Here is a 57671-nt window from a genome sequence, read left to right as displayed (position 1 = left end):
GGTCATGTAGGTCACGATCACGGTGACGATGGCGTCGACGACGAACGCCGACCCGGCGCCCCACATCGACTCGTCGAGGTCGGAGCCGAAGCCGATCCAGCCCGCCTTGTAGCCGATGAACAGGCCCGCGGCGGTCGCGGTACCCGCGATGAGGCCCCAGAGGCCGGCCGCCGGCGTCATCCGCTTCCAGAACATGCCGATGATGAACGTCGCGAACAACGGCGCGTTGAAGATCGAGAACAGCGCCTGTAGGTAGTTCATCAGGTTGTCGTAGCTCGACGCGATCAGCGCGGTGCCGATCGAGATCACGATGCCGCCGATGGTGGCGACCCGGCCGAAGTTGATGTACCACTCGTCCGGCATGTTCGGTTTGAGGTACGGCTCCACGAGGTCGGTGGTGACCACGGTGTTGAACGCACTCACGTTCGCGGCCACGCCCGCCATGAACGACGCCATCAACCCTGTGAGGGCGATGCCCAGCATGCCGTTGGGCAAGTACTGGTTCATCAACAGTGGAATCGCGTTGTTGTACTCCATGTTCGGGTCGCCGGAGCCGAGGCCTTCGATCACCACCACGGCGATGATGCCCGGGAGGATCATCACGAACGGCAGGAACAGCTTCGGGATCGCACCGATCAGCGGCGTACGCTGCGCGGCGCTCAGGTCCTTCGCCGACAGCGCGCGCTGCACCTCGGCGAAGTTCGTCGTCCAGTAGCCGAACGCGAGCACGAAGCCGAGGCCGAACACGATGCCGATCCAGGTCGCCCCGATCGGGTTGGTCACGTCACCCGGGTTGGTGCCCTCGAGCGCGTGCAGACCGGCCTCGCCGAGATCGCCCGCGCGGACCTTCTCCTTCAGGCCGTCCCAGCCACCGACGGCGTGCATGCCGATCACCGTGATCGGGATCAGTGCCGCCAGGATCACGAAGAACTGCAGCACCTCGTTGTAGATGGCCGAGGACAGGCCGCCGAGCGTGATGTAGGCCGCGACGATGACCGCCGCGACGATGATGCCGACGATGATCGGCCAGCCGAGCAGGAGCTTCAGCACGAGCGCGAGCGCGAACAGGTTCACGCCGGCGATCAGGATCGTGGCGATCGCGAAGGTGATGCTGTTGAACACGTGCGACTGCTTGTTGAAGCGCAGCAGCAGGTACTCGGGGACCGAGCGGACCTTGGAGCCGTAATAGAACGGCATCATCACCAGGCCGAGGAACACCATTGCCGGGATCGCGCCGATCCAGTAGTAGTTGACCGTGGCGATGCCGTACTGGGCACCGTTGGCCGCCATGCCGAGGACCTCGGTCGCGCCGAGGTTGGCAGAGATGAACGCCAGGCCTGTGATCCAGGCCGGCAGAGAGCGCCCCGACAGGAAGTAGTCGAGGCTGCTCTTGATGTAGCGCTTGGCTGCGAACCCGACGCCGAGGACGACGACGAAGTAGCTCGCGACGATCAGGTAGTCGACGAAGTTGGTGTCGAGCCGGACGTCATTCACGAGAAAGGGACCCCCTCATGGGGGTCCCCTTACCCGTTTAAGCGCTGCTTAGCTGAACGAACCTGTGCTTCAGGCGACAGAGTCGGCCACGGCGAGGCCGGCGGCCTCACGCAGCGCGTCGGCCTTGTCCGTCTTCTCCCACGTGAAGTCGTCGTCCTCGCGGCCGAAGTGGCCGTAGGCAGCGGTCTTCTGGTAGATCGGACGGTGCAGCTGCAGGTACTCGCGGAAGGCGCCGGGACGCAGGTCGAAGAACTCGTCGACCAGGGCGGCGATGCGGCCGCGGCCGATCTTCTCCGTGCCGAACGTCTCCACCATCACCGAGACGGGGTGCGCGACGCCGATGGCGTACGCGACCTGGACCTCGACGCGGTCGGCGAGGCCGGCGGCGACCAGGTTCTTGGCGACGTAGCGCGTGGCGTACGCGGCCGAGCGGTCCACCTTCGACGGGTCCTTGCCCGAGAACGCGCCACCGCCGTGGCGGGCCATGCCGCCGTACGTGTCGACGATGATCTTGCGGCCCGTGAGGCCGGCGTCGCCGACAGGACCACCGATGACGAAGCGGCCGGTCGGGTTCACGAGGAAGTTCTTGCGCAGCTTGTCGGCGTCGTACTTGTCCGCCGGCAGGATCGGGAGCACGACGTGCTCCCAGAGGTCGGCCTCGATCTGCTCGCGCGACGCGGACTCCGCGTGCTGCGTCGAGATGAGGACCTTCTCGATCGAGACGGGCTTGCCGTCGACGTACTTGACCGAGACCTGGGTCTTGCCGTCGGGACGCAGGTAGTTCAGCGTGCCGTCCTTGCGGACCGCCGACAGGCGCTCGGCCAGCTTGTGCGCGAGCGAGATCGGGAGCGGCATCAGCTCGGGCGTCTCGTTGGACGCGTAGCCGAACATCATGCCCTGGTCGCCGGCGCCGGCGATATCAAGCTCGCCGCCGTCGCCCTCGCGACGCTCGAGCGCCTGGTCAACGCCCTGAGCGATGTCCGGCGACTGCTTGTCGATGGCGTTCAGAACCGCGCAGGAGTCGGCGGAGAAGCCGAGCTCGGCGTCCGTGTAGCCGATCTTGCGGATCGTCTCGCGGGCGATCTCCTGGATGTCGACGTACGTCGAGGTCGAGATCTCGCCGGAGACGACCACGAGGCCCGTGTTCACGAGCGTCTCGCAGGCCACGCGGCCCGTCGGATCGTCGCGGAGGACCGCATCGAGGACGCCGTCGGAGATCTGATCCGCGACCTTGTCGGGGTGGCCTTCGGTCACGCTCTCGGACGTGAACAGGTACTCGTTGTCGCTCTGTTGGCTCATTGAACCTGAAAGGCTAGCGGGTTTACGGTTATCTCCGGTTAGGCCGAACGCTCGGCCTTGGAGCGGTTCGCACGCTCCACGAAGTCGATGATCACGGGGACGCCGTCGAGTCCGTACCGCTCTCTCAGGCGATTCTCCACGAAGTAGGCGTAGTCGCGCGTCACGCGCTGGCGCGAGTTGATCTGGATCGCAAAACGCGGCGGCGCGGTCCCGATCTGCGTGATGTAGAGCATCTTCAGCCGGTGGCCCTGCTTGGCCGGCGGCTGGCGTGCGGCGATCACGTCGGCAAGGAAGCGGTTGAGCTCCGGCGTGGGGATGCGATGGTGCGCGCGGTCGGCGATCGCCATCACCTCGGTCAGCACGCGCTGGATGTTGCGGCCGGTCAGCGCGGAGGCGGTCAGCACGCGCGGCCGCAGCCGCAGCTTCTGGTTAACGCGCGCGCGCTCGGCCTCCAGCTCGGCGGCGCCGACGCCGCCGCCCGGGCCGAGCGGATCCTGGTCGCCGCCCGTGATGTCCCACTTGTTCAGGACGAGCGCCGTCGCGCAGCCGGACTTCATCGCCAGCTCGGCGATCCGCAGGTCCTGGGAGGTGATCCCGTCCTGCGCGTCGCAGACCACGAGCGCGACGTCCGCGCGCTCGGCGGCCCGCTGGGAGCGGAGCGTCGTGTAGTACTCGACCGACTCGGTGACCTTGGCCTGGCGGCGCATGCCGGCGGTGTCGACGATGACGACCTTGCGGCCGTCGACCTCGAGCTTCATGTCGATCGCGTCGCGGGTGGTGCCGGCGACGTCGGAGACGATCACGCGCTCGCGGCCGAGGAAGGCGTTGACGAGGCTGGACTTGCCGACGTTCGGACGGCCGATCAGCGCGAGCCGGACGACGTCCTCGTCGGCGTCGCCGATGTCGTCGTCCTCGGGCAGCAGCTCGACCAGCTTGTCGAGCAGGTCGCCCGTGCCGAGACCCTGGGCGGCGGAGACGGCGAGCGGCTCGCCGAGGCCGAGGCTGTAGAAGTCGTGCGCGAGCACGAGGTCGTTCGGGTTGTCGATCTTGTTCGCGGCGACGACGATCGGCAGGTTGCCCTTGCGCAGGATGTCGGCGATCTCCGCATCCCCCGGGCGCATGCCCGCGCGGGCGTCGACGACGAGCAGCGCGACCTGCGCGTCCGCGAGCGCCTCGCGCGCCTGGTCCTGGATGCTGACGGCGAGCGGATCCTCGTCGTGCAGGTCCACGCCGCCGGTGTCGATCAGCGTGAACGTCCGGCCGTTCCAGTCGGTCTGGAGCTCTTTGCGATCGCGCGTGATGCCCGGGCGCTCGTGGACGACGGCGTCACGCGACTGCGTGAGGCGGTTGACGAGGGACGACTTGCCCACGTTGGGGTAGCCGACGACGGCGACCTTCATGCCTGGATCTCCTTGGCTTCGATCGCCAGTGTCACGACTTGCTCGACGACCTCGTCGAGGGTGAGGCCGGTGGTGTCGACCGGCGTTGCGTCCTTCGGGGCTTCCAGCGTGGCGCGGTTCGCGGTGTTGTCGCGCGCGTCGCGGGCCTGCTGGTCCTTGAGGACGTCCTGCGGGTCCAGGCCGTGCTGGGCGGCGCGGCGGCGGGCCCGCTCGGCCGGGTCGGCGGTGAGGAAGACCTTCACGGCGGCGTCGGGCGCGACGACCGAGCCGATGTCCCGGCCCTCCGCCACCCAGTCGCCCGTGGCGACGATCCGCCGCTGCTCGGCGACGAGCGCCTCGCGGACCTGCGGGTCGGCGGCGACGTGCGACGCGGCCTCGGAGGCCTCCGGCGTGCGGATCGCGTCCGTGACGTCCTCACCGTCGAGGATCACACGGTCCCCTTCGAACTCGATGCTGATGGTGGCCGCGACGTGGCCGGCGTTGCCGCCGGCCTGCGCGTGTCGGAGGCCGACGCTGCGGTACATCGCCCCCGTATCCAGGTACGTGAAGCCCAGCCGCTGCGCAACCGCGCGCGCGACCGTGGACTTCCCCGCTCCCGCGGGCCCGTCGATGGCGATGACCATGACTTACAGAGGCTAGCTACCGGGTCGTCAGCGACCTTACGTGGTCGGGCAGATCGATCCCCTCGCGCAGCAGCGGATCGGGAATCGGCGCGCCGCGCTGGGTCGTGATCGGGATCACGCCCGCCCACGCGTCGAGGGCGTAGTCCTCGTCCTCCTCACCGGGCGGACCGGTGCGCACTTTGGCCGAGCCCTCGGTGATCGCGAGCTGGAGCACGTCGGTGGCCTTGAGCTCCTTCGCGGAGGGCCAGCGGACGTGCTCCCAGCGGCCCGGAACGAGCTTCTCCGTGAACACTTCGAGCGCGCGGGCCTTGTCGGGTGCCGGCTCGAGCGTGCCGTAGAGGATCGCCGACCGGTAGTTCATCGAGTGATGGAACGCGCTGCGGGCGAGCACGATCCCGTCCACGTGCGTGACCTCGATGCACGCCTCGGCGCCCGCGCGGAGCGCCCGGACCGTCCGGCTCGCGTTGCTGCCGTGGATGAGTAGGTGGTCTTCGTCGCGCGCGATCAGCGTGGGGATGACGGCGGGATGCCCGTCGGGCGTGACGAACGCGACGTGGCCGATCAGCGCCTCGTCGAGGATCGCGTCGAGCGTCGCTCGATCGTGAAGGCCGCGCTGCGGGGCGCGTCGAAGCTTGGTGCGTGGCGTCTTGAGCATCTGTTCTGGTACAGTCGTGTTGCTGTGTCGGAACAGTATGTCATCACCGGCGGGACGATGGAAGCGATCGCCGAGAGCGTCGAGGCGGCCGTGGCCGCGGGCGCGTTGGCCCCGGGCGATCGGCTGCCGTCGGTGCGCGCGCTCGCCTCGCAGCTCGAGGTCTCGCCGACGACGGTCTTCGGCGCCCTTGCCGAGCTCCGCCGCCGCGGTGTCGTCGTCTCGCGCCCGCGCTCAGGCACGCGCGTGGCGGACCGTCCGCCGCTGCGCGCCACCCGGGCCGTCGCCGCCGTGCCGGTCGACGCGCGCGACCTTGCGCTCGGGAACCCGGACCCGAAGCTGCTGCCCGAGATGACCGGCGCGGTGCTGGCGCTGGCCGCAACCGGCCTGGTCAACCCGGCCGCGGGCGCGACGTTCTCGCAGCGGCTCTACGGCGAGGAACCGGTCGAGCCGTCGTTGGCCGCGTTGGCGCGCGAGGCTTTTGTGGCGGACGGCGTGCCCGCCGAGCGGATCGTCGTCGTCAGCGGCGCGCTGGACGGCATCGAGCGCGTCCTGGCCGCGCAGCTGTCCCCCGGTGATGTGGTGGCGGTCGAGGACCCGGGCTGGCCCGGTGTGCTGGACCTGGCCCGAGCGCTCGGCCTGCGGCTCGCGCCGGTCGCCGTCGACGACTTCGGGATGAAGCCCGAAGCGCTCGCGGCCGCACTCCGCACCGGCGCGAAGGCCGCGATCGTCACACCACGCGGCCAGAACCCGTTCGGCGCGGCGCACGACAAGGCGCGCGCCGCCGAGCTGAGAGAACTGCTGCGGGACGTCTTCGTCGTGGAGGACGACCACCTCGGGCCCGTGGCGGGCGTGCAGTACCGCACGGTGGCCGGCCGAAGCGGGCGCTGGGCCGTGGTGCGGTCGGTGTCCAAGTGGCTCGGGCCAGACCTGCGCTGCGCGGTCATGGCGGGTGACCAACTGACGCTTGCGCGGGTGGAGGGACGGCTGGCGCTCGGCCCTGCGTGGGTCAGTGGGATCTTGCAGCGGCTCGTCGTCGCGCTGTGGGAGCGGGCGGATGCGCGGGGGGCGGCGGACGTGTATGCGGCGCGGCGGGGCGCGCTGGTTGGTGCTTTGGGCGCGCGGGGGTTGGCTGCGCACGGGCGGAGTGGGTTGAACGTGTGGGTGCCGGTGGTGGACGAGGATGCGGTGGTGCGGGCGTTGTTGGCCGCGCGGTACTCCGTGGCGGGTGGGGGCGCGTTTCGGCTCGGGGCTGGTCCGGCCGTGCGGGTGACGACGGCTGCTTTGGATGTTGCGGAGGCGGTTGGGGTTGCCGACGCGATCGCCGGGGCGGTGAACCCGCCGCGGCGTACGCGGGCCGCGTGAACAACGGCCATCGAGGGGGGAAGGGAGCTGGAGCGCCGCCCGCGCGCCTGGGCTCAGCGCCTCCCGGGCTCCGCGCGGCAAGGGCGAATCGCCGCGCCGGCATACCGTCAAGTTACGGGCACCGGAGAGGCCGAGGAGCGTTCGTGATCACTCTGGTCCGCAACACGTCCGGTCGACCACGCTCGCGCACGACCGCGCTCCGAACAAAGGGGGGTGCCGTCGCTAAGTATCGCTTGGCGAAAGGTTCCGACGGCACCCCCCTTCCCGCGCCGGTGCGTCGACCGGAAACCGACCACGCCGAGCCCAAGCGGGACGGCCGAGGGACGATCTTCCCTCTCGATGGCCGTTGTTCGTCCCGTAGCTTTCGCAAGTGTGATCCCCACCCACCTCTGGCATCCCGAGACCACCTACCTGAACACGGCCAGCTTCGGCCTCCCTCCAGACCCCACGTACGAAGCCCTCACGAGCGCCCAAGAGGACTGGCGCCACGGCCGCGTGAGTTGGGAGCACTGGACCGCCGTCACCGACCGGGCCCGTGCCGAGTTCGCCACCCTCACCCGCGCCCACCCGGACAACGTCGTGGTCGGCGCGACCGTCTCGGGCCTCATCTCGCACATCGCGACCGCGATCCCTGACGGAGCACGGGTCCTCGCCCCCGAGCCCGAGTTCACCTCGCTGCTCTTCCCCTTCGCCGCCCAGGCCGGGCGCGGCGTCACGGTCGACGTGGTTCCGCTCGACCGCCTCGCACAGGCGATCGACGCGGACACCGACGTCGTGGCGGTCTCCGCCGTCCAATCCTCCACGGGAGAAGTGGCCGCACTGGACGACATCGCGGCCGCCGCCAAGCACCACGGCGCGCTGACCGTGATCGACGCCACGCACGCGATCGGCTGGCTGCCGCTCGACGCCACGCGCTTCGACGCGGTCGCGTGCGCGGCCTACAAGTGGCTGATGAGCCCCCGCGGGACGGCGTTCATGGTGCTCAGAGAGGAGCTCGCGGACCGGCTCACGCCACATCAGGCCGGCTGGTACGCGGCGGCCAACCCGCTCACGGACCAGTTCGGGCTGCCGCTGCGCCTCGCGGAGAGCGCGCGGCGGTTTGACACCTCGCCGGCGTGGTTCAGCTGGGTCGGGACCGAACCTTCACTGCGGCTGATCAACGAGATCGGCGTGGAGACGATCCACGAACATGACCTCAAACTCGCGAACCGGTTCCTCGCCGGGCTCGGCGAGGAACCGTCCAACTCCGCAATCGTCACCTCGGCGATCGCGGATGCGCCGGAGAAGCTCGCGCGCGCGGGCATCATGGCCGCCGCGCGCGCGGGCCGTCTCCGGGCGTCATTTCACCTGTACAACACCGAGGCGGACGTGGACGCGGCGCTCAACGCGCTCACCTGACGAACCCCGTCAACTCGAGCGACACGGCCCGGACCGATCCGGTGTCCAGCCGTGCTCCGTCGGTGACCTTGAACTTCCAGTCACCGTCAGCCGCCGCGTCGAGCAACCCGCCGAGCGGCTCGAACGGCTTCCACGTCCCGGTGAACGGCGCCAGCGACGCGGTCACACTCTGGAACGGGCGCGTCGACGTGTCGTCGAACACCACCTGACACAGGTTGTTGCCCGTGCCACCCACACGCTGGAACAGCCGGGCCTCCGCACCCGAAGGTGCGATCAGCGTCCCGGTCAAGTCGCCGGTGAAGGAATGGTCGATGCCGACCGTGGTGGACCCCACCGTCGTGTTGCACGTGGCCCCGTCGATCGAGAAGCGCAGCTTCGACGCGTAGCCGAACCCGGCCACCGGAATCGTCACCGTCACGCCCAGCGTGCTCACGTCCGGGATCGGGACGACCGGCCCGGTGTAGCTGAACTTCGTCGCCGCCGTTCCGGGCTGGCCGGTGGGGAGCGAGAACGCATCGGACGTCGGCGACAGCACACCGGCAAACGTTACCCGTACGTTCAAAGGCACGCGTTTACCGAGCGGATAGTCGGCCGCGAGCCGCAGCGTGTAGTCCTGGGAGCGCGTGATGCCCGGCGCGATCTCGCCGTAGGACTGCGACCGCGGCGTCACCACCGCCTTGGCGTCGCCGGTTGAGACCGTCACGCTCACGCCCGTCGCCGTGCCGTCGCCGACGTTCGTCACCGGCAACCGCAGACGCGCGGTCTCCCCCGGCTCCAGGAACGCATCCCCGTCGCCGGTGGTCACCGTCACATCCGGCGCCGAAGCACGCACCAACGGCTGCGGCGTCGCGCCGGTGTAACTCAGCACGCTGTCCGCCCGCAGCACGCCCGCGCCGGTCCGCCCGTCGACACCCGCCGGGGCGAGGTCGAGCGCCGTCGCCCCGAACGCCTCACGCACGTCAGCGATCGACGCGCTCGGATTTCCTGACAGCACCAGCGCCGCGATCCCCGCCGCGGACGGCGCGGCCGCCGAAGTGCCGAAGAACGGTTGGAACCCTTCTACCGACGTGCTCACACCGTCGGCGGCGGTGAAGTCCGGCTTCGCCCTCACCTGCTCAGTCGGGAAGAACACCCGGCGCGGTCCGTCTGAGGTGAAGCGCTCTGGCAGCTGCGCCGAGGTGAACGATCCCGGGAACGGCCCCGTCGGGTTCGGCGGATCGCCCGGCTCGAGGGCGTACGGCAGTGCGGTCGCCGCCGGCGCCGCCGCGATGCTGAACGCATCGGCAGCGGCGGAGTGACCACGGGTCACACCCGGTGACACCCACGCCGGCAGTGCGCCCGCCGCCTCGAAGCGCCCGCGCAACGCGCTGAGCTGGAGGTACTTCGGCGCGCCGGCGAACCGCACCACCGCCAGCCGGAGCCCACTCCCGCCGAAGTCCGGGGTGAACAGCAGCTCGTACGGGTCGTCGTCACCGTCCTGGACGTCCTGCGCGAAGTTAACCACGGTGCCGGTCCCGTCGAACAGGTACAGGTCATAGTCGTCGGCGGCCGCGCCGAGCTGGTTCGCCCACCACAGCGTGACCGGCACCCCGTCGTCCGAGTCGGGCGAGATCGGCTCGAACACCTGCACCGGCTCGCCCGGGTCGAAGTCGTGCGCCTCCCCCGCGAACTTGCCGACCGTCTGGCCCGAACCACGGAAGTCACCCTCGTAGTTGCCGGACGTGCCGTCGAGCACGTTGCCCTCGTTGCCGGCCGAGGAGAAGTACAACGCGCCGTCGGCCGTGACGTCGTTGACCGCCTGGGCGATCGGCCCGTCCTCGAACGGCGACTCGTTGAAGTACAGGACGTCGTCGACGATCACGTCACAGCCGGCCTCGGATCGCAGCGCGCGGATGTTGTCCGCGAACGAGGCGTCGCTGATGAACGCCGACGCGAATCCGAGCTCGGCGCCCGGGGCCATGTCGTGCAGGATCTCGAGCATCGCCGTGCCCTCGTCCCCGGAGCCCGCCTGATCGGGCAGCACGTCGACCGCCGGCAGCTCACCCGCGGCCTGCGAGGCCGCCAGCGAGTCGACGCCGTCCGACAGCGCGCACAGCTTCGTCCCGATCCCGGTGACCTTCGTGGTCTCGCGCGCCGTGTCCGCCGCGTGGGCGCGCACGCCCTCCGACGTCACGACCGCCGCCCGCGCAGCCGCCGTGATCTCCGCCCGCTCCTCCTTCGAGAGCGTCCGCCCGCCGATCCGGGCGGTCATCGCCTGCGCCGCCGGCTCGATCCGCTCGACCGCGCCCCACGTCGCCACCGTCCGCAGCGCGGACGCCGGTACCGCGGCCCGGATCTCCCCCGTGCTCGCCACGTGCCGCACGGTCGCGCCGGCCTGCTGCAGCCGCGCGACCAACGCCTCGTCGGGCTTGGAGACCGTGATGTCGACCTCCGTCGTCCCGGCCTTGCCCTGCCGCAGCTCGACCGCCAATCGGCCGTCGAGCTTGCGCTCGCCCGGCGACAGTGAGCGCTTGATCTTCTGCAGCGCCTCGATCTGCTTCGCCGGATCTCCCGCGGCCACCGCTCCCGACGGCAGCGCGCAGACCATCGTGATCGCCGCAGCGGCGACCCCCGCCATACGTACGCGCACAGCTGTACCCCTTTGTCCCGGGAGGCCTCCCGAGCCTCCCGGGACGGAAGGTACTACTTGATCCCGGGGACCTTCACGATGATGAAGTCCGAGTAGTCCGGAAGGTTCGCGTTCCGACCGGTCGAGCCGAAGTTCGTGTCATTGACGAACGCGAGCTCGTTGCCCGAGAGCGGAAGGACCGCCTCGACGGTCGAGTACGGGAACTTGAACGGGTCGCCGAGGCCGAAGTCGCCGGGGCGGGCGCCGAACAGCGAGATGCCGTCACGGTCCTTGATGTCGATCAGGTCGACGATCTCGCGCTTGGCAAGCACCGAGCGGCGATCCGGCACGTCGATCACGAACGCCTTCTTCCACAGCGCGGTGGCGCCCTGGCCGTTGTCGCGCTCGGTGACGATCAGCTGGTCGCGGCCATAGGCGACGGCGTCGGACACGAACGTGGTCGGCTGGGTCATGCGGTAGGTCCAGGTGCGCCCGGTGTAGCGACGCTCCTTGATGTCGAACTCGTAGACGCGGCGGACGAGCGGATCGTCACCGATGACGGCGCCCTCGAGGAACGGGTAGAGCGTGCGACCGTCGGCCGACAGCGCCATGGCCTCGAACCCGCTGGAGCCGCCGAGGTTGTTCGTGCGCCCGAACAGGTACGGGTTGTCCGGCGACTGCACGCGCGGCTGGCCGGCGATGCGCGGGATCGAGACCGGCGCGTCGAGCACGCGGCCCTTGCTGTCGGTGTGGACGATGAACGGGCCGAACTCCTCGCCGAACCAGAACGTGCCGTCCGGCGCCTGGCGCACCGACTCGATGTCGAGGTCGCCGCCGGTGAGGATGCGGTCCGGCGTCGTCTCGTTGACGATCCGGAACGGGATCTTCTCGTCCGGGTCGCTGAGCGTGATCGCCTCGCGGATCTGCACGGTGCCCTTGCCGCCCCACTCCGTGCGCCAGTTCGGCTTCACGCGGTACAGGCGCAGGATGAACGAGCGCGAGTTGGCCTTGTTGCCGAAGCCGTTGTCCGGCATCGCCCAGAACTCGCCGTTGCCGGCGTCCAGCAGCGCGGAGAACCCGCCGACCGGCTGCGTGGCGCCCGGCGCGGGGGCCGGGTCGGTGTTGATGACCCCCGCGAACGGCGCCGGGAAGGAAGCGTCAGCGGGCAGGATCGCGCGCGCCTCCAGCGCGGGCTCGCCTCCCTTGTGGCCCGTGGCGTGCGCCGCGGGCGCGAGCAGGAACGTCAAAGCCGCCGTGGCGGTGATGAGTCGCTTCATGCCCGGCACCCGATCACGCCGCGAGGGCGAGCAAGTCAACGCGCCGTGAAAACGCAAAAGGGCGCCGCGCGAACCTCGCGCGGCGCCCTTTCAGGAGTGACTACCCCTTAGCGCTCGCCGTCTACGGGCGAATGCCCACGCCGGTGCCTGAGAAGCCGACCCAGTTGATGACGCCCAAGCCGGACGTCACGTTCGAGCCGTCGGCGGCCCGGAACACCAGGTACAGCCGCTGGCTGCCGGTGAAGTTCAGCGGAGCCGTGAGGCTGCTGAACGTGTTGTTGTTGCCCGTCGCGTTGAACGAGACCGTTGTGAGGAGGGTGCCCGTCGGGCTGCCCGCGCGGACCTCGGCCTTGAAGCGGGGGCTTCCGGCCGTGCCGCCCGCTCCGTAGCGGAACGTGATCTGCTTGTCCATGTTGGTGAGGTTGAAGCGGTTGTTCAACGCCACCCAGTCGCCCGCGTCGATGGCGCTGATCGACGCGCCCTGGCCGTTGTCCTCGTTGGCCGGGGTCGCCACCGTGGTCGTGCCGGAGACGTCGAGCGAGAGCTCCAGGTCCTGACGACGGGTCTGGACGACGCTTTCCGCGCGGCCGCTCAGCGCGGGCTGGCCGTTGGCGCCGTTGTCGGTGTAGTTGGCGACGATGCCGCCGGCGATGTAGCCGCCGTGGCCCGCGTCCTCCGCGAGCGTGTCCAGGGTGCCCTCGCAGCCGGTCTTCTCGTCCTCGCCGTGACCGTGCGTGTCATGGATCAACACGAAGGAGACGACGACCTTCGAGCAGTCGATCGTCTGCTCCTGCGGGTCGGTGACCGTGACCTTGTACGGGATCTTGTCGCCCCACTCGAAGAAGTCACCGTCGATCGGGGTGGTGATCGTGATGGTCGGCGCCGTGTTGCCCACCGTGATCGGCAGGCTCTTGGTGTCCGTCCGGCCCGTCGAGTCGGTGACGGTCAGCTTCGCCTGGTAGACGCCGTTGGCCGTGTAGATGTGCGACGGGTTGGCGTCGATCGAGTCGACCGAGCCGTTGCCGTCGAAGTCCCACGCGTAGCGGATCGAGTCGCCCTCGTCCGGGTCGTTCGAGCCTGCGCTCGAGAACTGGACGGTGAGCGGCCCGATGCCGCTGGTCGGCGTCGCGGCGATGACCGCGGCCGGCGCCTCCGGGCCCTTGGTGTAGGCCCACTTGTACATGCCGGCGTCCGCGTTGGCGGCGAAGAAGCCGTCGCCGTACGTCAGCAGGTAGAGGTTGCCGTCGGCCCCGAACTGGATGTCCTCGGGGTTGTCGCACTCGAACGGCTGCGTCGTGGGCACGAGCGCCTGACCGCAGTTGAGTGCCTGGTTGCTCTTGAGGATCTGGTTGTTGGAGTCGATCCGGACCTCGCGCAGCTGATCCTGGCCGAACTCACCGAGGATGAAGGACCCGTCGTAGTAGGGCGGGAACTTCGTGATGCTGGCGCTGTCCGCGTCGTACTCGTACGGTGCCGCACCGTGCGGGGCGACGCCGCCCGTGAACAGGTCGGGGAACAGCTGCGGGCACTTGCCGCCGGAGCCGTCGTAGTACGCCAGGCACGGCGTGCCGATGGCGCCCTGCGCGACGTTGTTGTCGCGGTACGAGTACCACATGTCGGGCTTGGTGATCGGCGGCGAGTAGGTGCGGCCGGTGTTCCAGCGCGACAGGTTCGCGGGACCGCGGTTCGGGTTGTCACAGTCGAACGGCTTGGGGTCCAGCTGGTCCAGCGGGCGCGACGCGTTGAAGTCCCACTGGTAGTACGGCAGGTCCGGCGAGTAGCACAGCGGCCAGCCGTAGTTCGACGGCTTACGCACGACCTCGACACGGCCGGTGCCGGCCGGGCCACGGAAGTCCTCCGGCAGCTGCGAGTCCGGCGAGTAGTCCGTGACGTAGGCGACGCCCTTGCTGTCCACCTGGATGCGGTACGGGTTGCGGAAGCCCATCGCGTAGATCTCGGGACGCGCGAGCGCGTCACCGGGGGCGAACAGGTTGCCGGCCGGCGTCGTGTAGGCGCCGCCGTACTGGTTCTCCTCGTTGTCGGCGATCTCGCCGGCCTTGACCTTGATGCGCAGCACCTTGCCGCGCAGGTCGTTGGTGTTGAGAGCGCCACGACGCGCGTCGGCGTGCGGCGCGTTCTGCAGACCGGGCATCTGGCCGGACGTCGCCGTCGGCTGGGTGACGGTGCCACCGGGGTTGGTGCCGGTGAGCTTGCTCGTGTTGATCGTCACGGCGGGCACGTCCTGGCCCTTGTACTTGCCGACGAACGCGATCAGGTGGTTCGTGGCGTTGACGGTGTTGCCGTACTGGCCCCAGACCGTGATGTTGCCGCGGCCGATGCCGGGCAGCTCGGTCAGCGCCTTCTCGACCGCGCCCGGGCTCGCGTTGAACGGGATGTCGCCCGTCGTCCGGCCGTTGAACGTCAGCGTGAACGTGCCGCCCGACGTGTTGGGGCTCGCCGTCACGCGGAGGGTCTGGATCTCGTCGGTGACCGAGTCGTTGTGCGGCGAGAAGCCGTTGGCGTTGCCGGCACCGGCCGGCGTGTCGTCACCCGTGACGAGCCAGAGGTTGCCCTGGGCGTCGAAGTCGATGTCGCCAGCAACGTGGCAGCACGCGCCACGGTTGTTCGCGACGGTCATGATCTTCTCTTCGGAGTTGATGTCGATCTTCGGCTGCTGGTCGCCGACGCGGTCGATGAACTTGAACCGCGACAGCTGGAAGTTGCCGCTCCAGGTCTCCTGGTAGGCACACGCCGCGGCGTCATCGGCCAGGAAGTTCGGCGCGCTGCCCGTCGGGGTCGTGACCTTGACGGTCGTGCCGTCGCACTTGCGGACGTCCACCACCGGCGGCGCGTAGTACAGGTACACCCACTTGTTCTCGGCGAAGTTCGGGTCGACCGCCGGGCCGTACAGGCCGTCCTCGGAGTTCGTGTAGACCGGGATCTTGCCGAGCGTGATCTCGCTGCCGTTGGCCTCGTGCAGGCGCACCTCGCCGGTGCGGGCGGTCTGGATGACACGGCCGTCCGGAAGCTGGTCGAAGCCGATCGGCTCGTTCAGGTTCGGCGGAGCCGAGATCTTCGTCTGCTTGAAGTTCGCGAGCACGGTCGCGCCGCAGTCGCTGTAGACCGGGTTCGACAGGCCGGCGGCCCAATCGATCGCGCCGGTCAGGTGCTTGCCGAGGTTCGCATCGGAGAAGTCGCCGTTGGCGCCGGCGCCCGTGTAGAACGAGCGGCCACCCTCGTAGTCCTTGCACCACGAGATCGGGTGGTCGGCGAGCGTCGTCATCGTGCCGCCGGTGTACGTCGTCTCGTCGACCGTGGCGAGCACGTGCGAGAGGCCACGAATGTTCTGGGCGTAGTTGTAGTAGGTGTCGGTGTGCTTCCAGTACTCCGGAAGGTTCTTGCTCGCGTCGTGGACGCGGTCGGCGACCTTGATCGTGGCCTGCGCCTGCGGAGCGATCGTGTTCGTCGTCGCGGCGCGCGTGCCGAGCAGCTCGTCGAAGAAGTCCCAGTCGGGCTCAGCCTCGATGGCCGCGCCGATCGCGACGAAGCCACCGCCGGCCTTGTAGTACTGCTCGAACGCGCCCTGCTGCTCGAGCGTGAGGACGTCGCCCTTGTTGTTGACGAAGACGACGGCCTTGTACTTGGCCAAGTTGGCGGCGCTGAAGGAAGCGGAGTCCTCCGTGGCGGTGACGCCGAAGCCGTTCTCCCGTCCGAGCGCCTTGAGCGCGTCGATCGCGGGAGTCGTCGAACCGGCGGCGCCCTTGGTGAACGCGAGGACGTCGAAGTCGACGTCGCCTGGAGCAGGCTGCGGGAGCGGCGTGCCGGTGCCCGGGTTGGGCGCGGGCTGCGGCGCGGGCTGCGGCGCGGCCTTCTTGACGGTCAGGCGGCGCTTGGTGAACTTGCAAGCGGCCGAGCCCTTGCCGACCTGGGCACAAGCGCGAACGTAGTAGCGGCCTTCCTTCAGGGAAGACGGCAGCTTGACCTGGACGGTGTAGTTGCCGGACTTACGACCCTTGATGGTCTTGTTGGCGGCCTTCGCGGTGAACTTCACCACGCCGCTCTTCGACGTGCGCAGCGTGACCTTCACGCTGACCTTCGCCGACTTCTTCGAATTGTTCGTGACGCTCGTCTTGATCGCGAACGACTGGCCGGGAGCGGCAGTCGTGGGCGGCGACGCGACGGACTTCACCTTCAGCCGCGGGGCGGCGTCAGCGACCGTCGGCGCCAGAAGCGCGAGACCAAGTGGCGCCAAGCAAGCCAACTGGCGAGCTCGAAGCATGGGATGGAACCTCCTCCACTGAAACGACATGCACGAGTCCGCACAGCAACCCCACTGAGACGGACCCGACCGGACTATATGGCTACGAAACCACGAAAGCAAGTCGGTTCAACTACAGAAGTACGGGACTTCTGTAGTTGCGAGAACCAACTAATGCAAGTCTCATCGTCTGATTGAGACTGAGCGCCGCGTCAGCGAGGACGCATTGCCGGCCGCGTCGGTGGCACGGATCTCCACCGTGACCTTGCCGCGGGTGACTTTCGAACCCTTCGCGGACACGCTGCGCGTGCCTGCGGCGAAGCTCTTGGTGACGGTCGTGAGCGTCTTCGAGCCGCGCTTGAGGACGACCTTGACCTTCGCCGACTCGGAGAGCTTGAAGCGCACCGTGACGCCCTTGCTGATCGCCTTCGTCGTGACCGACGACAGCTTCGGCTTGGCGATGTCCTCCGGCTCGGGCGTCGGGGGCGGACCGACCACGGGCGTCGAGATCGGCGTGGCGGCCGGCGTGATCGGCGTCGCGGTCGGCGTGGCCGTGGGCGTCGCCGTCGGTGTGGCCGTCGGCGTGCGCGTCGGCGTGGCCGAGGCGGTCGCGGTCGCCGACGTGGTCGCCGTCGGCGTGGCGCCGCCGACCAACACGGTCCCGTCCATCCCTGGGTGCAGATCGCACTTGAAGTCGTACGCGCCGACGGCGTCGAACGTCCTCGTGAGGCTGAACGTCGTGTCGTACCCGACCGGCGGCTGGACCCAGTTGCTGCTCGCCGACGTGATGTCGTGAATCGAGTACGTGTCGGTCCAGGTCCAAGTCACGGACTCGCCCACCCCGATCTGCACAACCTTCGGCGACCACGCGAGGTCCCCAGGTGCGGCGATCGTCACCGTCGCGGGAGCACGTTGCGCGCCCCCGGCCGTGCCGACGCCGACCATCACAACCATGCTCAGGGCGGCTACGCCGCCCGCAAAGACCCCACTCCTCCGTGCCACTTCTCCCCCTACTTCCTAACCAGTAGGGCGGAGATTAGCGTGAGAGGCGGTCGAAAGTCACGTTAAAAGCGTGCGAAGATCATTTTCGAACCCCGGGTACGAGACCGCAGCCGCCTCCATCCCGTCCACGGTGACGCCTTCCCGGGACGCGAGGCCAGCCACAGCGCCAAGCATGGCCAAACGGTGGTCGCCGTGCGACGCGATCGTCCCGCCGCGCAGTCCGCCGGTGCCGCGGACGACGAAGCCGTCCTCGGTCGCCTCGATGTCAGCACCGAGACCGGTGAGCCCGTCGACCACGGTGGCGATGCGGTCGGACTCCTTGACCCGGAGCTCGGCGGCGCCGGTCACGACGGTCTCCCCCTCGGCGAAGCAGCCGAGCAGAGCGACCAGCGGCAGCTCGTCGATGGCGAGCGGCACCTCGTGCGGCTCGACGGTCGTCCCGACGAGCGGGCCGGACGTGACGTCGACCTCGGTAACGGGTTCTTGAGGGTTTATGTAACCCTCAACTGGAGCCTCAAGGTCGCCGATGACGACGCCGCCCATGCGCTGCAGGATGCGGACGAAGCCGACCCGGGTCCAGTTCGCGCTCATGTCCGTGACCACGATCCGCGAGCCCTTGACGAGCACCGCGGCGGCGATGTGGAACGCGGCGGACGACGGGTCGCCCGGGACATGGATGGCGCCGAGCTCGAGCTCGTCGTGCTGCGTGAGCGAGATGCGGTCGCCGTCGCGCGTGATCTTCACGCCCGAGCGGGCGAGCAGCCGCTCGGTGTGGTCGCGGCTCGGCTCGGGCTCGATCACGGTCGTCGTGCCCGACGCGAGCAGGCCCGCCATCAGCACGCACGACTTGATCTGCGCCGAAGCGACGGGCAGCGCGTACTCGATGCCCTGCAGCTGCGTCCCGCGCACGGTGAACGGCGGGAGCCGGTCGTCGGTCGCGTCGATCTGCGCGCCCATCTCGCGCAGCGGCTTCGCGATCCGGTCGACGGGTCGGCGGCGGATCGACTCGTCGCCGTCGAACGTCCACTCGCCCCCGCGCTGACCGGCGAGCCAGCCGGGCAGCAGCCGCATCAGCGTGCCGGCGTTGCCGACGTCGATGTGCGCGTCACCCGCGGCGCGCAGGCCCGGGCCGCGGATCGTCAGCGTCCCGGGCGCCCCCTCCTCGACCAGCGCGCCGAGCGCGTGCACGGCCGAGAGCGTCGAGCGCGTATCGGCCGCGTCGAGATAGCCCGTGACGTGCACGGGGTCGGCGGACATCGCGCCGAACAGCGCGGCGCGATGGGACATCGACTTGTCCCCCGGCGCGCGCAGAGTGCCCTTCAACGGACCAGACGGATCGAACTTCACGCGCGGACTACCTCCAGACCAAGGTCACGGACAAGATGTTCGGCCTGCTCCGCGACGACACCGCCGCGGATCCACAGCGCGACCGTGCCGTGGGAGCCGGAAGAGGGATACAGGCCCATGTCGACGATGTCGATCGTCGCACGGCCCAGGGCCAGGGCGATCTCGGCCACGATGCCGGGGCGGTTCGGGACGAGCACGCGCAGCTCGTGCACCTCGCCGCCGGCGAGGTCGGCCTCGAGCAGCCGGCGGCGATCGTCGCGCGCGCCGTCGTTCCACTCGGCGATGCCCGCCGCGTCCCCGCTCGCGAGCTGGCCGCGCACGACGGTCAAGCGCGCCACGAGGTCGTCGATCGCGGCGACCAGGGCATCGGCGTTCGCGGCGTAGATCCCGCCCCAGACGGCCGAGTTCGCGCCCGCCACGCGCGTGACGTCACGGAACGACGGGCCCGTCGCCGGGAGCCGCTCGCCCTCCGCGCTGAGCACGCGCGCGGCCTGCGCGACGAGCACGTTGGCGAGCACGTGCGGGAGATGGGAGACCGACGCCATCACGACGTCGTGCGTCTCGGGCTCGACCGCGGACGGCCACGCGCCGATCCGCGTGATGAACCGGTGCAGCCGCTCGAAGTGGCTGCCGCGCGTCGCGGTCGTCGGCGTCAGGTACCAGGTCGCGTCCGCGAACAGGTCCGCGCGGGCGTGCTCGACGCCCGCGGTCTCCGCGCCCGCCAACGGGTGCCCGCCGATGAAGCGCGGATCGTCGACCTGCTGGACGATCGCGCGCTTGACCGAGCCGACGTCGGTGACGACGCACTCGTCGTTGCTCACCGCGAGCACCTCGCGCACGACGTTGCCGAGCACCTGGACGGGCGCGGCGACGACCGCGAAGTCCGCGTCCGCCACCGCCGCCTCCAGGGACGAGCAGGGCTCGGCGATCGCGCCGCGCGTCAGCGCAGCCTCCAGCGCACCCGCCGACGGGTCATAGCCGCTCACGTGCGCGCCGAGACGCTGGCGGGCGGCCAGGCCGATCGATCCGCCGATCAGCCCGACTCCGACGACGGCGACCTTCACGCGGCCGCGCTCAGCACCTTGCCGGCCACGGCCGCCGCGCGCTCCACCTGCTCGAGGTAGCTCGCGAAGTCATCGGCGTAGATCTGCTGCGGGCCGTCGCAGATGGCCTGCTCGGGGTCCGGGTGCACCTCGACGATGATGCCGTCCGCGCCGGCCGCCGCGGCGGCGAGCGAGAGCGGGAGGACCATGTCGCGGCGCCCGGGCGCGTGCGACGGGTCGACGATCACGGGCAGATGCGAGAGCTCCTTGAGCATCGGGATGGCCATGATGTCGAGCGTGAAGCGGTAGGCCGTCTCGAACGTGCGGATGCCGCGCTCGCACAGCATCACGTTCGGGTTGCCCTCCTTGAGCACGTACTCGGCGGCCATCAGCAGCTCCTCCAGCGTGGAGGACAGCCCGCGCTTGATCAGCACCGGGCGCCCCGTGCGGCCGATCTCGGCCAGCAGCGGGTAGTTCTGCATGTTGCGCGCGCCGACCTGGATCACGTCCGCGACCTCGAGGATCGGCTCCACGTCACGCGCGTCCATCAGCTCGGTGACGATCGGCAACCCCGTTCGCTCCTTCGCCTCCGCCAGCAGGTGCAACCCCTCCTGGCCCAGGCCCTGGAACGAGTACGGCGATGAACGCGGCTTGTAGGCGCCGCCGCGGAACATCGAGGCGCCGGCGGCGGCCACGGTGTCGGCGGTCGAGAGCACCTGCTCGCGCGACTCGACCGTGCACGGGCCGGCGATCATCGAGAAGTGCTCGCCGCCGATGCGCCGGCCGTCGATCTCGATCACGGTGCGCTCGCCGGAGCGGAACTGGTTCGAGGAGAGCTTGTAGGGGCGCAGGATCGGCACGACCTGCTGCACGCCGGCGTGGCCCTCGAGGCCGAGCCGCTGCACGTGCTCGCGGTCGCCGATCGCGCCGATCACGGTCACCTCTTCGCCACTGGAGAGGTGGGCGCGGGCGCCGCAGCTCTCGATGCGCTCGACGACGGACTCGATGTCCTCGTTGGTGGCGCCCGGCTTCATGACGATCATCATCTCGATACTCCTACGGAAAGTGCTGGCGTGGACGGTACGGCGAGTGGGTTCTCCGGCGCTCGGCCCTTGGGCCCGATGTGCGGACGGAGACGTGTGTCGCCGGCCGAGCGCCTAGCTAAATCGCCAGCCGTAATACGCGTAGGAATACGAGGACGCCACCGGGAGCACGGAAGTGGTGGCGAGCGTCGTCACGGGAGTGAGCTTACAGAAGGGGCGCGAGCGCTTCCAGAAGACGCTCGTTCTCGGCCTGGGTGCCGACCGTGACGCGCAGCGCGCCGTCGCGGCCGAGCGCCTGGCCGGAGCGCACGAGCACGCCGGTCATCGACAGCCCGCGCAGGATGTCGGCCTCGGAGCGCTCCTCCCCCAGGTCGAACCAGACGAAGTTGGCCTGCGACTCCGACGGGTCCAGCCCCAGGGCCCGCAGCCCGTCCTCGAGCGACGTGCGCTCGGCGAGGTTGCGCTCCACGCGGCGCGTGACCTCGTCCTGGTGGTTGAGCGCCTCGAGCGCCGCGGCCTGGGCGGCGGCGTTGCAGAAGAACGGCTGACGCACCTGGTCGACCGCGGTGCGGAAGGACTCAGAGCCGCACAGCGCGTAGCCCACGCGCAGCCCGCAGAGGCCGTAGACTTTGCTGAACGTACGCAGCAGGACGAGGTTCGGGTAGCGCTCGAGCAGCTGCACCGAGTCGTCCGGGTCCTGCAGGACGTTGAACTCGATGTAGGCCTCGTCGAGGATCACCGCGACGTGCGGCGGGACCTGCTCGATGAAGGCCTCGATCTCGGCCAGCGGCAGCGCCGTCGAGGTCGGGTTGTTCGGGTTGCAGACGATCACCAGGCGCGTGGCGGCGGTGATCTCCTCGAGCATCTTGTCGAGCTGGTGGTAGTGCTTGTCGTCGAGCGGGACCTCGATCGCCCGCGCGCCCGACGCGGCCGCGAGGTGCGGGTAGACGCTGAACGACGGCCACGCGTAGACGAGCTCCGCGCCCGGCTCGAGCAGCGCGTCACCGGCGGCGAGCAGGATGTCGCACGAGCCGTTGCCGATCGCGATCCGCTGGGCGGGCACGCCGTGCACGTCGCTCAGCTTCTTGCGCAGGCCCGCGTTCGTCGGATCCGGGTAGCGGTTGATCCCGGCGAGCGCCTTCGCCGCGGCCTCGATCACCTGCGGCAGCGGCGGATACGGCGACTCGTTGGACGCCATCTTCGCGACCGGTCCCTCGAACCCGTAGCCCTCAGCGGCCGGGTAGACGGGGATGCGCCGAACCTTCTCGCCGAACTCGATGGGCATGTCCTGCAGCCTAGAGAAGGGCGGTTTTGGGTCAAAGGGTCGTGATCGGTTTGACAGCGACCTGGACCTCTGCATAGGTTGAAGAAGACTCCGCGAGCGCAGCGTGCTCACGAGTCCAGGGTCCTCCAACAAAGAGCGGGAGTCCATGTCCAGCAGAGGGTGGATGGTCGGCGCCTTGTTGTCACTGACGTTCGGGTTCGCGGGCGAGGCCGCGGCCGCCGAGCCGGGTGTGCAGAGACCACCAGGTGAGGTACGTGAGCTGACATCCGAGCGCACGCAGTTCTCCCGCTCCTGGCAACGCAGCGACGGCCGGCGGGTGACGCGGGTCGGCACGGAGCCGGTCCATTGGCGCGACGACGAGGGACGCTGGCGGGCGTTCGACACGACGCTCGCCAAAGCGGGCGCGGGCTGGGTCGGCAAGGTCGGACAGGCCAGCGTGCGCGTGCCCAGCACGTTGCAGGGCGGCCCCCAGGGCATGGTGACCGTCACCGCACCGTCGGGTGACGCCGTGCACCTGACGCTGCGCGGGCGCCCGTCTCGCGGCAAGGTCACCGACGACACGGTCGTGTACGAGGACGTCCTGACGGACGTCGACCTGAAGTTGAAGGTCACGCCGCAGGGTGCGAAGGAGGATTTGATCCTCGCGAACCCGAGCGCGACACGCCAGTTCAGCTACCTGCTGCAGACGAGCTCGTCGGCGCTGTCGCTCCGCCAGGAGCCGTCGGGCGCGCTGACCGTGCGTCGCGGCGCCACCGAGGTGTTCACCATCCCCGCGCCGGTCATGTTCGACGCGAACCAGCAGATGTCGGTCAAGAACTCGTACCGGCTCGAGCGCGTGAGCTCGCAGGCGTGGGAGATCACGCCGGTGCTCGACGACGCCTGGTTCGACCGGCCCGGCCGCGCATGGCCGGTCGTGGTCGACCCGTCGGTCAACGTGCGCAACCGCAGCATGGCCGAGAGCTGCCAGCTGATGGCCTACTGGGGTCAGCAGCCCACGCTGGCGTCGATCGGCTGCGGGGTCGCGTACGCCGTCGTCGGACCGCTCTGGACCGACGGCTCGCAGGTCGGCGAGGGCGCATGGGCCGGGCGGTTCGAGGCCGTGCTGCCCAACAACACGGAAGAGATCGAGTCGGCCAAGCTGCGCATGAACATCTGGTGCGACACCGATCCCCAGTGTCCGCAGATCGGGCTGTACCGACGCACGACCACGGCGCTGTCGTATCCCTCGTACGGGCCCACCAGCAACGTGCTGCTCGGCTACGTCGGCACGGGACCGATCGACTACGACCTCACGGATCTCGCCCAGCAATGGGAGACGCATCGGCGGACCAACGGAGCCCAGGGCATCGCGAACTTCGGCCTCGCGCTTCGGTCCACGTACCAGTACGCGAGCAACGAGTTCTTCGACTGCCTGATGGGCTGGGGCTTCTGCGAGTGGTCGTCGGTCGGCTCGCCGGTCACCTCCGGCGGCCCGATGGTGCTCGAGGTCACGTCGGTGCTGCCGGCCCCGGGCGGCAGCTCGGTCGTCTCGCCGCGCGAGGGCCACCTCACCGCCAAGCGCGTGATCCTCAAGGCCGAGAGCGAACGCGTGTCGGTCACCTCCGCCCGGTTCCAGTACACGGCCGGCGCGCAGAAGACGTGGACGGACATCCCGCAGACCGCGCTGAGCACGCTGTCGGGCGCGCCCGCGGCCAGCAAGGACATCCCGGTCACCGGCCCGTCCGGGAACCGGGTGTCGACGTCGATGGTGTGGGACCTGACGGCGATGCCCGGTGGGGACGTGGACGGACCGGTGCGCGTGCGCGCGCTGCTGGACTCGGCGACGCTCGGCGACGGCGGCGTCACCAAGGAGGTCGACTTCCGGCTCGACCGGCGCGGCATCGACGGGGCGGCGCGGATCCCGCTCGGCCCGGGCGAGCTGGAGCCGATGAACGGCCAGTTCACGCTCGAGCAGCAGGACGTGGACATCAGCGCGTTCCTCGAGAACCTGACGCTCGGCCGCACGTACAAGTCGCGCGGGGTGTCCAAGCGCACCTCGGACATGTTCGGCCCGCAATGGGAGGCCAACCTCGAGGCCGACGGCGGCGAGGTCCCCTACCGCGGGATCTTCAACTACACCGAGGTCGACGAGGTCGCGGTCCAGCGTCACAGCCTCGACCCGCAGAGCTGGAACTGGGACGCGTTCTGGGACTCGTACGACTTCGAGCAGGACACGTTCGACTACGGGGCGCTGCAACCGAACATCGACACGCTCGAGGAGATCGAGCGCTGGGAGTACAACTACGCGATCGTCGAGAACGGCGACGGCACGAAGTTCACCTTCAAGGCGACGAAGGACCCGCAGGGCAACGTGACGGCGTGGGAGGCCGACGAATCGCACGCCGGCTACACGCTGCAGAGCGTGACGGAGAGCGGCGTCAGCAAGCTGGTGCTCCGCGACCCGGAGGGCAACGTGGCGACGTTCGACCAAGAGGCGACCGCGACCGTCAACGGGCAGACCGCCGGCTCTTCCAGCTACCGCCTGGCGAAGTTCCAGCAGCCCGGCAGCGACCGGCAGCTGACGTACGAGTACACCCTGCCCGCGGGGGCGACGCGCCAGCGGCTCGCGGCGATCGTCGCGCCGCTGCCCGCCGGCTCCGGCGGCGCGCCGCGCAGGCTGACGTTCGAGTGGACCAGCGAGGGCACGGGCTCGTACATCGCGCCCCGCGTCAAGCACGTGCGCTTCGACGACGGCTACACGACCCCGGCGCCGATCGTCGCCAAGTACACCTACGACGCCTACGCCCGGCTGATCAAGGTCGAGGACCCGCGCGTCACGGGCGGCCTGCCGACGGCGTACACGTACAACTCCGCGGGGACGCTGGCGACGATCACGCCGCCCGGCGAGTCCGCGTGGACGCTCGGGTACTCGTCGCACAGCGGCGACAACAGCCCCCGCATCGCCACGCTGTCCCGGCCGCTGCCGGGCGGCGGCACCGCCACGACGACCGTGCAGTACGGCGTGCCCGTGAGCGGAAGCGGCGCGCCGTACGACCTGTCGGCGACCGCCGCCGCGACCTGGAACCAGGTCGACCTGCAGAACCTGGCTCGCGACGCCGTGGCGATCTTCCCGCCGGGCTCGAGCACCAGCACCTACGCCCAGGCGACGATCCACTACCTCGACGTCGCCGGCCGCGAGGTCAACCGCGCGACGCCGGGCGGCGGGATCTCGACGACGGAGTACAGCGCGCAGGGTGAGGTGATCCGCGAGCTCAGCGCGGCCAACCGCGCGGCGGCGCTCGCCGCCGGCGGGAACACGGCCGCGGAGGCCGAGCGGCGCTCGCGCCGGTCGATCCCCCACCCGGACCTGCTGATCGTCGACTCGGCCGTGTACGAGCCGGAGACGACGGTGCGTCTGAAGAACGGCACGACCGTGCAGGGCCGCCGCTACACGATCACCGACTACGACATCAACAAGCCGGTGGCCGGCACGAAGTACTACCTGCCGACCACGAAGCTCACCGGCGTGCGGATCTCCGCCACGCAGGTGCTCACCGACGAGGAGACGACGACCTACGGCTACGTCAACCCGGACGGCACGAACCGCGGCTGGGAGGCGCGCCAGGCGGTCAAGACGGTGGTGGTCGACCCCGTCGGCCCCGACCCGACGACGTGGAACATCATCCACAACACCTATCCGCTCGTCGAGGAGACCCGCACCGCGGGCGGAACGGGCGCCGACGTCCGCTACCACCGCTACTACGGCGTCACCCCGACCACGGGCCGGATCCCCGCGGCCATCGGTGGGTGTGACGGAGCGGTCGGCGTCGCGCGACCGGCGGGGCAGCTCTGCTACGTCTCGGATGCCGCCACGCCGACCGCGGACAAGCCGCGCGAGTGGTACACGTACCACCCCGTCGGGGCCGTCGCGACCCTGACCGAGAACCGTGGGCTCACCCCCGCCAGCGGGACGTACCGCGTCATCACCAACACGTACGACTCGGGCGCCCGGCTGAGCACGACGGCGGTCACCGGCGGGCTGGGCCAGCCGACGCCGACCATCACGTACACCTACGACGCCGCGACGGGCAAGCCGTGGCAGACGATCAACAGCCAGGGGACGATCGCCCGCACCTACGACGCGCTGGGCCGGCTGGCGAGCTACAAGCCGGCCGGTGACACCGTCGGCTGGGGCTACACCTACGACGCGCGCAACCGCATGACCGGTCGTACCCGCTCCACGACGACGACCACGTACGGGTACGACGACCGCGACAACGTCACGAGCGTGAACCACCCGCAGCTCGGGGCGGCGGTCACCGCCACCTACGACGTGGACGACCGGATCACCACCGAGACGCTGCCGAACGGGCTGCAGGCCGCGTTCACCTATGACGAGGTCAGCGACCCGAAGAAGCTGACGTGGACGAAGACCACCGGCTGCAGCGTCGGGTGCGAGTGGGTCAAGGACGACGTGACCGCGCGCGACGCGCGCGGGCGCATCGTCGGTACGGCGACGAGCCAGACCAGCCGCGCGTACACCTACGACATGGTGGGGCGGCTCAAGACCACCGACGACGTGCGCCTGAGCGACAGCCGCTGCGTGCAGCGGGCGTACGGCTACGACGACGAGTCCAACCGCACCGCACGTGACGTCCGGACCGGCGCTGCCGGCGGGGCGTGCGGGACCGGCGCGCTCGCCACCCGCACGTGGACGGTGGACAGCGCCGACCGGGTGACCACGACGGGCTGGGTGCACGACGCGTTCGGCCGGGCGACCACGGTCCCCGCGCCGGACTCGGGCGGCACGGGCGCGCTGACCGCGGGCTACTTCACCGACGACACGTCCCGGAGCGTCACGCTCGACGGGCGCACGCACACCTACGACCGCGACGGCCTCGGCCGGATCGTGACCACCACGTCCAGTGGCGGCTCGCAGCCGACGGCGACCACGACGTACCAGTACGCCGACGACACGGACGAGCCGATCAGCTCCTCGGTCTCGACCGACGCGTTCGGCTCCCAGCCATTGGAGGGTCCGAGCGGCGAGACGGTCGCGCTGGTGGAGAACGGCGTCAACACCTACCAGCTGCGCAACCTGCAGGGGGACGTCGTGGCCACGGCGTCGACGTCCCCGTCGGCGACCGCGCCGCTGAGCCGCACGGAGTACGACGAGTTCGGCGTGGTCACCACACCAGCGCCGAACGTCATGGCCGCCAACGGGCGTCCCGGATACGGTTGGCTCGGCGCGCATCTGCGCACGACCGAGTTCGCGCAGACCGCCGGCAGCGGCGGACCGATGCAGATGGGCGCGCGCGTCTACCTCCCCGCGACCGGCCGCTTCCTGCAGGTCGATCCCGTGGAGGGTGGGTCCGCGACGGACTACGACTACGCCAACCAGGACCCGCTCAACGTGTTCGACCTCGACGGGCACAAGGCGGTGCGCCGGGCGCCGCCCGCGCGGCGAGTGCAGATCGCGGCCGCGCCGGCCAAGAAGAAGCGCAAGCTGTGGGGCGACGGCAAGGGCGCGTTCCGCACCCAGGGCAAGTACGCGCCCGCGACCGTGCGCGGGTGAGCTGATCCGCGGGCGTCGCCCTTCGGGGCGGCGTCCGCGTTAGCTCAGCTCACGCTCGAAGCCGTCCAGCAGCCATTTGAGCCCGAGCGCGAAGTCCGGCGGCGGCATCGGCGAGTCCGCGGCGATGAAGCTCGCCACGAGCGGGAACTCGCCGCTCTCGAGCAACGAGCGCAGCTCAGGTGAGTCCCAGTCGCGGCCGCGTCGCTCCTCCCCGCTCAGCTCGCGCAGGGTGAAGCCGATCGTGAAGTCGTCGACGGCGCTGACCAGGCTGGCGAGCAGCCCTGGATCGGTGCCGCCGAGCGGCAGGACCGTCTGCGCGGACTGCTCGATGTGGCGAAGCAGGTTGGGCGTGACCGCGGGGACGTCCTGGAAGATCGGCAGCACCCACGTGTGGCGGCGGAACATGTCGCGGCTGTGGTGGGCGACGGCCTCGATCGCCGGGCGCCACTCCCCCGGCAGGTCCGGCACGACCATCTCGGCCGCGACGGTGTCGATCATCAGCTCGAGCAGCTCGTCGCGGTTCTCGAAGTAGTGGTAGAGCGACATCGCGCCCGCCTGCAGCTCGCGGGCGAGTCGCCGCATCGAGACCGCCTCGAGCCCTTCCGCGTCGGCGACCTCGATCGCCACGCGCACGATCCCGGCGCGCGAGAGCGGCGACTGCCGGCCGCGGCCCTTCGGCTCGGGCCTGGCCCAGATCGGCGGCTGGCTTGACATCTCGTACAGCGTACTTCTATCGTACGCCGTATGAATTCGTACGCTGTACGAACGGAAGCGCTGGGTCGCCGGTTCGGCGACACCGACGCGCTCCGTGACCTCGACCTCGAAGTCGCGCCCGGCACCGTGCTCGGGCTGCTCGGCCACAACGGCGCGGGCAAGACCACCGCCGTCCGCATCCTCACGACGCTGCTCGCGCCCACCTCCGGCCGGGCGCTCGTGGCCGGTCGCGACGTCGCCACCGAACCGGGCGCCGTGCGGGAGCGGATCGCGGTCGCCGGCCAGGAGGCCTCGCTCGACGAGCGCCTGACCGGGCGCGAGAACCTGATGCTGCTGGGCCGGCTGCAGAAGCTGCCGAAGCGGGCGGCGGTGTCGCGCTGCGACGAGCTGCTGGAGCGCTTCGGCTTGACCGACGCGGCCGACCGGCTGCTCGGCACCTACAGCGGTGGCATGCGCCGCCGGCTGGACCTCGCCGCCTGCCTGATGGTCCGGCGCCCCGTCGTGTTCCTGGACGAGCCGACGACGGGCCTGGACCCCGCCGCCCGCGCGGACATGTGGGGCGCGATCGCCGACCTGGTGACCGACGGCGCCGCGCTCATCCTCACCACCCAGTACCTGGAAGAGGCCGACCGGCTCGCGGATCGGATCGTCGTGCTCAGCGGCGGGCGGACCGTCGCGGAGGGCACGCCCGCGGAGCTCAAGCGCCGCGTCGGGGATCGCCGCGTCCACCTGACGCTCGACGCGTTCGAGGAGGCCGCGCGGCGGCTGTCTCGACTCGAGCCTGAGGTCGACGTCCGCACCCGCAGCCTGTCCGTCCCCGCGCCGGGCGGACCGGACGACCTGCGCTCGATGCTCGACGCGCTCGACGACCTCGACGTCGAAGAGGCGTCACTGGCCCAGCCCACCCTCGACGACGCGTTCTTCGCGCTTACGACCGCATGATCGCCACGCTCAACGAAGTGCGGCTGCTCTCCGGCCGCAGCCTGCGCCACATCCCGCGCATCCCCGAGAAGGTCTTCGGCACGCTGCTGATGCCGCTCGTGTTCGTGCTGCTGTTCGCGTACGTGTTCGGCTCCGCGATCGACGTGCCGGGCGGCGGCGACTACCACGAGTACCTGGTGTCCGGGATCTTCGCCCAGGCGATGATCGGGACGATCCCCGGGATCGCGGTCGGCGTCGCTTCGGACATCCGGAGCGGGCTGATGGACCGGCTGCGCGCGCTGCCGATCTCCCGTGGCTCGGTGGTCGCCGGTCGCACGGTCGCCGAGCTGGTCGAGCTGATCGCCGGCACACTCGTGACGGTCGCGTGCGGGCTGATCGTCGGCTGGGCGCCGCACGGCTCGGTCCTCGAGACGCTCGGCGCGTTCGGGCTGCTGATCGTGATGGCGTTCGCCGTCACGTGGGCGGGCGTGTGGCTCGGCCTGATGGTCCGTGACCCCGACGGCGCGGACGGGATCGCCATGAGCATCATCTTCCCGATGATGTTCCTGTCCGGGATCTTCGTCCCGGTCGGCGGGCTCCCGGACGGCCTACGCCAGATCGCCGAGTGGAACCCGGTGACCGCGCTCGCGACGGCGTGCCGCGACCTGTTCGGCTCCCCCACCGGGATCGTCCCGGACGTCTGGCCACTCCAGCACCCGATCCTCGCGTCCCTGGCGTGGGCGGCGGCGCTCCTGGCGATCTTCGTGCCGCTGTCCGTGCGGCGGTACCGGTCGCTCGGCTACTGAGCGCCGGTGAGGTCCAGCCGCAGCTTGGCCGCCTCGCCGAGGTAGACGTGCTCGGCGGGGCGGTCCATGTACGCGTGGATCAGCACCCGGATGATGTTCGGCAGCGCGCCCGGCACGGGGATCTCCCGCGCGCACAGCAGCGGGACCGAGCTCAGCCCCATCGCGCGCGCCGCGGCGGCGGGGAACTGGGCGTCCAGGTCCGGCGTGAGCGTGAAGATGCAGCTGACGAGGTCCTCGGTCTTGAGCGCGTTGCGCGTCAGGATCTCGCGCATCAGCTTGTCCGTCGCCGAGAGGATGTCCTCGGCGGTGTTCGACTTGACCTCGTTGGCGCCTCGAAGCGCGACGACCCGCATAGCGGCCTGCATTCAACCAAGCTCGCGGAGGCGCTCGACCTCCGGCTGGCCCAGCTTGCGGAACTCGCCCGGTTGCAGCGACCCGAGCCGCAGCGACCCGAACGCGACGCGCTCGAGCGTGTAGACGCGATGCCCCACCGCCTCGAGCATGCGCTTGACCTGCCGCTTGCGACCCTCGTGGATCGTCAGCTCCAGATGGCCGGACGAGAGGTTGCGGACCTTCGCGGGCGCGGTCAACCCGTCCTCGAGCAGGATGCCCTCCCGCAGCGAGCGCAGCGCGGGCTCGTTGACGGGCGCGTTGGCGACGCGGGCGCGGTAGGTGCGCGGCACCTCGAACGAGGGGTGCGTGAGCTTGTGCGCGAGGTCGCCGTCGTTGGTCAGCAGGATCAGGCCCGTGGTGTCGAAGTCCAGGCGCCCGACGGGGTACAGCCGCTGCGAGGACGGCACCAGGGAGATCACGGTCTGCCGGTCCTGCGGGTCCTTGGCGGTGGACACGTAGCCCGCCGGCTTGTTGACCAGGTAGACGACGAGCGTCTGGCTCGCGACCTTGACCCGCTTGCCGTCGACCTTGACGGTGAGCTCGTCGTGGACGTCCCGGGCAGGGTCCGTGACCACCTTGCCGTTCACGGTCACCCGACCGTCGGCGATGATCAACTCGGAGGCGCGGCGGGAGGCCACTCCGGCGTGGGCAAGGTACTTAGCAAGGCGCATTTCGTCGGCTGCCACCATAGAGGGCGTGGATCTGCAGCTCCTTGACACTGTTCTGTCCGACCAGCCCGCGTTCCGTGCGCGGCAGGTCTGGCGCTGGGCGTCCCAGGGCGCTTCGTCGTACGACGAGATGACCGATCTGCCGGCCGCGCTGCGCGCGAAGCTGGCCGAGGAGGTGCCGTTCAGCACGCTCGAGCTGGTGCGTGAGGCGCACTCCAGCGACGGCACCGTCAAGGCGCTCTTCCACACGCATGACGGCCGCGCCGTCGAGGCCGTGCTGATGCGCTACAAGGACGGGCGCCGCTCGATCTGCGTGAGCTCGCAGTCCGGCTGCCCGCTCACGTGCACGTTCTGCGCCACCGGCAAGATGAAGTTCGGCCGCAACCTGACCGCGTCGGAGATCCTCGACCAGGTGCTGCACTTCCGCCGCATCGAGCCCGTCAACCACCTCGTGTTCATGGGCATGGGCGAGCCGATGATGAACCTCGACAACGTGCTGGAGACCTGCCGCAAGCTGCCGGACGTGGGCATCACGCACCGCCGCACCGGCATCTCCACGGTCGGCTGGGTGCCGGGCATCAAGCGCCTCACCGAGAGCGACATGCCGATCCGGCTCGCGCTGTCCCTGCACGCCCCCGAGGAGGATCTGCGCTCGCAGATCATGCCGGTCAACGAGCGCTACTCCATGGAGGAGGTGCTCGAGGCGTGCGAGGCGTTCTACGAGCGCAAGCGCCGCATGGTCTTCATCGAGTACGTGATGCTCGCGGGCGTCAACGATGGCTACGCCCAGGCCGTCAAGCTCGCCGAGATCCTCGACCCGAAGATCTACAAGCTCAACCTGATCCCGTACAACCCGACGGACTCCGTCTACGACGGCTCCTCCCGGGGTGCGATCGAGACCTTCAGGGCCGCGCTCGAGGAGCACGGCCTGAGTGCGACGGTCCGGCTGACCCGAGGCCGCGACATCGACGCGGCCTGCGGGCAGCTGGCGGCTAAGACCCCGGCTTCAGCGGCGTCGTCGTAGTCAGGACGTTGCCGGCCGCGTCGTAGGCGCGGAAGGCCACGACCGCCGGAGTGCCGTTGGCGCTCACGGCGGTCTCGAAGCCGCCGTACGGCTGGCTGGCGAGCGGAGCGAGGGCGCCCGGGTTCGCACCGCCCAGGAGCTCCCACTTCGCGACCTCGGTCGCGCCGTTCCAGCTCACGCGGGCGGAGACCTTGCCGCCCTCGGCGGTGGCGACCACCTTCGGCGCCTGCGACGGGGTGGCGACCCATGGGTAGCGGAACGCGCGGTAGTTGTCGTTGCCGCGGGCGAGGCGGCCGTCGAAGACGACGTTGCCCTGGGCGTCGAACTCGGTGAAGTAGCGCTGCGAGCCCCAGCCGACGAAGACGTTGCCGTTCGGGAGCGTCTCGACGTTACCCTGGCTGGCCGAGAGCAGGTTGAGCGGGTGCTTGAAGGCCTTCACGAGCGTGGCGGTCTTGGCCTGCTCGTCGAGCCGCACGTTGATCACGCGCGAGTTCTTCTTGGTCGGGGGCGCGGCCGAGTTGTCGTAGATGTTGATCGTGCCGTCGGCCTGCTGGCGGGCGCTGTGCTGCCAGTCGAAGCGCACGCCCTTGCCGAGCTTGAAGGTCGAGTTCTTGCCGCCGAGCGTCCACAGGACCTTGCCCGTGCGGCGATCGATCTTGTAGACGGCCGACGTGTTGCGCGCGGAGATCAGGAAGTTGCCGTCCGGGGTGATCTCGGCCGAGTTCACGTGGAAGTACTCCCACTCGAAGCCGGGCGCGGTCGGGGCCGGGATGTTGGACTCCTTGAGCCCGACGTTGCCGAACGAGTGCCACTCGAACAGCACGGCGCCGGTGGGCAGGTCGATCTCCTGGACGATGTTGTCCACGACGCGCGAGTCCTTCGGGCCGCCCCAGGGCCGCAGATCGCGCTTGAAGCGCTCGTAGGCGAGCACGATCGCCGTGTTCTGCGGCGTGAGCGTGAACTCGTGCAGGTCGAACGAGTAGCCGTTGCCGGCCGTGACCGTCGCGACCCGGTTGTAGTTGGTGTCGTAGACCTGGCCGACGCCGTCGCCGTCACCGACGAACAGCTGGCCCTCCCACCACGTCAGCACGGGCTTGCCGCCGAGCTGCTGGACGCGGAAGTCGGCCGGGATCTTGCCCGGCGTGGACTTGAACCAGACCGTCTGGCCCCGGTCGTTGATGATCATCGGGCCGTCCTGGCCGCGCCCCGCCTTGGGGGCGAGGAACACCAGGCCGGGCGCACGGCCGGGCTTGGCCGTGGTCACGGTCACGGACGGCGGCGAGAGATCCGGCCGGGTCGCGTACTTCTGCACGCTGCCGCGACCGACGTTCGGGAGCTCGACCGGGCGCGCCTTGCGCGTCGTGAGATCACCGATGCTGATCTTGAAGTCGCCGCCCGTCGCGCCGACGACCTCGCGGTCGGTGGTGACGCTGACCGTCTCGTTGGCCTCGAACGGCTTCGACGGCACGAAGGAGACACCGTTCCCGTCCGAGTGGGCGAGCAGCTTGCCCGTATGGGTGCCGCTCTCCGAGCCTTTGACGGTGACCGTGCCGAGCGCGGCGGCGTTCCCGCCGCGGAAGGAGAACGTGGTCTTCTCCCCCGCGGTCAGCGTGCCGGGGACCGGATACACCGAAAACGGAGGGGTTTGCGCCTGCGCTTGCGCGAGGACAACAGTGGTGCCGCCCGCAAGGACAGCGGTCGCGCCGAGCGCGAGGGACAGGATCCGCACGGACGCCGCAACTCGCGACCGCTCAAGAAGTTGCGCTGCTGGGTGTCGATCACGTCCCGGCGGGTGTGCCACTCGGAGCCTCGCTACGGTCGCGCAAGCAGCGCCGAGTCGTGGGCGGTGCCGAGCTGCCCGGTCTTCGCGACGCCGGCCCGCGTCCAGTACAGCGTGGTGCCGGCGAGCGCGAGCGAGCCGAACGCGATGTCGTTCCCCTCATCGAGCACGACCGGCGGACCGGGCGCGTCCAACTTGAGCACCTGCTGCACGACGTTGTTGGAGCGGATCCAGGCCACCTCGCCCTTCCCGGTGACCACCAGGTCGCGGATCTCGTTGGCGTCGTCGTCGACCCGCGCCGACCGCACCACGCGGCCGGACACCAGGTCGCGGACCTCCAAGGAGGCGGTGCAATCGACGTCACGCAGGCAGACCAGCTTGTCCGTGGCCAGGAACCGCCCGGCGAGCGCGAACCTGTACAGGCCCGTGAAGCCGTCCTCACGCACGGCGCCGATCTGCCGCCGGCGCCCGTCGCGCAGGCAGGCGTACACGTAGCCGCGACTGCGATAAACACGCGCGTAGCTGCTCGCGTCGATGGTCGTGCCCACCCTGGCGCACGACTTGCGCTTGGGCGCGGCCGACGTGGCGACGGAGGGCACCGCCGCCACGAAGCACAACGCGAGCAGCCACGCGCGGCGGATCACGAGCCGTTCACTGCCGTCTTCCAGATGTTGTACGCGTTGCGGGGCGTCGGAGCGCACGTGACCTGGTCACCGCTGGGAGCCATCAGGCCCGAGTCCCACCGCGGGCGCGGCGGGTTGTCGCGCCACTGCGACGGCTCGCAGAAGTGGTAGTAGATCACGTGCGTGATCGAGGCCGAGCTGTGCGCCAGGTCCGTCACATAGTGCGTGACCTGCTGGTCCTGCACCGTGTAGTTCGGGGCGGTCTCCATGCCGGGCACGAGCGGGTCGACCCGGCTCCCGCCCTCCGAGAGCCAGATGTCGGCGCTGGGGTACTCCACCTTCACGTCGTGGATGAACCTCGACGTCCGGAGCTCGTTCTGGCGGCGGATGTCGACGTACGGGTGCGTGGACCAGATCTGCGGCCGCGGCTCCCCGGTCTTGCGCTCGTCCTCGATGCCCTCGAGGTACTCCTCGAGGTACGGACGCCAGCTTGAGTCGTTGATGTCCTGGTGCAGCTCGCCGGCCACGACCTTGCACTGCTCGGCGGCGTTGCAGGCGTTGCGCCCGATCGCCGCGGTGTAGCGGCCGGCGACGTTGGCGCCGTAGCCCCGCTTGCAGTTGTTCTGCACGCACCGTCGCACGCCGCGGGTGGGCTGTGACGAGTGGTTGGGCTCGTTCCAGGCAGCCAGGTAGTCGATGCTGCTGAACTTCCTCGTGAGCTGGTCGGCCTTTGTCGAGAGCTGGCGCACCGTGGGCGCCAGGTTGCTCTTCTGCTCATTGCTGAGGCCCGGTTGGTTCGTGCGCTGGAGCACGACGAAGACCTTGTACTGCTTCGCCGCCTTCTGGTACCAGAGCTTGAAGCGGTCGAACTCGTCGGTCGTCGAGTTCGGGTCGTTGAGGTCGACCAGGTTCCACGAGACGATCTTGCGGACGATCTTCACACCGGTGAGGTCTTTGAACAGCTGCAAGTCGAACATCTCATGGCGCTCGTCGGCCATGCCCCAGGTGATGGTCTGGTCCTCGCGCAGCAGCGAGGGCGGATCGGAGCAGTAGTCCGCGTCGTTGTCGAAGAGCGCGATGCACTCCAGCGTGGCGTCAGGATCGGCCGGCTCCTCGTCGGGGGACGTCAGGTCCAACGGGTCCGGATCGGAGCCGGCAGTGGTGGAGTAGCGGTCCTCGATCTCGCACCAGTCGTCCTCGCCGGTGTCCAGGACGCACGTCGCGGCCTGCGTGTTCTTGGCGACGATCGACTGCGTCGCCGTGTTGCCCACGCGGTCGGTGATCTCGACGGTGACGGTGTGGTTGCCGTCCGGGAAGGCCGAGGTCGGGAACGCGTAGTCCGTGGTGAGGCCCTCCCCGTCACCGGCGGCCGGGTTCAGCGCCTCGTGCACGAGGTTGCCGCCGACGAGCACGCGGATGCGCTGGACGCCGCTGAGGCTGTCGGCGCCGACGACGTGCAGGTTGTAGGTCGCCTCGTCGAGATCCTGGCCGACGTTGTCGAACAGCGGGCCGCTGAGCGCGATCGTCGGGTTGCTGCGGTCCACCTTGACGGGGAACGTGGACACGCTCGAGACCTTGTCGGTCCAGTCCTTCGCGCGCACGCCGAGGGTGTTCACGCCCTCCGGGAGCTGGCCCGCGTCGTAGTTGATCGTGCCCGACAGCGCCTGCGGGCAGGCCGTGAGGCCCTCCTGCTGCTGGCAGATGCGGGTCTTGGAGCCGAGCACCTGCGTGCCCTTGAGCAGATCGAGCTGCTTGACGCCGACGCCGGCGTCGGTGCCCGCGACGGTCGCGGTGCGGACGCCGTCCTTGACCCAGCCGCTCACGCCGCTGCTCGCGCTGGTGACGGTCGGCACGTCCGGGTCGTCGATGTCGACGCCGAAGTACGTGAGGGAGATGTAGTCGTCCGGCGAACCCGCTCCGGAGAGCTGGACGACGGCCTGCGCGCCGGCGGTCGAGCCGGCGTAGTACGCCTCGCCGGTGTCGTTGGGCTGCACCGGCATCGAGTCCGCCCACTGCCCGTTGGGGAGGCGAATGCCCCACGTGGCCGTGGCGCCGCCGGTGGCCCAGTGGTGCGCCACGCCCTGGAACGCCGTCACGTACGCCGTACCCGGGGGCGTGTACGAGATCTCGCCGCTGCCTCTGATCGACAACGGCGAGCTGCCGTACGGATCGCCGTCGACCTGCCAGATGTCCGTGAACAACCAGCCGTCGTCGGACCAGCCGTACGGCGCGGCGTTCGCCGCCACGGCGCCCGGTCCGGCCAGGGCAAGGCCGGACAACATCACCACTCCTGTCGCGCGGGCGCGGGTGCGCCGACACGACAGGGACCGCCAACCAGCAACGACACGACGCGTCGCGACCGCCAGCATTCGTACCTGCTCTCTTAGGGGCCTCCGGCGCCAGGACTCCTCCTGCGCCAGCCGAGCGGAACTGAACTCGCTCGCTCAAGCCCTGTCAACTAGTTACTGCGTCCTTGTCCGCGCGCGAACCCGCGCTCGATCAGCGGGTTTGAAGTGACTTGACGCGGGTATGACGGCGAGTCGCGCTATTGCCCGGAGGTGCGCGCTTCACCGGCGCGCAGGAGCCGGTCGCGCAGCGTCTGCGCCTCTTCCGGGCTCGGATCCCACTGCGCGACTTCCGGCAGCGCCTCCGGCGACTCCAGGCCGAAGAGCTTCAGGAAGAGCCCGGTCGTGCGGTACAGCACGGCGCCGAACTGCGAACGGCCCGCCTCCTCGATGAGGCCACGGTCGGCCAGTGCGGTGGTGGCCGACTCGCTCGCCACGCCGCGGATGCGGGCGACCTCGGGCCGGCTGACCGGCTGCAGGTAGGCGACGATCGCGAGCGTCTCCGCCTGGGCGGGCGTGAGCGCGGGCGTGCGCGGGCGGGAGAGCAGGCGGCGTGCGGCCTCCTCGGCGTCCGGGTGCGAGGCGAGCGCGAGCCCGCCGCCGATGCGCTTGAGCACGAGCCCGCGGCCCTCCAACGCGCCCTCGAGCGTGATGAGCGCGTTGGTGATCGCCTCCTCGGAGGTCTGGAGCGCATCCGCGAGCTCCTCGACGCCGATCGGGTCCGGGGCGAGGAACAGCAGGGCCTCGATCCGCGCGGCGAGCGTCAGCGGCGCGCTCATGCGGCCTCGACTTCCCGGAGTGCCGGGACCGGGCTGCCGACGTGGACGGTGATCTCACCGAACGGCTCTTCCTGCTCCCACGACGCCTCGCCGCTCTTGTAGAGCTCCAGCAGCGCGAAGACGGTCACGCAGATGGTCACGCGGTCGGCATCCTTGACCGCCTCCTCGAACGAGAAGGAGGACGCGCGCTTGAGCAGCCCGCGCAGGTGCTGCAGGCGCTCGCCGACCGTCACGCGTGGCATCGCCATGTGCGAGAGGTCGATCGGCTTGGGCATGCGCAGCAGCGAGCCGATCGCGGCGCCCAGCACGGACGGCTCGTAGGCGCCGGCGGTGACCTCGCCCGGGCCGAGCTTGTGCGGTGCGCTGCGGTACAGGTGGCCGCGCTCGTGCTCCTGCAGCTTGGCGAGATGGGCGCCCGCGGCGCGGAAGCGCGCGTACTGGAGCATCCGCTCGATGAGCTCCTCCGCGGCCTCGGCGGGCGCGAGCTCGTCCAGCTCCTCGACCTCCTCCCCCGGGAGCATCAGCCTCGACTTGAGCTCCAGCAGCGCCGCGATCAGCACCAGGAACTCGGTCGCGGACTCCAGGTCGAGCTGGTCCGTGGACTCCAGGTGGTCCAGGTAGGTGACGACGATCTCCGCCAGGTCGACCTCGAGCAGATCCAGCTCCTCCCGCAGGATCAGCGAGAGGAGCAGGTCGAACGGACCGGCGAAGACGTCGAGGTCCAGCTCGAGCTCGGCGAGTCTCACACGGCGCAGACTAGGCGTGCGTGCGGACGGGTCCGACGCCCATCGCCTCGCGCACGTCCGCCACGATCGGGGCGGCGATCGCGCGGGCCTTGCTCGCGCCGACCTCGAGGAAGCTCTCGATGTACGCGGTGTCGTCTTTGATTTCCAGGTACTTCTCGCGCACGGGAGCGAGCCACGCGGCGACTTCCTCGCCGACGGCGGTCTTGAACGCGCCGTACCCCGAGCCCTCGAACTCGCGCTCGATCTCGGCCGGCGTGGTGTCGCGGACGACGGCCAGGATCTCGATCATGTTCGAGATGCCGGGCTTGTCGTCGCGCACGACGATCTCCGAGCCGCTGTCGGCGACGGCCTTCTTGAACTTCTTGACGATCGACTCGGGCTCCTCGTCGACGTAGACGGTGCCCTGCGGCGTGCCGCCCGTCGTGGACATCTTGCGCTCGGGCTCCTTGAGGTCGCGCACGCGGGCGCCGACGGTGGGGATGTTCGCCTCCGGCACCACGAGCGTCTCGCCGAAGCGCTTGTTGAACGCCTCCGCGGCGTCGCGCATGAGCTCGATGTGCTCGCGCTGGTCCTCCCCCACCGGCACCTCGTTCGCACGGTAGGCGAGCACGTCGGCGGCCATCAGCACCGGGTAGAAGAGCAGGCCTGCGGACACGCGATCGCGCGCGGCGCCCGCCTTGTCGCGGAACTGGTGCATCCGGTTGAGCTGCCCGACGGAGGTCACGCTCGACAGCAGCCAGCACAGCTCCGAGTGCTCCTGCACGTCACCCTGGCGGAACAGCACGCAGCGCTCGGGGTCCAGCCCCGCGGCGACCAGCAGCGCCGCGGTCTCGCGCGTGCGCTGGCGCAGCTCGGCCGGGTCGTACTGGACGGTCGTGCCGTGCAGGTCGACGATGCAGTAGATCGCGGGGTCGGCCTTGTCCTGACCCTTGACGTAGTTGAGGATCGCCCCGATGTAGTTGCCGAGGTGCTTGCGCCCGGTGGGCTGGATGCCGGAGAAGATGACCACTGTGGCGCCTAGCCTAGCCTCGACTCGAACCACACCTCCGCGCGCTCGGAGCGGGTTCGAGTCTGCACGCGCACGAAGACCGGGAGCTTCGGGTCCCGGCGCAGCCAGCGGCGTCCGGCGGCGGTGGTCCTCAGCTGTGCGCGCAGCGGGCCGGCGGGCGCGCTGAAGGTGCGCCGGGCGATCACGGCCTGCTCGAGGCTGCCCGAGCCCGGGATGCGGCGGCGCAGCGTGACGGTGACGCGTGCGGGCGTGGCGAGCCGCCCCTCGCGGAACGTGCGGGAGACCCGGCGTGGGCTCGTGACGTCGGTGAGCGCGGTCGCGCAGCCCTCGCCGAGGCGGTCCTGCGGCTCGCCGATCGTGCGGTCCTCGCCGGCGCCGCACACGAGGTCGACGGCATAGCCGTCGATCCCCACGAGCAGTACGCCGAGCGTGTCGTTCCCGTCGCCGCCGATCAGCGTCATCCCGGGCCCGCGTCCGGCCTGGATGAGCGTGTCGTCGCCGGGCCCGCCGTCGAGCTGGAACGGGCCGACGTAGTGCTCGGAGTTGAACGAGTCGACGCGGTCGCGGCCGTCACCCGCGCTCACGACGGCCGCCGGCGCGGTGAAGTTCAGGACGTCGTCTCCCGGCCCGAGATCGACGGCGAGCGCGAGCGAGCCCTTGATCTGCAGCTCGTCGTTCCCGTCGCCGGCGAACACCCGCAAGCCGGTGATGCCGTCGAGCGAGCAGCGGATCACGGTCCCGCCGCAGCCCTCGCCCGGGGTGATCCCGCGGCCCTGGACCACGAGCGCGCCGCGGTCCACTGTCGCCAGGAACGCGTCCGCCTGCTCCGGAGCGGAGCGGTAGACGAGCTCCGTGCCCTCGCGGGCGAGCGTGCCCGCCTGGGCGGTGGCGGGCGCGACGAGCAGGAGCGCCAGCACGCAGCCGAGCCACTTCATCGCAACCTCGAGTCGAACCGGACGGTGTGGCGGTCCCCGCCCACGGTCGTGGTGATGAACACGTACAGCTTCAGGTCGCGCTTGGCCCGGCGACGGCCGGCCTCGGTCGTTTTCAGCTGTAGGCGCAGGGGTCCCGCGGGCCGGTTCGCCACGCCGCGCGCGAGCACCTCGGCCGGCCGGCTCCCGCCGCCGGGACGCCGCCGAAAGACGATCTCGACGCGGGCGGGAACGGGCAGCGTGCCTTCGCGGAACCGCCGCGAGACCTCGTCGGGCGTGAACCCGGTGACGTTGGGCGCGCAGCCGTCGCCCATGCGGTCGGCGAGGCGCAGGACCGTGCGGTCGTCGCCCGGGCCGCAGCTGACGTCCATCCCGTGGTCGCTCTCGTAGATGAAGTGCGTGAAGCGATCGTTGCCGGATCCGCCCGTGAGCGTGATGCCGGGCCGGGAATGCCCGTCGACGTGGATGCGGTCTTGGCCCTCCCCGCCCGCGACGAGCAGCGGGCCGGCGGGAGAGCCGTCCGCGAGGTGCGTCTCGAGCGCGTCGCCACCGGCGCCTCCGTCCAGCGTGCCGGCGCCCATCTCCCCGCTCAGCTCGTCGGCGCCGTCGCCGCCGGTCGCGGTCACCGTCGGGCCGCGCGAGGTCAGCTTGTCGTCGCCGGGGCCGAGGTCGACGAGGACGGGGAGGTCGCCGAGCACGATGATCCTGTCGTCGCCGTCGCCCGCCAGCACGCGGACGCCGGTGATCCCCTCGCTCGAGCACTCCGGGTAGAGCACGCCCTGCACGCAGCCGGGCCCGAGCACGAGCTTGCGCCCGTTCTCGTAGATGAACAGCTTGTTCGGCGCCGTCGACGGGTCACCGGGCTGGACGACGACGTCGTCGGCCTCGCCGGGCGCGGAGCGGTAGACGAGCTCGGCGCCTTCCCGCGCGAGCGTCGCGGCCTGCGCGGACGCGGGCACGAGCAGCAGGAGCACGAGGAGCGCCAGGACCCTCATCGCAGCCTCGACCGGAACGTGACCTCGTGGCGCTCGCCGCCGCTCCGGGTGCGGACGGTGACGATCACCCGTGGTCGCTTCGGCCCTCGGCGGCCGGCGGCGGTCGTCTTCAGCCGCACCCGGAGTGGGCCGGCGGGCGCGTCGAACGTGCCGCGCGCGAGCGTCGCCGCGGCGTCGCCCTCGCCCTTGTCCCGATGCAGCGTCACGGTGCCGGTGGCCGGCGCGGTCAGCGCACCCTCGCGGAACGTGCGGGAGACGGTCCCGGGCGTGATCCCGGCGAGGTACGGGCCGCAGCCGGCGCCCGGCCGGTCGGCGAGCTCGGCGACGATCCGGTCGGCGCCCTCGCCGCAGCCGATGTCGGCGCCCGGTCCCTCCCCCGCCTGCACGGTGAACCAGTCGTCGCCGGAGCCGCCCGACATCGCGGTCCCGGGGCCGGTCTCCCCGAAGATGAACAGCCGGTCGTTCCCGTCGCCGCCCGCAAGCGTGAGCGGCCCGGTGAGGTCGGCGGTCATCGCATCGGCGATGTCGTTGCCCGGCCCCATGTCGATCGCGCCGGTCTTGGCGCCGAAGTTCGCCTCGTCGTCGCCGTCGCCGCCGGTCAGCGCGAGCGAGGGCGCGTCGCCGCCGAACTCGTCGTCGCCGGGCCCGAGGTCGACGATCAGCGGCTGCTCGAGCTGCACGGCGACGAGGTCGTTGCCGTCCCCGGCATGCACGCGGACCGTGGTGATGCCGGCGACCGGGCACTCGACGGCGTCCCGCCCGCGCTTGCAACCCGCGCCGGGAGCGATCCGCGTGTTCGGGTCGTCCGCGTCGAAGACCTGGATGGCGTCGCGGACCACGACGAGGGTGACGCGGTCCTTCACGCCGGACGCGCCGCGGTAGACCAGCTCGGTGCCTTCGCGCCCGACCGTGGCGGTCGGCGCGAGCGCGGCGGTGGCGGCCAATAGGGCGAGCATCAGCGCAGCCGTGCCCCGAAGTCGATCTCGCTGCGGTCGCCGCCCGTGCGGGTCTTGATCGTCACGAACAGCTTCAGGTCCGGATCGCGGCGGATGTACCGCTTGCCGGCCTTCGTCGTCTTCAGCCGTGCTTGGAGCGGGCCGGCAGGCGCGTCGAACGTGCCGCGGGCGACCAGCGGGACGCGACGCCCGTTCGGCCACGGGTTGCGGCGGAACTCGACCGCTCCGGTGGCGGGCGCCGTCAGCGTCGCCCCGCTGAACGCGCGCGAGACGAACTTCGGCGGCGCCGGGTAGGCGACGTGCGCGGCGCAGCCGTCACCCGGGCGATCGACGAGCGCGAGCTGCGTGGAGTCGTTGCCGGCGCCACAGGCGATGTCGATCCCCGGACCGTCCAGGCCCAGCTGGACGATGAACTCGTCCGGCCCGTCTCCGCCGGAGAGCGAGATCCCGGGTTTGCGCTGCCCGTCGACGAACAGCAGGTCCCGCCCGTCGCCGCCCTCGATGGCGAGCGGCCCGGCGAACCCCTCGGGGATCGACGCCTCGACGTAGTCCTCGCCCGGTCCCATGTCGATCGCTCCGGCCAGTGTGTCGGCACCGACCCGGTCGCTGCCCTCGCCGGCGGTGACGGTCAGAGCCAGCGCGCTCGCGTCGAAGTCGTCGCTGCCACGCCCGAGCTCGGCCACGACAGGGAGCGAGGTGTCCAGCATCACGATCTGGTCATCGCTGTCGCCGGCCAGCACGCGGACAGCGGTGAGCCCGTCGAGCGGGCAGCGCACGACCTTGCGCGTGATCGAGCAGCCGTCGCGCGGCGTGATGTCCGCGTCACCGCCCTCGCGGCCTGCGAACGTCATCACGCCGTCCTGTGCCTCGGACGCGAACAGGTCCTCCTGGCCGGGCGCTGAGCGGTACACGAGCTCCGTGCCCTCGCGGCCGACGGTCGCGGCCTGCGCCGTGGCGGGCGCGACGAGCAGCATGAGCGTGATCAGGACGAACCGGTGCATGTCATCCGACCTTGGAGCGGAAGGTGACCACGCCGCGGTCGTCGCCGGTGCGGGTCCGGATGGTCACGAACACGGGCAGGTGCGGGGTGCGGCGCAGCCAGCGAGTGCCGGCCGCGGTCCGTTCGAGGCTCACGCGCAGCGGCCCGGGCTGTGCGGTGAAGACGCCGCGCGCGATCGTCGCCCCCGGCGTGCGCGAGGCGCCGGAGCGACGCTTGAACGCGATCGAGCCGCTGGCCGGCGCCGTGAGCGCGCCCTCCTGGAACGCACGCGAGACCGTCTTGGCGGTGATCCCGGCCACGTGCGCGGCGCAGCCTTCGCCCAGGACGTCTCGGGGACCGGCCGACCAGCGGTCGGCCCCGTCACCACACGTGATGCTGACCGGCGCGAGCGGGCCGGACCGCACCATCTCGGTCGACGGGAGCGAGAGATCGTCGTCCCCCGCGCCGCCGTCGAGCACGAACGGCCCGACCGTCCGACCGGAGCGCTCGAGCGAGAGCGTGTCGTCGCCCTCCCCGCCGACGATGCTCACCCGTGAGCCGGCGACTCCGCCGACATCGTTCCCCGGGCCCGCGTCGACCGTCACCGTGGCGCCGACCACCGAGAAGTCGTCGTTGCCGGCGCCGAGCGCCAGCGTCAACGGCAGCGGCACCCGGGTGGACACGCGGTCGGCCTGGTCGCCGCCGAAGATCGTCACGCCCGTCACGCCGTCGGGTCGGCAGGACACCTCGTCGTCCTCGACGCGCTCGCACCCGGGCCCGGGGCGCACGCCCTCCGCGTGGAAGTACTGGATGTCGCTGACGCTTCCGTCGGCGCGGAGCTCCAGGCGCTCGCCCGGCTCCGCGCGAAAGACGATCTGGGTGCCCTCGAGTCCGACCACGCCGGCGTGCGCGGCGGCCGGGAACGCCAGCACGGCGGCGACGACGAGCAGCGCGCGCATCAGCCGAGCCTCGACAGGAAGGTGATCTCGCCGCGCTCGGCACCGGCGCGGAGGCCGATCTTCACGGCGACGGGTTGCCGCCGCCGCGCGGCCTTCGTGCGCTCGAGCGGGACGCGCAACGGCCCGCGCCGAGCGTTGAAGGAGCCATGCGCGACCCGCTGGCGCGGCCGGTCGTCCTGGAAAACGCGGCGTCGCAGCGTGACCGTGCCGCTTGCCGGGCCGGTCAGCCGTCCCTCGCGGAACGCGCGCGAGACGGTGTCCGGCGTGATCCCGGTGACGCGCGGCGCGCAGCCGTCGCCGGGCTTGTCGTGCGGCCGCGCGATCCAGTGGTCGGCGCCGGGGCCGCACGTGATCGCCACCCGGGCGATCCGCGGACGGGGCGCCCCGTTGCGCTCGTCACGCGGGTACGGCCACGAGATCCCGGGCGAGATGACGCGGAGGGTGTCGTCGCCGGCGCCGCCGTCGAGCCGCAGCGGCCCGAGACCGTTCGTCTCCAGCTCGAGCCGGTCGTCACCCGCGCCGCCGACCACGTTCGCCGACCGGGCCTGCGAGTAGCCGCGGTCGTTCCCCGGTCCGGCGTCGACCGTGGCCGCGCTCGCCTGGGCGAAGAAGACGTCGTCGCCACCACCCAGCGTCAGCGTGAGCGGCACGTTGATGAATGACGAGACCCGGTCGTCGCCGTCCCCGGTCTGCACGACCACACCGGTCACGCCCGTCTCTGGACACGCGACCTCGCCGTCGGCGGCGACGCATCCGGCGCCGACGCGGGGCGTCCCGGTGAAGCGGATCTGGCCGCCCGAGGGCTGCAAGATGCCGACTCGCACCTGCTCGCCGGGGTCGGCGCGGAGCACGAGCTGGGTCCCTTCAAGCCCGACGACGCCCGCCTGAGCGGACGCGGGCAGCGCGAGCAGCGCGACGAATAGGGCGACGGGGAGACGCATGGTGCGCCTCCCCATACCCGTTTCTCAGGTTCGCGGACTGAGCGCGAGCAGCGCGTTCAGGATCTGCGCGAGCTGCCCGAGCGGCGTGTTGGCCAGCGCGTTCGGGTCGAGGATGCCCGTGATCCCGCACAGCAGGTTCCCGAGCAGGTTGCCTGCGCCCGGCACCGCGTCGATGCGCAGGTTGATCTGGTTCGTGCGCACGGACAGGCCGAGCAGGTTCAGGTTGATCGGCCCGAGCACGAGGTTGAGCACCTGGCAGGCACCCGGGATCGGCGGCAGCTGCGAGGCCTGCGCGGCACCGCTCGACACGGCGGCCGGCAGCTTGACGTTCTCCTTGGTGACCCGCTTGCCGCCGGTCGCCTTGCCGACGACCTTGCCGACGGCGAACAGCTTGCCGCCCTGGGACACGAACTTCTCGATCGTGTACGTCCCCTTGAAGCCCTTGGTGCCGGTGAGCGCGACCTTCTGCGTCAGCGGCACCGCTTCCTGGGCTTGCGCGACGCCGGTGAACATGAAGGCGCACACGACTGTGGCCGCGATGGCGGCCAGATGAATCCTGGACATAGAAGTCCTCCCCTACGAGGATCGGTTGACGCAGGGGAACGTCCCCTGAGCGACGGGGTCCTGAAAACCGGTGGGGTGGTTTCAGGACGCCGTCGTCAAGGGGTGTTGATGCCGTCTACAGACGTTGACGTTTGGCCGTCTACAGCGGTTGACGGATGACCGGGCGCTTGGCCGCGCCGGCCTCGTCGAGCCGGCGGACCGGCGTGCCGTACGGCGCGTTGCGAGCGATCTCCGGATCCTCGGCGCCCTCGCGCAGGATCTCGGCCATCGCCTCGGCGAACGCGTCGAGCGTCTCCTTGGTCTCGGTCTCCGTCGGCTCGATCAGCAGCGCTTCCTCGACCAGCAGCGGGAAGTACACCGTCGGCGGATGGAAGTTGTGATCGAGCAGGCGCTTGGCGAGATCCAGCGTCTTCAGGCCCAGCTCGCGCTTCATCGGCGCGCCGCTGAGCACGAACTCGTGCATGCAGAGGCGGTCGTAGGCCGGGGGCAGCAGGTCCGTCACGCCCAGCTCGCGCAGCTTCGCCAGCAGGTAGTTGGCGTTGAGCACGGCCAGCTCCGACGCCTCCTGCAGGCCGTCGCCGCCGAGCGAGAGGATGTACGCGTAGGAGCGCACGAACACGCCGAAGTTGCCCTGGAAGCCGCGCAGGCGCCCGATCGACTTCGGCCGGTCGAAGTCGAGGTCGAACGTGCCGTCCTCGAGCTTGACCACCTGCGGCTTGGTGATGTACGGCTCGATGCGGTCGCTCACCGCGATCGGGCCGGCACCCGGGCCACCGCCGCCGTGCGGCTGGGTGAACGTCTTGTGCAGGTTGTAATGGACGATGTCGAAGCCCATGTCGCCGGGGCGCGTCTTGCCCATGACGGCGTTCAGGTTCGCGCCGTCGTAGTACAGGGTCGCGCCGACACCGTGGACGATCTTCGCGATCTCCTCGATGTTGGCGTCGAACACGCCGAGCGTGTTCGGGTTGGTGAGCATCAGGCAGGCGACCTGGTCGTCGGCCTTGGCGCGCAGGTCCTCGATGTCCACGCCGCCGTCGGCGTTGGTGCCGACCTTGACGACCTCGTAGCCGCCCATCGTCACCGTCGCCGGGTTCGTGCCGTGCGCGGTGTCCGGCGTGAGGATCTTCGTGCGGAAGTCGCCGCGGTCCTCGTGGTAGGCCCGGGTGACCAGCACGCCGGCGAGCTCGCCGTGCGAACCCGCGGACGGCTGCAGCGACACGTGCGGCAGGCCCGCGATCTCGCCCAGCGCGACCTGCAGCGAGTGCATGAGCTCCAGCGCGCCCTGGGCCCGCTTCGGGTTCGTCAGCGGATGCAGACGGGCGTGGCCCGGCAGCGCCGCGACGCGCTCGTGCAGCTTCGGGTTGTGCTTCATCGTGCACGACCCGAGCGGGTAGAAGCCGGAGTCCAGGTCGAAGTTGCGCTTGGACAGCCGGTTGTAGTGGCGGACGATCTCCGGCTCGGCGATCTCCGGCAGCTTCGGCGCCTCGGCGCGGCGGAACTTCGCCGGCAGCTCGTGCTTGGGCACGTCCAGCTCGGGGGCGACGAACGCGCGCCGGCCCGGCTTGGACTTCTCGTAGATCGTCTTCGCGTGGTCGCGCTGCTGCTCGGTCTCGATCACCGCGGAGCGCTGCGGGTGCAGCTCGTGGGCCTCGATCGACGGGTCGGCGTGGAGCTGGTTCTCGGTGATGCTCATGCCAGGGCCTCCTTGAGCACCTCGGCGAGGCGGTCGATGTCCGCCTTGCTGCGCTGCTCGGTGATGGCCACCAACAGGCCGTTGTCGTCGAACGCGAAGCCCGGGTTCACACCCCGCGCCGAGCAGAACTCGACGACCTCGTGGGCGTTCTTGCTGAGCTTGAGGGCGAACTCGCGCACGACGGGCTGGTCGTGCCAGAGCTCGACGCCGTCGATCGCCGCGAGCGTCTCGCGGGCGTAGTGCGTGCGGGATACGAGCAGCTCGCCGAGCTCCACGAGCCCTTCACGGCCGAGCCAGCTCAGGTAGATCACGCCGGCGAGCGCGTTGAGCGCCTGCGCCGTGCAGATGTTGCTCGTCGCCTTCTCGCGGCGGATGTGCTGCTCGCGCGTCTGCAGGGTGAGCACGAAGCCTCTACGGCCGTCGACGTCGGTGGTCTCACCGGCGATGCGGCCGGGCATCCGGCGCAGGAGGGCCTGCGAAGCGGCGAAGAAGCCGAACGACGGCCCGCCGAAGTCCAGGCGGTTGCCGAGCGTCTGGCCCTCGCCGACGCAGATGTCCACGCCGTCCTCGCCGGGCGAGCGCAGCACGCCGAGCGTGAGCGGGTCGGCCTGGACGACCAGCAGCGCGGAGCCCTTGAACTGCGACAGCGCGGCGATGTCCTCGATCGCGCCGTGGAAGTTCGGCTGGCCGACGAAGATCGCGGCGACGTCATCGCCGACGACCTCGTCGAGCTGCGTGAGGCCGTTGACGACCGGGAGCATCTCGATCGTCGTGCCCCAGCCCGCGGACGTCGTGGCGAGCGTCTCCAGGCTGTGCGGGTGCAGGCTCTCCGACACGAGGAACTTCGTCTTCTTCGTGTGGGTGTGCGCCAGCCAGCCCGCGGCGGCGACGGCGCTCGGGCCCTCGTAGACGCTCGCGTTGCTGACGGGCAGGCCGGTCAGCTCGCTGATCGCGGTCTGGTACTCGAACATCACCTGCAGCCCGCCCTGGGAGATCTCGGGCTGGTAGGGCGTGTAGGGCGTGAGGAACTCGGACCGCGACAGGATCGAGTCGATCAGCGCGGGCACGTAGTGGTCGTACATCCCGGCGCCGAGGAACGAGATCTCGTCCTCGGCGGAGACGTTCTTGGCGGCCAGGTCGCGGAGGCGGGCAAAGACCTCCTGCTCGGGCTTGCCGGGCGCGATGTCGAGAGGACGACCGAGGCGGACGCCCTCAGGGACGTCCGCGAAAAGGTCGTCGATCGACTCGACGCCGATGGCGGCGAGCATCTCCTGCCGGTCGGTTTCAGTCGCAGACGTGTAGCGGCTCATAGTGAGCCGCTCAGCTTATGACAGGCTCTGGCGGTAGCTCTCGGCGTCCATCAGGCCGTCGGCCTCAGACGCGTCCGAGAGCTTGATCTTGACGAGCCAACCCTCGCCGTAGGAATCCTCGTTGATCTGCTCCGGCGAGTCCTTCAGACCGTCGTTGACCTCGACGATCTCGCCGCTCAGCGGCGCGATCACGTCGGACACGGCCTTGACGGACTCGACCTCGGCGTACGGGGAGCCGGCGGTGATGCTCGTGCCGACCTCCGGCGGGTCGAAGAAGACGACCTCGCCGAGCTGGTCCTGGGCGTACCAGGTGATGCCGAGCACGGCGGTGTCACCATCGATCCGAGCCCAGTCGTGCTCGGTGTGGTACTTCAGATCGTCGGGGTAGCTGGCGTCGGCCATCCGTCAGGACTCCTTGGTGTAAAGCGGCTTTTCGCGAACTTCCGCGGCGCGGGTGCGGCCGCGCACATCGATCTCGAGCTTGGTTCCCGGCTCGGCCTTGTCGATCGGCACGTAAGCCATGCCGATGCCGACGTTGAGGCTGGGGCTCAGGGTCCCGGAGGTCACCTCGCCCCCACCGATGACGGCGTTGCCCTGGCGGGCGATGCCCTGCTCGGTGACGAACGGGACGAGCAACTCGGACGGACCGTTGGCCCGGGCGACCTTGATCGCCTCGGCGCCGATGAAGCCCGTGTCCTCCTTCACGCACCACCCGAGGCCGGCCTCGATCGGGCCGCGCGACTCCATCAGGTCGTTGCCGTAGAGGTGGTAACAGACCTCCAGGCGCAGCGTGTCGCGCGCGGCCAGGCCGATCGGCGCGACGCCCGCGGCGAGCAGCGCGTCCCAGATGACGTTGGCGCCCTCGGGGCCGACGAGCAGCTCGACGCCGTCCTCGCCGGTGTAGCCCGTGCCGCAGACCAGCACGTCCGCGACGCCGGCGACGGTCAACCGCGCGGTGCGGAAGCGCTTGGGCAGCTCCCCGTCGGTGAGGCCGGCGACGATGCCGCGCGCCTCAGGACCCTGCACCGCGAGCATCGCGTAGTCGTGCAGGCGGTCGTGGAGCGTGACGTCGAAGCTCTCGGCCTGCTTGGTGAACCAGGCCAGGTCCTTCGCGTGGTTGGCCGCGTTCGTGACGGTCAGGTAGTGACCTTCACCGAGCTTGTAGGTGAAGAGGTCGTCGAGGACGCCGCCGTCTTCCTTGCACAGCACGCTGTACTGCGCGCCGTTGTCGGCGATCTTGGCGACGTCGTTGGAGAGGATGCGCTGCAGGAACTCCAGCGCCTGCGGCCCTTCCGTCTCGATCTCGCCCATGTGGCTGACGTCGAAGACGCCGGCCTTGGTGCGAACGGCGAGGTGCTCCTCCTTGATGCCCGCGTACTGGACGGGCATCTCCCAGCCGGCGAACGGCACGAGCTTGGCGCCCGCGGCGACGTGGCGGTCGTAAAGAGCGGTTTTCAGCAGAGTGGTATCGGACCCGATGGCCATACGGCCCCGGACCCTAGCGCGCTCACGCGACGATGGGCCGCTGAGTCACGGCGACCGCTTCGGCGACGATGCGCGCCGCGACCGAGCTGTCCGGGCCCAGCTCACGGCTCTCGGCCACGAGGCGGGCCACCGCGCACAGCGACGGCGCGGCGGAGAGGACCTGCTCGCCGAGCGCGTGCAGCTCGGTGGCGTAGCGCACGGCCTCCCGCTCCTCGCGCTCGAGCCCGGCCCGGCGCGCCGCCTCCTCGGCCTTGTCGGCGGCGGTCGAGTCGTGCGGGGCGAGCACGGCCAGCAGCACGTCCCGCGCCTGGCGGGCGGCGGACATGCGGCCCGCGTGCTTGGAGGCGTACATGCGCTGGTCGGCGATCCGCAGGGCGCTGTCGGAGTCCGACGCCTCCGTCGGGAGCGTGATGAAGCCGTACGAGCAGCCGACCCAGAAGCCCTCGCCCTCGGCGGAGAGCGAATGGGCGGCGCCCTCGACGATCAACGACGCGTCCTCCCCACGCGGACGCAGCAGCACGCAGAACTCGTCCCCGCCCATCCGGAACGCGCGGCCGCGGGCGCCGACGAAGCTCTCCAGCCGCGTGCCGAGGCGCGCGAGCAGCTCGTCGCCGGCCGGGTGGCCGAAGGTGTCGTTGTAGTGCTTGAAGCCGTCCAGGTCGAACAGCGCAAGCACGTGCGGGCACTCCGGCTGGGCGTCCGGGAGCACCTCGTCGAGCATGCGGGTGAGCGCGCGGCGGTTGCCGAGGCCGGTCAGCGCGTCGGTCATCGCCTCGTCGCGGCTTGCGCGTAGCATGTGCACGTTCAGGCGGAAGGTCAGCGTCAGGCGGACCAGGACGAAGACGATCGCGGCGGCGGCGAGCACCACGCCGAGCCCGTTGAGGTCGCCGACCGAGGCGTAGACGAGCAGCTCGAGGCCGACGGCACCGGCGACGAGCGGCGCGATCAGCAGCCGCAGGCTGTCGTCGACCGCGCGCCGGCGCGTGGCGGGCGGGCGCTGGCAGGCGGCGATCGCGATCGTCAGCAGCCCGAGCCACCAGCCGAGGTCGAACCAGCCGCCGGACTCGTACGTGCCCTCGGCGGCCTTGACGAGGTACATCGAGTCGGCCAGCCAGAAGGCGAGGATGCCGAACGCCAGCAGGCCCCAGGTGCGGTCCAGGCGCCAGCCCGTGCTCGCCAGCGCGCCGACGCCGACCGCGAGCAGCGCCAGGTCGGCCAGCGGGTAGCCGAGCGCGGTGACGACCGCGGCGGTGTCGCCCTCCGCGTGCTCCTGGACGGTCTGGAAGACGATCGCGGCGCTCAGCGCGGAGACGGCGAGCGCGGCGGCGATTCCGTCCACGATCAGCGGCGCGCTCATGCGCGTGCGGCTGCGCAGCAGCGTGAGCATGCCCGCGAACAGCAGCGGCGGGAAGAAGAGGAAGCCGAGGTCGGCGGGGCTCGGGATCGGCGGCGCGCTCTCGTCCCAGAGGACGACCGTGTAGTACAGCTCGCCCAGGCTCCAGGCGCTCACGCCCGTGCCGATCAGCAGCCAGGCGACGCGCTCACGACGGACGAGGATCCCGCGCAGCACGCAGACGGCGGACGCGACGACGAGCACCGCGACGTGGGCGAAGCGCGAGCTCAGCGGCCCGAGGTCGCCCCCACCCAACGCCACCACGTTGAGCTCGTGCAGCGCCAGCCACGCCGCGCAGGCGAGCAGCGGGAGCAGCACGAGTGGGTGACGCGTCGACATCAACCCCCGTTATCGGCCCGTGAGGCCGAGAACGGGAGATCAGGTCAGCGAAGGAACGGCGGGATGTCGAGATCGTCGTCGCGGATCACGAGCGAGTCGCGCTGACGCTCGTCGATCCGCGGGTTGCGATCGCGTGGGGCGCGCGAGCGCTCCTCGCGGGCGGCGCGGACGCCGCCGTGGTCGAACCCGGTGGCGATGACCGTGACGCGGATCTCGTCGGTCATCCCCTCGTCGATCACGGCGCCGAAGATGATGTTGGAGTTCGCGTCGGCGGCGGAGTGGATGAGCTCCGCGGCCTCGTTGACCTCGAACAGGCCGAGGTCGCGACCACCGGTGATGTTGAGCAGGATGCCGGTGGCGCCCTCGACGGACTCCTCCAGCAGCGGGGAGCTTATGGCGGCCTTGGCGGCCTCCGAGGCACGGCTCTCGCCCTGCGCGGTGCCGATGCCCATCAGGGCGCTGCCGGCGTTCTCCATGATCGCCCGCACGTCGGCGAAGTCGAGGTTGATCAGACCGGGGATCGTGATCAGGTCCGTGATGCCCTGGACGCCCTGGCGCAGGACGTTGTCGGCCTCGCGGAACGCGTCGAGGATGCTCGTGCGCCGCTCGACCATCGCGAGGAGCTTCTCGTTCGGGATCACGATCAGCGTGTCCACCATCTCGCGCAGGCGGTCGATGCCCTCCTGCGCCTGGCGGGCCCGCTGGGAGCCCTCGAAGGCGAACGGACGCGTGACGACGCCCACGGTGAGCGCGCCGATCTCGTTCTTGGCGATCTCCGCAATGACGGGCGCGGCGCCCGTACCGGTGCCGCCGCCCTCGCCGGCCGTGACGAACACCATGTCCGCGCCCTTGAGCGCCTCCTTGATGTCGTCGCGCGACTCCGCGGCGGCCCCTTGGCCGATCTGCGGGTTCGCCCCTGCGCCGAGGCCCTTCGTGAGGGCACCGCCGATGTGGAGCTTGAGGTCGGCGTCCGTCATCTGGAGCGCCTGCGCGTCCGTGTTCGCCGCGATGAACTCAACGCCGGACAGACCGGCGTCGATCATCCGGTTCACGGCATTGGTTCCACCGCCGCCGACACCGACGACCTTTATGACTGCGAGATAACCGCTGGCTTCCATTTGGTTTTCCGTCCGGACCTCTAGTTAGGGTCGAGCGTTTTAGCAGGCTCGCTGGCGGCGCGGATTACCGCAAGGTACGGGGATTTCGTTCCCGATGTCAACGAGAGCGAATCGCCGCAAGGATCGTTGCAAGCTGCCGAAGTCTCGACTACGGGTTGAGAGTCGGGCTATTCTCAGGCTCAGGTTGAAGGTTTGGGTCGGGGGTCGGCGTAGCGATCGGCGCAAGGCCGCCCGCGGCCACCCGGCCCGGAATTCGAAGGTCGAGATAGACGGCGCCCTGAGCCGAGACCTCGGCCAGGACACGGGCTGCCGCGGCCCATTTCTTGTCGGCGTCCTTGCCGTCGCCGAAGATCAGCTCGGGGCCTTCTTCGAGGTCGACGATGACGCCGCGCTTGTCGACCTTGACCTCCTCTGTCCGCCCGCGGAGGGGCGTCGGAGCGGCGCTCGCGACGGCCAGCGCGTTGAGGACCTTGCGGTCGGTGACGCGCGATCCGCTCGGATCGGACTTGAGCTTGACGCTCGGAAGATCGCGCTCAGCGGCCACTCCGCGCAGCAACGTGCCGTTGCTCGTCACCGGGACGCGACGCTCGCCGGGGCGGGTGAGTGCCGCCACGGGCGTGCGCTCCACGACCTGGATGTGCAGCGTGTGCGGGAAGTCGGCCTTGACCTTCAGGTCGCCCACCGAGGTGTAGGCCGCGGTGGCTTCGTGGAGGATCTCTTCGCGGACGTGGAGCGTGGTCATGTCCTTCGCGGCGCCCTCGAGCGCGACGCGGACCTGGTCCCCATCGGAGGCGGTGATGCCGCTGATCTGGACGTCGCGGACCGCGACGAGGCTCGATTGGCGCAGCCAGAGATAGCCGCCGCCCGTCAGCACGATTACGGCGACGACGGCGAGTCCGACTTTGAGGCGCGTCATCGTCCGGGGGGTTCGCTATGCGCGACGAGGTCCCTGCCGATCGTGTTCACGTCGCCCGCGCCCATCGTGAGCAGCAGGTCCCCGTTCTGCAGCGTTTCTTGCAGGAACCGGCGGGCGTTCTCGTGCGTCCTGGCCCAGAAGACCGGCATGCCGGGGCGGGCGTCCAGGGTGCTGCGCACGAGCGTCAGGCCCGACACCCCCGGGTAGTCGGCGGCCTCCTCGCGGGCGGGGTACACGTCGAGGAGGATCGCCAGGTCCGCGTTCGCGAGCGCCTTGCCGAACGCTGTTGCCTCGCGCTGCGTGCGGCTGAAGAGGTGCGGCTGGAAGAGCGCGATGACACGGCTGGCCGGTTGGGTGCGCGCCGCCTCGATCGTCGCGCGGACCTCGGTCGGGTGGTGGGCGTAGTCGTCGACCACGGTCGCGCCGTGGGCGGTGCCGACCACTTCGAAGCGCCGGCCCGCGCCCGCGAACGTGGCGAGGCGACCGGCGGCCGCTTGGACGTCTCCCCCGGTCAGCTCGATGGCGGTGAGTGCCGCGCCGGCGTTGCGACGGTTGTGGGCGCCCGGGACGCTCAGCTCGCCGTCGAACTCGCCGAACACGTGGGCGTCGGCGCGCAGGCGGGTGAGGTCGGGCGCGACCACGGCGTCTCTCGCGCGCGCGAGGAACATGGCGAAGGTGTCGTCCACGTCGCGCGAGGAGGCGTAGGTCGTGTGGTGGTCCAGCTCGGCGTTCGTGACGACAGCGATCGTCGGGTGGAGCTTGAGCAGGGAGCGGTCGGACTCGTCGGCCTCGACGATGAGCCAGTCGCTGTCGGCGTTCCAGTCGGCGTTGGTCCCGGTGCTGCGGACCTCCCCGCCGACGAGGTAGCTCTGGCCGGGGAGCGCGTGGACGAGCATCGACGAGGTCGTCGTCTTGCCGTGCGTGCCGGAGACGGCGATCGTCGGCTTGAGCTGCGTCAGCTCGGCGAGCAGGTCGGCGCGGTGCAGCTCGGGCGCGCCCGTGGTGCGCTCGGGGTTGTCCGGTGGGATCGCGCTCGAGTAGACGACTTCAGCGCCTTCAGGGACGTTGGCCGCGGCGTGGCCGTCCAGGGACCGGTCCGAGCCGGTGACGTCGGCGCCGAGGATGCGGGCCACCTTCGCGAGCCCGCTCATCCCGACCCCGCCGATCCCGACGAAGTGCAGTTTGCGTCCTGACCACGGCTGATTCACGCCTGTCAATCTAGGCGCCCTGGCCGACGAGTCGAGAATCGAGCGCGTTGCGCAGGAGGCGTTCGGCTATCCGGGGCTGCGGCCAGGGCAGCTCGAGGCGATCGAGGCTGCGCTCGAGGGCCGTGACGTGCTCGTGGTCATGTCCACGGGGGCGGGCAAGTCGGCCATCTACCAGATCGCCGGGCTGCTCACTCCGGGCGCGACCGTCGTCGTCTCCCCGCTGATCGCGTTGCAGCGCGACCAGGTCGATGGCCTGAATGAGGTCGCGGCGGGCGGCGCGGCGCAGGTGAACTCCTCGCTCCCGCGCGGTGAGCGCGAAGAGGCGATGCACGAGCTCGCCGAGGGCGCGCTGGAGTTCCTGTTCCTGGCGCCGGAGCAGCTCGCGCGCAAGGACGTGCTCGACGAGCTCGCGGTCGCCGACGTGTCGCTGTTCGTGGTCGACGAGGCGCACTGCGTGAGCGAGTGGGGGCACGACTTCCGGCCGGAGTACCTGCGCCTGGGCGCCGCGATCGAGGCGCTCGGCCGCCCGCCGGTGCTCGCCCTGACCGCGACGGCGGCGCCGCCGGTGCGTGACGAGATCGTGGCGCGGCTCGGGCTGCGTGACCCGGTGCTGCTGATCCGGGGCTTCGACCGGCCGAACCTGCGCTTCTCCGTCGAGCGCTTCCACGGCGAGCAGGGCGCGGAGCGCAAGCGGCGCGCGTTGATCGAGCGGATTCGCGCGGCGGCGCCGCCTGGGATCGTCTACGTCAGCACCCGGCGGGAGGCGGAGACGCTGGCGGAGGAGCTGTGCTCAGGGGAGTTGCTCGCGGCGTCCTACCACGCGGGCATGAAGTCGGCCGAGCGCGACGACGTGCAGGAGCGCTTCATGGACGGCGAGCTGGACGTGGTCGTCGCCACCACCGCGTTCGGCATGGGGATCGACAAGGCCGACGTGCGCTGGGTGTTCCACGCCGAGGTCGCCGAGTCCCTGGACGCCTACTACCAGGAGGCCGGGCGCGCGGGGCGCGACGGCGAGCCGGCCGAGATCGTGCTCTTCTACCGCAGCGAGGACGTCGGGTTGCGGCGCTTCTTCGCGGGCGGGCACCTGGAGGTCGACGAGCTCGCGCACGTGCTCGACGCGGTCCGGCGCGGTGTCCCCGCGGCATCGATGCGTACCGAGCTGGATCTGTCGGACACCAAGCTGGCGTCCGCTCTGTCACGCCTGGAGGACGCGGGCGCGGTGCACGTGGAGATGGACGGCGAGGTGTCCTCGGTGTCGGAGTCGCCGTCCGCGGAGCTGGTGACCGCCGCCGCGGAGGCCGAGGAGATGCGCCGGTCCTTCGACCGCTCGCGCGTAGACATGATGCGCGCCTACGCCGAGACCGACGACTGCCGGCGCGCGTTCATCCTCTCGTACTTCGGCGAGCCGTTCGAGCCGCCGTGCGGCTACTGCGACAACTGCGAGGCCGGGCGGGTGAGCGCCCCACCGGCCGACGTGCCGTTCCCGGTCGGCGCCCGCGTGGCCCACGGCTCCTGGGGCGAAGGCGTGGTCCAGCGCTACGACGAGGACATGATGGTCGTCCTCTTCAACGAGGCCGGCTATAAGACGCTCGCGCTGGACGTCGTGCGCGAGCGCGCGCTGCTCGTCGCCGTGTAGGCACGGGATTTGCCGGCCGCGACGCGACATCCCGTCGCGCGCGGCCGGCGGCTCTCCCCCGAGCTCTAGTTGCCGTCCTGCGCGGCGTTCAGCTGATCCTGCGCGGCCTCGAGCTGCTCACGCGCCTCGTCCGGGATGTTGGCTTCCTTCGTGGCGTCGATGGTCTCGTTGGCCAGGTCGTTCATGTCGGACTCGATCTCCTTGGCCGCCTCCTCGGCGTCCTTGGTGCCGGACTGAACCTCCTTCGCCGTCTGCTGCGCGTCCTGCTGGATCTCGGCGGCGTGATCGCGGATCTGGTCCGCGTCCTTCTCGTCGATCCCGGACCCGCCGCCGCACGCGACGACGGTAAGCGACACGAGTACGGCAGTGGCGGTGAGGAGCTTGCGAATCATTGGAGTTCCTTTGGTTGGGGAGGAGCGTCACTCTGCCGCCGATCGAACCCCCGCGCCTGGCGGCTACCACCCGGAAACACACAGGTCCAGGGTGCGGCCAGCTTCACCGGGAACCCTGCGTTCCCACGTGATCGTCGGGCTGTTCGGTCGGTCAGTGACGTGGACTCTGCCGTCCGCGACGCCCCGAAACCTCAGGGAACACCCGGAACCGACACCCTGAACCTGCTGCCTCGGGGTGCGGCTAACCGCCGCGCGGAGCGGGCCTCGCGCTTCGCGCCTCGCGGGAGCGCCATCGCCGCGCCAACGCGCCATCGCCGCGCCCCACGCTAATGCCGCGCCCCGCGCCAACGCCGCGCCCCACGCCACGCCGCGCCCCACGCCACGCCGCGCCCCGCGCCA

46 protein-coding genes (1 of these 46 running past the window's edge) are annotated in these 57671 nt (G+C 70.5%); 8 read left to right on the top strand and 38 right to left on the bottom strand.

The annotated features are described in order from the left end of the window. From OJ997_RS19390 to OJ997_RS19370, 5 genes are all read right to left on the bottom strand, one after another. A protein-coding gene (locus OJ997_RS19390) for a sodium:solute symporter family protein (RefSeq protein ID WP_270026856.1) crosses the window boundary here: on the bottom strand, nt 1-1494 show its 5' portion. 156 nt of this gene lie to the left of the window's left edge; 1494 of the gene's 1650 nt are visible here — the first part of the coding sequence; the start codon lies at nt 1492-1494; its stop codon lies beyond the left edge, outside the window. A 69-nt stretch (nt 1495-1563) separates the two neighbouring features. Continuing rightward, nucleotides 1564-2793: a methionine adenosyltransferase gene (gene metK, locus OJ997_RS19385; RefSeq protein WP_270026855.1), complete on the bottom strand. Its 1230-nt coding sequence runs from the start codon at nt 2791-2793 to the stop codon at nt 1564-1566. A 38-nt stretch (nt 2794-2831) separates the two neighbouring features. Then, the gene (gene der, locus OJ997_RS19380; protein ID WP_270026854.1) at nt 2832-4193 is read right to left on the bottom strand and encodes a ribosome biogenesis GTPase Der; all 1362 of its coding nucleotides are present in this window, start codon (nt 4191-4193) and stop codon (nt 2832-2834) included. After that, on the bottom strand, nt 4190-4816 hold the full coding sequence (cmk, locus tag OJ997_RS19375; protein ID WP_270026853.1) for a (d)CMP kinase: 627 nt from the start codon (nt 4814-4816) through the stop codon (nt 4190-4192). Before cmk ends, der begins: the two co-directional genes overlap by 4 nt. A gap of 16 nt (nt 4817-4832) precedes the next feature. Continuing rightward, the gene (locus OJ997_RS19370; RefSeq protein WP_270026852.1) at nt 4833-5471 is read right to left on the bottom strand and encodes a pyridoxamine 5'-phosphate oxidase family protein; all 639 of its coding nucleotides are present in this window, start codon (nt 5469-5471) and stop codon (nt 4833-4835) included. Between OJ997_RS19370 and OJ997_RS19365 the strand changes: the two genes are divergently transcribed. Together OJ997_RS19365 and OJ997_RS19360 are read left to right on the top strand one after the other, a co-directional pair. Beyond that, nucleotides 5418-6833 (top strand): aminotransferase class I/II-fold pyridoxal phosphate-dependent enzyme, encoded by a 1416-nt coding sequence (locus OJ997_RS19365; protein WP_270026851.1) that lies wholly within the window; start codon nt 5418-5420, stop codon nt 6831-6833. The genes OJ997_RS19370 and OJ997_RS19365 overlap by 54 nt on opposite strands. A 372-nt stretch (nt 6834-7205) precedes the next feature. Further along, nucleotides 7206-8231: an aminotransferase class V-fold PLP-dependent enzyme gene (locus tag OJ997_RS19360; protein ID WP_270026850.1), complete on the top strand. Its 1026-nt coding sequence runs from the start codon at nt 7206-7208 to the stop codon at nt 8229-8231. On the opposite strand, the gene OJ997_RS19355 is transcribed toward OJ997_RS19360, so the two are convergent. The 3 genes from OJ997_RS19355 to OJ997_RS19345 all read right to left on the bottom strand — a co-directional run bounded on the left by OJ997_RS19355 (nt 8224) and on the right by OJ997_RS19345 (nt 16167). Further along, on the bottom strand, nt 8224-10860 hold the full coding sequence (locus tag OJ997_RS19355) for a S8 family serine peptidase (RefSeq protein ID WP_270026849.1): 2637 nt from the start codon (nt 10858-10860) through the stop codon (nt 8224-8226). The genes OJ997_RS19360 and OJ997_RS19355 overlap by 8 nt on opposite strands. Before the next feature lie 53 nt (nt 10861-10913). After that, nucleotides 10914-12116: an esterase-like activity of phytase family protein gene (locus tag OJ997_RS19350; protein WP_270026848.1), complete on the bottom strand. Its 1203-nt coding sequence runs from the start codon at nt 12114-12116 to the stop codon at nt 10914-10916. 121 nt (nt 12117-12237) lie between these two features. Beyond that, complete coding sequence (locus OJ997_RS19345) at nt 12238-16167, bottom strand: ThuA domain-containing protein (RefSeq protein ID WP_270026847.1); 3930 nt, start codon at nt 16165-16167, stop codon at nt 12238-12240. Between OJ997_RS19345 and OJ997_RS19340 the strand changes: the two genes are divergently transcribed. Beyond that, nucleotides 16139-16417 carry a hypothetical protein gene (locus OJ997_RS19340; RefSeq protein WP_270026846.1) on the top strand — a complete coding sequence of 93 codons (279 nt, stop codon included), beginning with the start codon at nt 16139-16141 and terminating at the stop codon, nt 16415-16417. The two genes, OJ997_RS19345 and OJ997_RS19340, sit on opposite strands and share 29 nt — an antisense overlap. A 140-nt stretch (nt 16418-16557) precedes the next feature. On the opposite strand, the gene OJ997_RS19335 is transcribed toward OJ997_RS19340, so the two are convergent. The 5 genes from OJ997_RS19335 to hisC all read right to left on the bottom strand — a co-directional run bounded on the left by OJ997_RS19335 (nt 16558) and on the right by hisC (nt 22094). After that, nucleotides 16558-17328, bottom strand: a complete 771-nt coding sequence (locus tag OJ997_RS19335; RefSeq protein WP_270026845.1) for a cupredoxin domain-containing protein — start codon at nt 17326-17328, stop codon at nt 16558-16560. A gap of 105 nt (nt 17329-17433) precedes the next feature. Then, entirely contained in the window at nt 17434-18723 is a 1290-nt protein-coding gene (gene aroA / locus OJ997_RS19330) for a 3-phosphoshikimate 1-carboxyvinyltransferase (RefSeq protein WP_270026844.1), read from the bottom strand. Beyond that, on the bottom strand, nt 18720-19787 hold the full coding sequence (locus tag OJ997_RS19325) for a prephenate dehydrogenase/arogenate dehydrogenase family protein (RefSeq protein WP_270026843.1): 1068 nt from the start codon (nt 19785-19787) through the stop codon (nt 18720-18722). The genes aroA and OJ997_RS19325 overlap by 4 nt, the downstream gene beginning before the upstream one ends. Then, a complete protein-coding gene (gene aroF / locus OJ997_RS19320; RefSeq protein ID WP_270026842.1) occupies nt 19784-20812 on the bottom strand; it encodes a 3-deoxy-7-phosphoheptulonate synthase in 1029 nt (342 codons plus the stop codon). The genes OJ997_RS19325 and aroF overlap by 4 nt, the downstream gene beginning before the upstream one ends. A gap of 202 nt (nt 20813-21014) precedes the next feature. Further along, on the bottom strand, nt 21015-22094 hold the full coding sequence (gene hisC / locus OJ997_RS19315) for a histidinol-phosphate transaminase (protein ID WP_270026841.1): 1080 nt from the start codon (nt 22092-22094) through the stop codon (nt 21015-21017). A 175-nt stretch (nt 22095-22269) separates the two neighbouring features. Here hisC and OJ997_RS19310 point away from each other — a divergent pair, with 175 nt between their 5' ends. Then, nucleotides 22270-27648 carry an RHS repeat domain-containing protein gene (locus OJ997_RS19310; RefSeq protein ID WP_270026840.1) on the top strand — a complete coding sequence of 1793 codons (5379 nt, stop codon included), beginning with the start codon at nt 22270-22272 and terminating at the stop codon, nt 27646-27648. A 39-nt stretch (nt 27649-27687) separates the two neighbouring features. On the opposite strand, the gene OJ997_RS19305 is transcribed toward OJ997_RS19310, so the two are convergent. Further along, entirely contained in the window at nt 27688-28362 is a 675-nt protein-coding gene (locus OJ997_RS19305; RefSeq protein WP_270026839.1) for a TetR/AcrR family transcriptional regulator, read from the bottom strand. Nucleotides 28363-28392: 30 nt separating this feature from the next. On the opposite strand from OJ997_RS19305, the gene OJ997_RS19300 reads away from it, so the two are divergent. Both OJ997_RS19300 and OJ997_RS19295 read left to right on the top strand, forming a co-directional pair. Next, nucleotides 28393-29304 carry an ATP-binding cassette domain-containing protein gene (locus OJ997_RS19300; RefSeq protein ID WP_270026838.1) on the top strand — a complete coding sequence of 304 codons (912 nt, stop codon included), beginning with the start codon at nt 28393-28395 and terminating at the stop codon, nt 29302-29304. Then, nucleotides 29301-30089, top strand: a complete 789-nt coding sequence (locus tag OJ997_RS19295; protein ID WP_270026837.1) for an ABC transporter permease — start codon at nt 29301-29303, stop codon at nt 30087-30089. Before OJ997_RS19300 ends, OJ997_RS19295 begins: the two co-directional genes overlap by 4 nt. On the opposite strand, the gene aroH is transcribed toward OJ997_RS19295, so the two are convergent. Together aroH and OJ997_RS19285 are read right to left on the bottom strand one after the other, a co-directional pair. Beyond that, on the bottom strand, nt 30083-30442 hold the full coding sequence (gene aroH, locus OJ997_RS19290) for a chorismate mutase (RefSeq protein ID WP_372517916.1): 360 nt from the start codon (nt 30440-30442) through the stop codon (nt 30083-30085). The genes OJ997_RS19295 and aroH overlap by 7 nt on opposite strands. 12 nt (nt 30443-30454) lie before the next feature. Further along, complete coding sequence (locus OJ997_RS19285; protein WP_270026835.1) at nt 30455-31153, bottom strand: pseudouridine synthase; 699 nt, start codon at nt 31151-31153, stop codon at nt 30455-30457. A gap of 25 nt (nt 31154-31178) precedes the next feature. Here OJ997_RS19285 and rlmN point away from each other — a divergent pair, with 25 nt between their 5' ends. Next, nucleotides 31179-32174, top strand: coding sequence for a dual-specificity RNA methyltransferase RlmN (gene rlmN, locus OJ997_RS19280; protein ID WP_270026834.1), 996 nt, complete (start codon nt 31179-31181; stop codon nt 32172-32174). On the opposite strand, the gene OJ997_RS19275 is transcribed toward rlmN, so the two are convergent. The 21 genes from OJ997_RS19275 to OJ997_RS19175 all read right to left on the bottom strand — a co-directional run bounded on the left by OJ997_RS19275 (nt 32143) and on the right by OJ997_RS19175 (nt 55244). Next, nucleotides 32143-33804 (bottom strand): arylsulfotransferase family protein, encoded by a 1662-nt coding sequence (locus tag OJ997_RS19275; protein WP_270026833.1) that lies wholly within the window; start codon nt 33802-33804, stop codon nt 32143-32145. The genes rlmN and OJ997_RS19275 overlap by 32 nt on opposite strands. A gap of 182 nt (nt 33805-33986) precedes the next feature. After that, nucleotides 33987-34598, bottom strand: coding sequence for a hypothetical protein (locus tag OJ997_RS19270; RefSeq protein ID WP_270026832.1), 612 nt, complete (start codon nt 34596-34598; stop codon nt 33987-33989). Next, nucleotides 34595-36859 (bottom strand): Ig-like domain-containing protein, encoded by a 2265-nt coding sequence (locus OJ997_RS19265; protein WP_270026831.1) that lies wholly within the window; start codon nt 36857-36859, stop codon nt 34595-34597. The genes OJ997_RS19270 and OJ997_RS19265 overlap by 4 nt, the downstream gene beginning before the upstream one ends. A 263-nt stretch (nt 36860-37122) precedes the next feature. Next, on the bottom strand, nt 37123-37701 hold the full coding sequence (scpB, locus tag OJ997_RS19260) for an SMC-Scp complex subunit ScpB (protein ID WP_270026830.1): 579 nt from the start codon (nt 37699-37701) through the stop codon (nt 37123-37125). After that, entirely contained in the window at nt 37698-38447 is a 750-nt protein-coding gene (locus OJ997_RS19255; RefSeq protein WP_270026829.1) for a segregation and condensation protein A, read from the bottom strand. Before OJ997_RS19255 ends, scpB begins: the two co-directional genes overlap by 4 nt. Nucleotides 38448-38457: 10 nt before the next feature. Continuing rightward, on the bottom strand, nt 38458-39456 hold the full coding sequence (gene trpS, locus OJ997_RS19250; RefSeq protein ID WP_270026828.1) for a tryptophan--tRNA ligase: 999 nt from the start codon (nt 39454-39456) through the stop codon (nt 38458-38460). Nucleotides 39457-39464: 8 nt separating this feature from the next. Beyond that, on the bottom strand, nt 39465-40391 hold the full coding sequence (locus tag OJ997_RS19245) for a calcium-binding protein (protein ID WP_270026827.1): 927 nt from the start codon (nt 40389-40391) through the stop codon (nt 39465-39467). Further along, a complete protein-coding gene (locus OJ997_RS19240; RefSeq protein ID WP_270026826.1) occupies nt 40388-41383 on the bottom strand; it encodes a calcium-binding protein in 996 nt (331 codons plus the stop codon). The genes OJ997_RS19245 and OJ997_RS19240 overlap by 4 nt, the downstream gene beginning before the upstream one ends. Continuing rightward, on the bottom strand, nt 41380-42339 hold the full coding sequence (locus OJ997_RS19235) for a hypothetical protein (protein WP_270026825.1): 960 nt from the start codon (nt 42337-42339) through the stop codon (nt 41380-41382). Before OJ997_RS19235 ends, OJ997_RS19240 begins: the two co-directional genes overlap by 4 nt. Then, complete coding sequence (locus tag OJ997_RS19230) at nt 42339-43340, bottom strand: hypothetical protein (protein ID WP_270026824.1); 1002 nt, start codon at nt 43338-43340, stop codon at nt 42339-42341. The genes OJ997_RS19235 and OJ997_RS19230 overlap by 1 nt, the downstream gene beginning before the upstream one ends. 1 nt (nt 43341) lies before the next feature. Next, the gene (locus OJ997_RS19225) at nt 43342-44277 is read right to left on the bottom strand and encodes a hypothetical protein (protein ID WP_270026823.1); all 936 of its coding nucleotides are present in this window, start codon (nt 44275-44277) and stop codon (nt 43342-43344) included. Then, a complete protein-coding gene (locus tag OJ997_RS19220) occupies nt 44277-45218 on the bottom strand; it encodes a hypothetical protein (RefSeq protein ID WP_270026822.1) in 942 nt (313 codons plus the stop codon). The genes OJ997_RS19225 and OJ997_RS19220 overlap by 1 nt, the downstream gene beginning before the upstream one ends. A gap of 24 nt (nt 45219-45242) precedes the next feature. Beyond that, nucleotides 45243-45782 carry a hypothetical protein gene (locus OJ997_RS19215; protein ID WP_270026821.1) on the bottom strand — a complete coding sequence of 180 codons (540 nt, stop codon included), beginning with the start codon at nt 45780-45782 and terminating at the stop codon, nt 45243-45245. Between the two features lie 139 nt (nt 45783-45921). After that, complete coding sequence (gcvPB, locus tag OJ997_RS19210; protein ID WP_270026820.1) at nt 45922-47475, bottom strand: aminomethyl-transferring glycine dehydrogenase subunit GcvPB; 1554 nt, start codon at nt 47473-47475, stop codon at nt 45922-45924. Then, nucleotides 47472-48743: an aminomethyl-transferring glycine dehydrogenase subunit GcvPA gene (gene gcvPA / locus OJ997_RS19205; RefSeq protein WP_372517915.1), complete on the bottom strand. Its 1272-nt coding sequence runs from the start codon at nt 48741-48743 to the stop codon at nt 47472-47474. Before gcvPA ends, gcvPB begins: the two co-directional genes overlap by 4 nt. A 57-nt stretch (nt 48744-48800) precedes the next feature. Next, nucleotides 48801-49187 (bottom strand): glycine cleavage system protein GcvH, encoded by a 387-nt coding sequence (gene gcvH, locus OJ997_RS19200; RefSeq protein WP_270026818.1) that lies wholly within the window; start codon nt 49185-49187, stop codon nt 48801-48803. 3 nt (nt 49188-49190) lie between these two features. Beyond that, entirely contained in the window at nt 49191-50270 is a 1080-nt protein-coding gene (gcvT, locus tag OJ997_RS19195; RefSeq protein WP_270026817.1) for a glycine cleavage system aminomethyltransferase GcvT, read from the bottom strand. A gap of 22 nt (nt 50271-50292) precedes the next feature. Further along, nucleotides 50293-52002, bottom strand: coding sequence for a GGDEF domain-containing protein (locus tag OJ997_RS19190; protein WP_270026816.1), 1710 nt, complete (start codon nt 52000-52002; stop codon nt 50293-50295). A 44-nt stretch (nt 52003-52046) separates the two neighbouring features. Beyond that, nucleotides 52047-53120, bottom strand: a complete 1074-nt coding sequence (gene ftsZ / locus OJ997_RS19185) for a cell division protein FtsZ (protein WP_270026815.1) — start codon at nt 53118-53120, stop codon at nt 52047-52049. A gap of 148 nt (nt 53121-53268) precedes the next feature. Further along, entirely contained in the window at nt 53269-54036 is a 768-nt protein-coding gene (locus tag OJ997_RS19180) for a cell division protein FtsQ/DivIB (protein WP_270026814.1), read from the bottom strand. Continuing rightward, on the bottom strand, nt 54033-55244 hold the full coding sequence (locus OJ997_RS19175) for a UDP-N-acetylmuramate--L-alanine ligase (protein ID WP_270026812.1): 1212 nt from the start codon (nt 55242-55244) through the stop codon (nt 54033-54035). The genes OJ997_RS19180 and OJ997_RS19175 overlap by 4 nt, the downstream gene beginning before the upstream one ends. Before the next feature lie 19 nt (nt 55245-55263). On the opposite strand from OJ997_RS19175, the gene OJ997_RS19170 reads away from it, so the two are divergent. After that, on the top strand, nt 55264-56880 hold the full coding sequence (locus OJ997_RS19170) for a RecQ family ATP-dependent DNA helicase (protein WP_272599977.1): 1617 nt from the start codon (nt 55264-55266) through the stop codon (nt 56878-56880). 65 nt (nt 56881-56945) lie between these two features. Here the strand turns inward: OJ997_RS19170 and OJ997_RS19165 are convergent, their stop codons facing one another. After that, a complete protein-coding gene (locus OJ997_RS19165) occupies nt 56946-57272 on the bottom strand; it encodes a hypothetical protein (protein WP_270026811.1) in 327 nt (108 codons plus the stop codon). Nucleotides 57273-57671 lie beyond the last annotated feature (399 nt).

The organism is Solirubrobacter phytolaccae, assembly GCF_027587195.1.
GTDB classification, from domain to species: Bacteria; Actinomycetota; Thermoleophilia; order Solirubrobacterales; family Solirubrobacteraceae; genus Solirubrobacter; species Solirubrobacter phytolaccae.
This window is presented reverse-complemented; position numbering and strand designations above follow the sequence as displayed.

What these genes read in the sequence shown, in the direction of transcription:
- OJ997_RS19230 (WP_270026824.1), bottom strand. Translation starts at nt 43,340, where the DNA reads ATGCACCGGTTCGTCCTGATCACGCTCATGCTGCTCGTCGCGCCCGCC.
- gcvH (WP_270026818.1), bottom strand. Translation starts at nt 49,187, where the DNA reads ATGGCCGACGCCAGCTACCCCGACGATCTGAAGTACCACACCGAGCAC.
- cmk (WP_270026853.1), bottom strand. Translation starts at nt 4,816, where the DNA reads ATGGTCATCGCCATCGACGGGCCCGCGGGAGCGGGGAAGTCCACGGTC.
- scpB (WP_270026830.1), bottom strand. Translation starts at nt 37,701, where the DNA reads ATGAGCGCGCCGCTGACGCTCGCCGCGCGGATCGAGGCCCTGCTGTTC.
- OJ997_RS19215 (WP_270026821.1), bottom strand. Translation starts at nt 45,782, where the DNA reads ATGTCCAGGATTCATCTGGCCGCCATCGCGGCCACAGTCGTGTGCGCC.
- metK (WP_270026855.1), bottom strand. Translation starts at nt 2,793, where the DNA reads ATGAGCCAACAGAGCGACAACGAGTACCTGTTCACGTCCGAGAGCGTG.
- ftsZ (WP_270026815.1), bottom strand. Translation starts at nt 53,120, where the DNA reads ATGGAAGCCAGCGGTTATCTCGCAGTCATAAAGGTCGTCGGTGTCGGC.
- OJ997_RS19265 (WP_270026831.1), bottom strand. Translation starts at nt 36,859, where the DNA reads ATGTTGTCCGGCCTTGCCCTGGCCGGACCGGGCGCCGTGGCGGCGAAC.
- hisC (WP_270026841.1), bottom strand. Translation starts at nt 22,094, where the DNA reads ATGCCCATCGAGTTCGGCGAGAAGGTTCGGCGCATCCCCGTCTACCCG.
- aroF (WP_270026842.1), bottom strand. Translation starts at nt 20,812, where the DNA reads ATGATGATCGTCATGAAGCCGGGCGCCACCAACGAGGACATCGAGTCC.
- gcvT (WP_270026817.1), bottom strand. Translation starts at nt 50,270, where the DNA reads ATGGCCATCGGGTCCGATACCACTCTGCTGAAAACCGCTCTTTACGAC.
- OJ997_RS19245 (WP_270026827.1), bottom strand. Translation starts at nt 40,391, where the DNA reads ATGAAGTGGCTCGGCTGCGTGCTGGCGCTCCTGCTCGTCGCGCCCGCC.
- OJ997_RS19370 (WP_270026852.1), bottom strand. Translation starts at nt 5,471, where the DNA reads ATGCTCAAGACGCCACGCACCAAGCTTCGACGCGCCCCGCAGCGCGGC.
- OJ997_RS19240 (WP_270026826.1), bottom strand. Translation starts at nt 41,383, where the DNA reads ATGAGGGTCCTGGCGCTCCTCGTGCTCCTGCTGCTCGTGCCCGCGTCC.
- OJ997_RS19295 (WP_270026837.1), top strand. Translation starts at nt 29,301, where the DNA reads ATGATCGCCACGCTCAACGAAGTGCGGCTGCTCTCCGGCCGCAGCCTG.
- OJ997_RS19235 (WP_270026825.1), bottom strand. Translation starts at nt 42,339, where the DNA reads ATGCTCGCCCTATTGGCCGCCACCGCCGCGCTCGCGCCGACCGCCACG.
- OJ997_RS19225 (WP_270026823.1), bottom strand. Translation starts at nt 44,277, where the DNA reads ATGCGCGCGCTGCTCGTCGTCGCCGCCGTGCTGGCGTTCCCGGCCGCC.
- OJ997_RS19165 (WP_270026811.1), bottom strand. Translation starts at nt 57,272, where the DNA reads ATGATTCGCAAGCTCCTCACCGCCACTGCCGTACTCGTGTCGCTTACC.
- OJ997_RS19350 (WP_270026848.1), bottom strand. Translation starts at nt 12,116, where the DNA reads ATGAAGCGACTCATCACCGCCACGGCGGCTTTGACGTTCCTGCTCGCG.
- OJ997_RS19180 (WP_270026814.1), bottom strand. Translation starts at nt 54,036, where the DNA reads ATGACGCGCCTCAAAGTCGGACTCGCCGTCGTCGCCGTAATCGTGCTG.
- OJ997_RS19190 (WP_270026816.1), bottom strand. Translation starts at nt 52,002, where the DNA reads ATGTCGACGCGTCACCCACTCGTGCTGCTCCCGCTGCTCGCCTGCGCG.
- OJ997_RS19220 (WP_270026822.1), bottom strand. Translation starts at nt 45,218, where the DNA reads ATGCGTCTCCCCGTCGCCCTATTCGTCGCGCTGCTCGCGCTGCCCGCG.
- OJ997_RS19300 (WP_270026838.1), top strand. Translation starts at nt 28,393, where the DNA reads ATGAATTCGTACGCTGTACGAACGGAAGCGCTGGGTCGCCGGTTCGGC.
- der (WP_270026854.1), bottom strand. Translation starts at nt 4,193, where the DNA reads ATGAAGGTCGCCGTCGTCGGCTACCCCAACGTGGGCAAGTCGTCCCTC.
- OJ997_RS19305 (WP_270026839.1), bottom strand. Translation starts at nt 28,362, where the DNA reads ATGTCAAGCCAGCCGCCGATCTGGGCCAGGCCCGAGCCGAAGGGCCGC.
- aroH (WP_372517916.1), bottom strand. Translation starts at nt 30,442, where the DNA reads ATGCGGGTCGTCGCGCTTCGAGGCGCCAACGAGGTCAAGTCGAACACC.
- gcvPA (WP_372517915.1), bottom strand. Translation starts at nt 48,743, where the DNA reads ATGCTCGCCGCCATCGGCGTCGAGTCGATCGACGACCTTTTCGCGGAC.
- gcvPB (WP_270026820.1), bottom strand. Translation starts at nt 47,475, where the DNA reads ATGAGCATCACCGAGAACCAGCTCCACGCCGACCCGTCGATCGAGGCC.
- OJ997_RS19335 (WP_270026845.1), bottom strand. Translation starts at nt 17,328, where the DNA reads ATGGTTGTGATGGTCGGCGTCGGCACGGCCGGGGGCGCGCAACGTGCT.
- OJ997_RS19285 (WP_270026835.1), bottom strand. Translation starts at nt 31,153, where the DNA reads ATGCGCCTTGCTAAGTACCTTGCCCACGCCGGAGTGGCCTCCCGCCGC.